The sequence below is a fragment of the Aquabacterium soli genome (assembly GCF_003933735.1).
Classification (GTDB): domain Bacteria; phylum Pseudomonadota; class Gammaproteobacteria; order Burkholderiales; family Burkholderiaceae_C; genus Aquabacterium; species Aquabacterium soli.
The window spans coordinates 1-53,808 of sequence record NZ_RSED01000026.1; the positions used below are offsets into that span (position 1 = coordinate 1).

65 protein-coding genes are annotated in these 53,808 nt (G+C 59.4%); 35 read left to right on the forward strand and 30 right to left on the reverse strand.

Going from position 1 to position 53,808, the window contains the following annotated elements; translation table 11 throughout:
- Nucleotides 1–360: 360 nt before the first annotated feature.
- The 19 genes from EIP75_RS21415 to EIP75_RS21510 form a co-directional block, all read right to left on the reverse strand.
- Entirely contained in the window at nt 361–657 is a 297-nt protein-coding gene (locus EIP75_RS21415) for a hypothetical protein (protein WP_125245239.1), read from the reverse strand.
- Nucleotides 658–1,013: 356 nt separating this feature from the next.
- Nucleotides 1,014–1,220, reverse strand: a complete 207-nt coding sequence (locus tag EIP75_RS21420; RefSeq protein ID WP_125245240.1) for a hypothetical protein — start codon at nt 1,218–1,220, stop codon at nt 1,014–1,016.
- 91 nt (nt 1,221–1,311) lie between these two features.
- The gene (gene kleA / locus EIP75_RS21425; protein WP_125245241.1) at nt 1,312–1,791 is read right to left on the reverse strand and encodes a stable inheritance protein KleA; all 480 of its coding nucleotides are present in this window, start codon (nt 1,789–1,791) and stop codon (nt 1,312–1,314) included.
- 339 nt (nt 1,792–2,130) lie between these two features.
- Nucleotides 2,131–2,589: a hypothetical protein gene (locus EIP75_RS21435; RefSeq protein WP_125245243.1), complete on the reverse strand. Its 459-nt coding sequence runs from the start codon at nt 2,587–2,589 to the stop codon at nt 2,131–2,133.
- The gene (locus tag EIP75_RS21440; protein ID WP_125245244.1) at nt 2,586–2,861 is read right to left on the reverse strand and encodes a hypothetical protein; all 276 of its coding nucleotides are present in this window, start codon (nt 2,859–2,861) and stop codon (nt 2,586–2,588) included. Before EIP75_RS21440 ends, EIP75_RS21435 begins: the two co-directional genes overlap by 4 nt.
- Nucleotides 2,862–3,123: 262 nt before the next feature.
- Nucleotides 3,124–4,050, reverse strand: a complete 927-nt coding sequence (locus EIP75_RS21445) for a hypothetical protein (protein ID WP_125245245.1) — start codon at nt 4,048–4,050, stop codon at nt 3,124–3,126.
- 69 nt (nt 4,051–4,119) lie between these two features.
- Nucleotides 4,120–4,734: a hypothetical protein gene (locus tag EIP75_RS21450; protein WP_125245246.1), complete on the reverse strand. Its 615-nt coding sequence runs from the start codon at nt 4,732–4,734 to the stop codon at nt 4,120–4,122.
- Between the two features lie 596 nt (nt 4,735–5,330).
- Nucleotides 5,331–5,819, reverse strand: coding sequence for a M48 family metalloprotease (locus tag EIP75_RS21455; RefSeq protein ID WP_125245247.1), 489 nt, complete (start codon nt 5,817–5,819; stop codon nt 5,331–5,333).
- A gap of 45 nt (nt 5,820–5,864) precedes the next feature.
- Entirely contained in the window at nt 5,865–6,260 is a 396-nt protein-coding gene (locus EIP75_RS21460; protein ID WP_125245248.1) for a hypothetical protein, read from the reverse strand.
- Nucleotides 6,261–6,275: 15 nt separating this feature from the next.
- Nucleotides 6,276–7,031 (reverse strand): TraX family protein, encoded by a 756-nt coding sequence (locus EIP75_RS21465; RefSeq protein ID WP_125245249.1) that lies wholly within the window; start codon nt 7,029–7,031, stop codon nt 6,276–6,278.
- Between the two features lie 290 nt (nt 7,032–7,321).
- Nucleotides 7,322–8,377: a DNA-binding protein gene (locus tag EIP75_RS21470; RefSeq protein WP_125245250.1), complete on the reverse strand. Its 1,056-nt coding sequence runs from the start codon at nt 8,375–8,377 to the stop codon at nt 7,322–7,324.
- 78 nt (nt 8,378–8,455) lie between these two features.
- Entirely contained in the window at nt 8,456–9,850 is a 1,395-nt protein-coding gene (locus EIP75_RS21475) for an Eco57I restriction-modification methylase domain-containing protein (protein ID WP_233584983.1), read from the reverse strand.
- Nucleotides 9,847–10,173, reverse strand: coding sequence for a hypothetical protein (locus EIP75_RS21480; RefSeq protein ID WP_233584984.1), 327 nt, complete (start codon nt 10,171–10,173; stop codon nt 9,847–9,849). Before EIP75_RS21480 ends, EIP75_RS21475 begins: the two co-directional genes overlap by 4 nt.
- 3 nt (nt 10,174–10,176) lie before the next feature.
- Nucleotides 10,177–12,030 (reverse strand): DNA cytosine methyltransferase, encoded by a 1,854-nt coding sequence (locus tag EIP75_RS21485; protein WP_125245251.1) that lies wholly within the window; start codon nt 12,028–12,030, stop codon nt 10,177–10,179.
- A gap of 12 nt (nt 12,031–12,042) precedes the next feature.
- Nucleotides 12,043–12,666 (reverse strand): hypothetical protein, encoded by a 624-nt coding sequence (locus EIP75_RS21490; protein WP_125245252.1) that lies wholly within the window; start codon nt 12,664–12,666, stop codon nt 12,043–12,045.
- Between the two features lie 1,248 nt (nt 12,667–13,914).
- Entirely contained in the window at nt 13,915–15,324 is a 1,410-nt protein-coding gene (locus EIP75_RS21495) for a replication protein (RefSeq protein ID WP_125245253.1), read from the reverse strand.
- A 187-nt stretch (nt 15,325–15,511) separates the two neighbouring features.
- Nucleotides 15,512–15,916, reverse strand: coding sequence for a hypothetical protein (locus tag EIP75_RS21500; RefSeq protein ID WP_125245254.1), 405 nt, complete (start codon nt 15,914–15,916; stop codon nt 15,512–15,514).
- A 226-nt stretch (nt 15,917–16,142) separates the two neighbouring features.
- On the reverse strand, nt 16,143–17,165 hold the full coding sequence (locus tag EIP75_RS21505) for a ParB/RepB/Spo0J family partition protein (RefSeq protein WP_125245255.1): 1,023 nt from the start codon (nt 17,163–17,165) through the stop codon (nt 16,143–16,145).
- 11 nt (nt 17,166–17,176) lie between these two features.
- Nucleotides 17,177–17,962 (reverse strand): ParA family protein, encoded by a 786-nt coding sequence (locus EIP75_RS21510; RefSeq protein ID WP_125245256.1) that lies wholly within the window; start codon nt 17,960–17,962, stop codon nt 17,177–17,179.
- A gap of 181 nt (nt 17,963–18,143) precedes the next feature.
- Between EIP75_RS21510 and EIP75_RS21515 the strand changes: the two genes are divergently transcribed.
- Genes EIP75_RS21515 through EIP75_RS21525 form a run of 3 tightly spaced genes read left to right on the forward strand, consistent with a single transcriptional unit; the run spans nt 18,144 to nt 20,691 of the window.
- Nucleotides 18,144–18,896, forward strand: a complete 753-nt coding sequence (locus tag EIP75_RS21515) for an SOS response-associated peptidase family protein (protein WP_158622944.1) — start codon at nt 18,144–18,146, stop codon at nt 18,894–18,896.
- 47 nt (nt 18,897–18,943) lie between these two features.
- Complete coding sequence (locus EIP75_RS21520) at nt 18,944–19,387, forward strand: LexA family protein (RefSeq protein ID WP_125245258.1); 444 nt, start codon at nt 18,944–18,946, stop codon at nt 19,385–19,387.
- A gap of 2 nt (nt 19,388–19,389) precedes the next feature.
- Nucleotides 19,390–20,691, forward strand: coding sequence for a Y-family DNA polymerase (locus EIP75_RS21525; RefSeq protein ID WP_125245304.1), 1,302 nt, complete (start codon nt 19,390–19,392; stop codon nt 20,689–20,691).
- Nucleotides 20,692–20,924: 233 nt separating this feature from the next.
- On the opposite strand, the gene EIP75_RS21530 is transcribed toward EIP75_RS21525, so the two are convergent.
- The 5 genes from EIP75_RS21530 to EIP75_RS21550 form a co-directional block, all read right to left on the reverse strand.
- Nucleotides 20,925–21,797: a Fic/DOC family protein gene (locus tag EIP75_RS21530; RefSeq protein WP_125245259.1), complete on the reverse strand. Its 873-nt coding sequence runs from the start codon at nt 21,795–21,797 to the stop codon at nt 20,925–20,927.
- 23 nt (nt 21,798–21,820) lie between these two features.
- Complete coding sequence (locus EIP75_RS21535) at nt 21,821–22,099, reverse strand: antitoxin VbhA family protein (protein ID WP_125245260.1); 279 nt, start codon at nt 22,097–22,099, stop codon at nt 21,821–21,823.
- Nucleotides 22,080–23,252 carry a deazapurine DNA modification protein DpdA family protein gene (locus tag EIP75_RS21540; RefSeq protein ID WP_125245261.1) on the reverse strand — a complete coding sequence of 391 codons (1,173 nt, stop codon included), beginning with the start codon at nt 23,250–23,252 and terminating at the stop codon, nt 22,080–22,082. The genes EIP75_RS21535 and EIP75_RS21540 overlap by 20 nt, the downstream gene beginning before the upstream one ends.
- On the reverse strand, nt 23,246–24,325 hold the full coding sequence (locus EIP75_RS21545; RefSeq protein WP_199758669.1) for a hypothetical protein: 1,080 nt from the start codon (nt 24,323–24,325) through the stop codon (nt 23,246–23,248). Before EIP75_RS21545 ends, EIP75_RS21540 begins: the two co-directional genes overlap by 7 nt.
- A 722-nt stretch (nt 24,326–25,047) precedes the next feature.
- Complete coding sequence (locus tag EIP75_RS21550; protein WP_125245262.1) at nt 25,048–26,268, reverse strand: DUF1173 family protein; 1,221 nt, start codon at nt 26,266–26,268, stop codon at nt 25,048–25,050.
- A gap of 12 nt (nt 26,269–26,280) precedes the next feature.
- Here EIP75_RS21550 and EIP75_RS21555 point away from each other — a divergent pair, with 12 nt between their 5' ends.
- The 32 genes from EIP75_RS21555 to EIP75_RS21710 all read left to right on the forward strand — a co-directional run bounded on the left by EIP75_RS21555 (nt 26,281) and on the right by EIP75_RS21710 (nt 49,572).
- A complete protein-coding gene (locus EIP75_RS21555) occupies nt 26,281–26,532 on the forward strand; it encodes a hypothetical protein (RefSeq protein ID WP_125245263.1) in 252 nt (83 codons plus the stop codon).
- 244 nt (nt 26,533–26,776) lie between these two features.
- On the forward strand, nt 26,777–27,265 hold the full coding sequence (locus tag EIP75_RS21560; RefSeq protein ID WP_158622945.1) for a lytic transglycosylase domain-containing protein: 489 nt from the start codon (nt 26,777–26,779) through the stop codon (nt 27,263–27,265).
- 34 nt (nt 27,266–27,299) lie between these two features.
- A complete protein-coding gene (locus EIP75_RS21565) occupies nt 27,300–27,662 on the forward strand; it encodes a TrbC/VirB2 family protein (protein ID WP_125245265.1) in 363 nt (120 codons plus the stop codon).
- Nucleotides 27,663–27,676: 14 nt separating this feature from the next.
- Complete coding sequence (locus EIP75_RS21570; protein ID WP_125245266.1) at nt 27,677–28,000, forward strand: VirB3 family type IV secretion system protein; 324 nt, start codon at nt 27,677–27,679, stop codon at nt 27,998–28,000.
- Nucleotides 28,001–28,005: 5 nt separating this feature from the next.
- Nucleotides 28,006–30,522 (forward strand): VirB4 family type IV secretion/conjugal transfer ATPase, encoded by a 2,517-nt coding sequence (locus EIP75_RS21575; RefSeq protein WP_125245267.1) that lies wholly within the window; start codon nt 28,006–28,008, stop codon nt 30,520–30,522.
- A gap of 9 nt (nt 30,523–30,531) precedes the next feature.
- Nucleotides 30,532–30,930 (forward strand): hypothetical protein, encoded by a 399-nt coding sequence (locus EIP75_RS21580; protein ID WP_125245268.1) that lies wholly within the window; start codon nt 30,532–30,534, stop codon nt 30,928–30,930.
- A gap of 8 nt (nt 30,931–30,938) precedes the next feature.
- Nucleotides 30,939–32,135, forward strand: a complete 1,197-nt coding sequence (locus tag EIP75_RS21585) for a type IV secretion system protein (protein ID WP_125245269.1) — start codon at nt 30,939–30,941, stop codon at nt 32,133–32,135.
- Between the two features lie 19 nt (nt 32,136–32,154).
- Complete coding sequence (locus EIP75_RS21590; RefSeq protein ID WP_125245270.1) at nt 32,155–32,859, forward strand: type IV secretion system protein; 705 nt, start codon at nt 32,155–32,157, stop codon at nt 32,857–32,859.
- A 19-nt stretch (nt 32,860–32,878) separates the two neighbouring features.
- Entirely contained in the window at nt 32,879–33,583 is a 705-nt protein-coding gene (locus EIP75_RS21595; protein WP_125245271.1) for a VirB8 family type IV secretion system protein, read from the forward strand.
- Nucleotides 33,580–34,539 (forward strand): TrbG/VirB9 family P-type conjugative transfer protein, encoded by a 960-nt coding sequence (locus EIP75_RS21600; RefSeq protein ID WP_125245272.1) that lies wholly within the window; start codon nt 33,580–33,582, stop codon nt 34,537–34,539. The genes EIP75_RS21595 and EIP75_RS21600 overlap by 4 nt, the downstream gene beginning before the upstream one ends.
- A complete protein-coding gene (locus EIP75_RS21605) occupies nt 34,536–36,125 on the forward strand; it encodes a TrbI/VirB10 family protein (protein WP_125245273.1) in 1,590 nt (529 codons plus the stop codon). The genes EIP75_RS21600 and EIP75_RS21605 overlap by 4 nt, the downstream gene beginning before the upstream one ends.
- Entirely contained in the window at nt 36,122–37,345 is a 1,224-nt protein-coding gene (gene virB11, locus EIP75_RS21610; RefSeq protein ID WP_125245274.1) for a P-type DNA transfer ATPase VirB11, read from the forward strand. Before EIP75_RS21605 ends, virB11 begins: the two co-directional genes overlap by 4 nt.
- A complete protein-coding gene (locus tag EIP75_RS21615) occupies nt 37,342–39,255 on the forward strand; it encodes a type IV secretory system conjugative DNA transfer family protein (protein WP_125245275.1) in 1,914 nt (637 codons plus the stop codon). Before virB11 ends, EIP75_RS21615 begins: the two co-directional genes overlap by 4 nt.
- On the forward strand, nt 39,252–40,040 hold the full coding sequence (locus tag EIP75_RS21620) for an OmpA family protein (RefSeq protein WP_125245276.1): 789 nt from the start codon (nt 39,252–39,254) through the stop codon (nt 40,038–40,040). The genes EIP75_RS21615 and EIP75_RS21620 overlap by 4 nt, the downstream gene beginning before the upstream one ends.
- A 24-nt stretch (nt 40,041–40,064) precedes the next feature.
- Complete coding sequence (locus EIP75_RS21625; protein WP_125245277.1) at nt 40,065–41,900, forward strand: LPD7 domain-containing protein; 1,836 nt, start codon at nt 40,065–40,067, stop codon at nt 41,898–41,900.
- Between the two features lie 41 nt (nt 41,901–41,941).
- Nucleotides 41,942–42,574, forward strand: a complete 633-nt coding sequence (locus EIP75_RS21630; RefSeq protein WP_125245278.1) for a hypothetical protein — start codon at nt 41,942–41,944, stop codon at nt 42,572–42,574.
- 61 nt (nt 42,575–42,635) lie between these two features.
- Entirely contained in the window at nt 42,636–42,839 is a 204-nt protein-coding gene (locus EIP75_RS21635; RefSeq protein ID WP_125245279.1) for a hypothetical protein, read from the forward strand.
- A gap of 35 nt (nt 42,840–42,874) precedes the next feature.
- Entirely contained in the window at nt 42,875–43,366 is a 492-nt protein-coding gene (locus EIP75_RS21640) for a thermonuclease family protein (RefSeq protein WP_233584987.1), read from the forward strand.
- A 311-nt stretch (nt 43,367–43,677) separates the two neighbouring features.
- Entirely contained in the window at nt 43,678–43,998 is a 321-nt protein-coding gene (locus EIP75_RS21645; protein WP_125245281.1) for a hypothetical protein, read from the forward strand.
- A 1-nt stretch (nt 43,999) separates the two neighbouring features.
- Nucleotides 44,000–44,242: a hypothetical protein gene (locus EIP75_RS21650; protein WP_125245282.1), complete on the forward strand. Its 243-nt coding sequence runs from the start codon at nt 44,000–44,002 to the stop codon at nt 44,240–44,242.
- A 59-nt stretch (nt 44,243–44,301) separates the two neighbouring features.
- The gene (locus EIP75_RS21655) at nt 44,302–45,030 is read left to right on the forward strand and encodes a hypothetical protein (RefSeq protein ID WP_125245283.1); all 729 of its coding nucleotides are present in this window, start codon (nt 44,302–44,304) and stop codon (nt 45,028–45,030) included.
- A 530-nt stretch (nt 45,031–45,560) separates the two neighbouring features.
- The gene (locus tag EIP75_RS24185) at nt 45,561–45,701 is read left to right on the forward strand and encodes a hypothetical protein (protein ID WP_158622946.1); all 141 of its coding nucleotides are present in this window, start codon (nt 45,561–45,563) and stop codon (nt 45,699–45,701) included.
- 161 nt (nt 45,702–45,862) lie between these two features.
- Nucleotides 45,863–46,114, forward strand: a complete 252-nt coding sequence (locus EIP75_RS21665; protein ID WP_125245285.1) for a hypothetical protein — start codon at nt 45,863–45,865, stop codon at nt 46,112–46,114.
- 134 nt (nt 46,115–46,248) lie between these two features.
- Complete coding sequence (locus EIP75_RS21670; protein ID WP_125245286.1) at nt 46,249–46,617, forward strand: hypothetical protein; 369 nt, start codon at nt 46,249–46,251, stop codon at nt 46,615–46,617.
- 64 nt (nt 46,618–46,681) lie between these two features.
- Complete coding sequence (locus EIP75_RS21675; RefSeq protein WP_125245287.1) at nt 46,682–47,155, forward strand: hypothetical protein; 474 nt, start codon at nt 46,682–46,684, stop codon at nt 47,153–47,155.
- Between the two features lie 32 nt (nt 47,156–47,187).
- Nucleotides 47,188–47,469, forward strand: coding sequence for a hypothetical protein (locus EIP75_RS21680; RefSeq protein ID WP_233584988.1), 282 nt, complete (start codon nt 47,188–47,190; stop codon nt 47,467–47,469).
- A 51-nt stretch (nt 47,470–47,520) separates the two neighbouring features.
- On the forward strand, nt 47,521–47,814 hold the full coding sequence (locus EIP75_RS21685; protein ID WP_125245289.1) for a hypothetical protein: 294 nt from the start codon (nt 47,521–47,523) through the stop codon (nt 47,812–47,814).
- Nucleotides 47,815–47,821: 7 nt separating this feature from the next.
- On the forward strand, nt 47,822–48,034 hold the full coding sequence (locus EIP75_RS21690) for a hypothetical protein (RefSeq protein WP_125245290.1): 213 nt from the start codon (nt 47,822–47,824) through the stop codon (nt 48,032–48,034).
- Nucleotides 48,035–48,137: 103 nt separating this feature from the next.
- Nucleotides 48,138–48,329 (forward strand): hypothetical protein, encoded by a 192-nt coding sequence (locus EIP75_RS21695; RefSeq protein WP_125245291.1) that lies wholly within the window; start codon nt 48,138–48,140, stop codon nt 48,327–48,329.
- A gap of 171 nt (nt 48,330–48,500) precedes the next feature.
- Nucleotides 48,501–48,770, forward strand: a complete 270-nt coding sequence (locus tag EIP75_RS21700) for a hypothetical protein (RefSeq protein WP_125245292.1) — start codon at nt 48,501–48,503, stop codon at nt 48,768–48,770.
- A 64-nt stretch (nt 48,771–48,834) separates the two neighbouring features.
- Nucleotides 48,835–49,167, forward strand: a complete 333-nt coding sequence (locus EIP75_RS21705) for an H-NS histone family protein (protein ID WP_125245293.1) — start codon at nt 48,835–48,837, stop codon at nt 49,165–49,167.
- Between the two features lie 39 nt (nt 49,168–49,206).
- Complete coding sequence (locus EIP75_RS21710; RefSeq protein ID WP_233584989.1) at nt 49,207–49,572, forward strand: hypothetical protein; 366 nt, start codon at nt 49,207–49,209, stop codon at nt 49,570–49,572.
- 143 nt (nt 49,573–49,715) lie between these two features.
- On the opposite strand, the gene EIP75_RS21715 is transcribed toward EIP75_RS21710, so the two are convergent.
- Genes EIP75_RS21715 through EIP75_RS21740 form a run of 6 tightly spaced genes read right to left on the reverse strand, consistent with a single transcriptional unit; the run spans nt 49,716 to nt 53,786 of the window.
- The gene (locus tag EIP75_RS21715; protein WP_125245294.1) at nt 49,716–50,294 is read right to left on the reverse strand and encodes a hypothetical protein; all 579 of its coding nucleotides are present in this window, start codon (nt 50,292–50,294) and stop codon (nt 49,716–49,718) included.
- Nucleotides 50,295–50,352: 58 nt separating this feature from the next.
- Nucleotides 50,353–50,928 carry a hypothetical protein gene (locus tag EIP75_RS21720; RefSeq protein WP_125245295.1) on the reverse strand — a complete coding sequence of 192 codons (576 nt, stop codon included), beginning with the start codon at nt 50,926–50,928 and terminating at the stop codon, nt 50,353–50,355.
- Between the two features lie 2 nt (nt 50,929–50,930).
- Nucleotides 50,931–51,788, reverse strand: coding sequence for a hypothetical protein (locus EIP75_RS21725; protein WP_125245296.1), 858 nt, complete (start codon nt 51,786–51,788; stop codon nt 50,931–50,933).
- Complete coding sequence (locus EIP75_RS21730) at nt 51,785–52,225, reverse strand: hypothetical protein (protein ID WP_125245297.1); 441 nt, start codon at nt 52,223–52,225, stop codon at nt 51,785–51,787. Before EIP75_RS21730 ends, EIP75_RS21725 begins: the two co-directional genes overlap by 4 nt.
- A 2-nt stretch (nt 52,226–52,227) precedes the next feature.
- Entirely contained in the window at nt 52,228–53,232 is a 1,005-nt protein-coding gene (locus EIP75_RS21735) for a relaxase/mobilization nuclease domain-containing protein (RefSeq protein WP_125245298.1), read from the reverse strand.
- A complete protein-coding gene (locus EIP75_RS21740; protein WP_125245299.1) occupies nt 53,214–53,786 on the reverse strand; it encodes a hypothetical protein in 573 nt (190 codons plus the stop codon). The genes EIP75_RS21735 and EIP75_RS21740 overlap by 19 nt, the downstream gene beginning before the upstream one ends.
- Between the last annotated feature and the right edge of the window lie 22 nt (nt 53,787–53,808).

Below are 53,808 nucleotides of genomic sequence, written 5' to 3' on the forward strand. Positions count from 1 at the left end.
ACGGGGCCCACAGCGCAAGGGCCTGCTCGGAGGCCGCATGCGGAGCGCAGCCCGAAGGGCGAGCACCGAACGGGTGAGAACAGGGGCGAAGCCGAACCCTTGCGCTGTGGGCCCCGTGTGCTGGCGTCGAAAAGAAGCGGCAGGGGTTGCCGTGCACAGGTCGGGCAAGTGCGGGGCACCTGTGGCGCGCTGAAGCGTGTGCAGAAGTGCAACCACCCCACCCCGACAGGCAAGCGGAGCGCGCAGCTCTCTCACCTGGGGCCAGGGGCGCAAGTAGGAGCGGTGGGGTAATCAAAGCGGCACTCAAAGCGCCGCGGTGCCGGCACCAGGTTCGCCCCTGGTGCAGCAGCTAGGGTCAGACTAGACCTCGGTGCTTCCGATCCACTCACCGCCAAGGTGAGCATCAACAGGCGCGCATCGCTCGATATCGTGGTGCCTGACTCGAAGGGCCTGGCTCAAGGCGTCGGTGTCCCAACCACACGCGGGGGCTTCGACAGCCGCGATCAGCTCGCCATCGAGCGAGCTGACCAGGCGAAGCGGCTGATGCTGTTGCTCTGTTGGGATCTGGATCTGACCGTCGCGGCCGACAGAAAAGCCGATCCCGCCATGGTTGACGTAGACCGTGATCGAGGCCGAAGGGGTGTTGTGATCGAGCATGCGAGATCTCCAATGAGTGCCGGCGGGATTGCCGTCCGTACCTGCCTCAGGCCGCAGCGCAGGTGTCAAGGGGACCGTGGAATAAATGGGGGGGCCCACCACGGTGGGGGGCACCGTTTATGCCGCGAAAGCCCCTTGACACCGAGAACGGTCTGATATGTTCGGTCATGCAGCAATCCCACCAGTCCATCCAGATCGAGCCGATGCCGAAGGCGAGCCGATGATGCAGCCGCGCCAGCGGGCTGCCGGCGGGGGATGCCCCGGTGGCGGGGGCGCCTAGCGCCCCAAGAGCCGCCGGCCGCAGGTGGGTCGATCCCACCTGTGGTCGGAGGGGCCGCGCCGGAGCTGGCCAGTCATCAGCCCGCATCGGAGGGCAGCAGCGAATTGCACCGATCCGCGAGAACCTGAGCCAGCAGCTCGGCATCATTGGCCGCGTCCACCGGATCACGATCAAGCGCAGCCCGCAAGGCATCCTTGAGCCATTTCGACGCATCAGGCGCGGCTAGGATCGCGTCTACGCTGGGCGCGGCGGTGGGGTGGTAGGTTGGGCTGTCTTCACTCATGGTCGAAGCTCCTGGGGGCGCATATGGCGATGTGCCCCGCAAGCCAGGCGCGAAGCGCCGGAGCTGCAGGGCAAACCGGGATGGTGTCACTCTACTTGATGGCCAGACGATCGCAGACAGGCTGGCCGAGGTGTCGCCACCAGGCCAGGACACGCGCCGCCAGTTGCGCAAGGGCCTGTTCATCAGGCACGGCCTGCAGATCCTGCTCACGGATCACGCCAGCATCCTGGAACACCTGCAGGGCTTCGCTGGCCAGGTGCCGGCCATCGAGCGTGCGCAGGCATTCGCGCAGTGCGCCGTCTTCGACGTCATCGAAGGTGCGCCGGACTGGATGGTGCCGGGCAGCAGCCTCGCTGGCTCCCTGGATGTCGGCAAGGGTCCAGTTCTTCATGACCTTGGTCAGCAGATCCGCCTTGCCCTTCTCGACCAGAGCACGCAGGGCTGCGGCCTTTCGCTCCAGTTCGAGGGCCATATCTGCGCTGTCACGCAGACGTGTGCGTTCAGCACGGATCTTGTCGCCCACCTCGTACAGGTGATCGATCCAAGGCATGAAAGGGGTGTTATTGCTCATGGTCTGAGCCTCCTGAGTAATTTTCTCCGGCGTAGTACGCCGGCCGGCGAGTTGTTTCGCGCGCATAGATTTCATCAGCAAACAACGGCACCTGCCGTTGCAGCCGCTTGACAAGGTTGTTTCGCCGCACCCTGCCTTTTGCCTCCTTGCTCCATCGACGCATCGGCGCGTCTGGCAGTTGAAAATCAAGGGATATGACGTAGCCCGCCCCGGGCTTCGTGAGCGCTGCCAGGTCAGCCGGGCAAGGCTGGCCAGGCTCAACATCGACACTGCCCAGCACCTCGGGCCCGGGGCATGTGATGTGGGGCAGCCCCCAGCGGATCGAGTAGCGCCACGCCCTCACGACAGCACCGAGAACAAAGGGCGCTGACTGGGGCCTACGTCTCCCAGTGAGGCGACACCCGCCTTCACGAAAGCCTCGAAAGCATCGGCCGCAGCTCGGCCGAAGTGATCGGCATAGTCGCCAAGCATGCTGTCCACCATCACATCGATCATTAATACTTCCGCCCGTGCACGCGTCTCGATCTTCCACCAGGTGTCAGGCACGCGGGGCGGTTTGCCCGTTCCGGGATCAGCATGGGCATCAATGCAGGCAAGCAGGTAGCGGCGCTCCACGTAGTGGGCCGTCAGTTCATCACGCCATGCCTGGTGCTGAAAGGCCACCCAATCCGCATCCGAGCTGGAAGGGTCTTCCTTCTGATCAAGCAAGCCCAGCCGCCCTGCCCTGCGGCGTTCTTCATCACGCGGCACCGGGAAGACCACGCGAAAGTCAAACGCACTGGCGTGCATCGTGTTCATGATGCGCCCCGGCCGGCCCTGTAGCAGCGGCTGCACAGTTTGCCGTTCACGGTCTTGAACACAACGACGCCCGCGCCACCTTCCAGCTCGTAGACGCGCACCTCGTCAGCGAACGCAGGACGCAGCGAAACCTGTGCACGCGGCACCTGGTCAACAGGCCCAACCATCCACAGCACGCCGGCACCCGCCAGCAGGGAACCTGCAAATGCTGGTGGAGCAATCAGGGCCAGGGCGAATACCAAAGCAGCAATGATCAGTTTCAGGGGCTTCATGTGGTCTTCCTCGATGGGTTGCGGCGAGAGGGGCTGTTACGGCCTCCCCTGGCCTCAATGTTTGTGATGAGGGCCCCAGCGATCACGGCCTGCCGAAGGTGGTAGACCATGCGCCGGGCCAGGTACTCGACCTCGCCCCGCAGGTAGGCATTGCGCACCGGGTCACGGCTGTAGAGCCTGGTGATCAGGGCGAGGCGAGCAGCCAGAACTCGCCCGCGTTCTCCGTTGCTGCGGGCAAAGCGTTTGAGTTCTGACCTCACGGCTAGGCCGTCGTGCTGGCAAAGGACTTGGCGAGCTCTACCGTCTGGCGGTTGATGTAGGCCTGCCACGCTTCGAGACTGGGGGTCCAGCGGAAGCCGCCTTTCTTGAGGCGATCGCGTGTAGCGGCGTCAGGCTTGCCGTCAAAGAACAACCGGATGCGGTTAGCGGGCGGGTCTTGCTCGATGCGGACACCATCGCCCTGCAGCTCAGTCACAGGCATGGCGTGCATCTTCTCCAGGTGCGCCAGCCGTTCACGAACGCGGCGGATGTTGGCGCCATTGTTCGTCAGTTGATAGCTGGGATAGCCGGCCCCTCGGTAGTGCGTCGGGTTCGCGACATAGGTTGCATCGTCCGACGAGAAGCCCAGTTCGATCAGGGCGCGCACCTGGGCTTCCTTGCCGGCTTTCGCGTGTTTGCGCAGAGCCGCGTTCGCTGCCTTCATCTTCGCCTGGTCACGCTCCAGGCCAGCCAGCTCGACGGCCAGGCGTTGGATTGCATCTGCATCGCCCGCCATGATCGGCCGCAGATCTGGACGCAGCTCGCGCATCACCGCCCGGCGCGTACCTTCGTGGAAGTTCACAACCGCCGTGAGCCGGCGGTGGGCAGCATCATTCCACTTCTGGGCCCGGCGGGTTGGAAAGTTCGATGGTCCGGTGATCATCGAAGATATGCAGCGGCTGCTGCTGCTCAGCCAGGCGCGGTAAACCTTGGCATAGCCCGCACGGTAACGGGCAAAGACGGCTTCCAGCTTGTCCAGCGTGCCACCCTTCGTGGCCTGCAGCTTCATCTCTTCGTAGACGCTGGCCAGCGTTGCCGCATAGTCCGCACGATGAGAAGCGGCGCGCTTCTCGGGGCTGAAACTCGTGCCCTGAAACGCACTTTGCGCGACGTTGAGGGGAATGTCGTTGATGAACTGTTCTGCTTGCATGTGGTTGCTCCTAGTGTGTGGAATCGAAGGCAAGGCGCAGGCACCAGGCCGCGCCCTTTCTCTTCAATCTCAGAAGCAACCTTCCATCGCGTCGGCGGCATCGGTGCCCTGCTTGCGCTCGGGGTACACCTGGGCCTTGATGTAGGGGACACCGGAATTGCTCAGGCGGCGCTTGCCATAGAAGCGCAGCTCAAAAACCGTCTCGTACTCGTCGGTGCCTTCGATGGGAACGGTCTTGCCGATGACACCGTGACGCTCGTTCTCCTTGCCGGGTGCCAGCTCCCATGCGCCGTTATCCTGGTTCTGCGATTCTTGGCGGAACACCGCGCCGCCGATATGGTTCTGCCCCTGCGGCCCGATTGCCAGGCTCAGGAACGGGCGGCCTTCCTCGGTCATCTTGGCGAAGGCAGACACGGGGATCTTCACCTGCTTGGTGTCCAGGTGGCCGGTCATCGCGGGATAGGTCTTGCCCTCTTCCGCCTTGCGCGGGGTGTAGGGGAACAGCGTCAGCACGCCGCGCGTGTTCGCATCGATGAGGTCAACCAGGTGGACCTGATCGCGCTGCGCATTGGTGCGCTCAGCCTGGGCTGCCAGGCGGTCCATCGGAGTACCCTGATCGGCTGCTTGCGCGTCGGTGATTGCGGCGGAAGAGCGACGGGCCTTGGTGGTGGTTTGTGCGGTCATGACTAGCTCCTAGTGAGTTACAAGGCAGGAGGCAGAGCTGCTATCTCTGGTTCTTCCTGCATGGCTGCAAACCTTGCTGCCATGTGTATAACTATACTACCGGAACTGTTCCATTGCAATAGTTGAAGAGTAACACGACGTAACGCTTATGGCCTTTGCGCGTGCTGCGTTCGCCCTAGCCGGGGCTTGACTTGACCCGGACCCTCCCTCTTCAAGACGGTATTCAAGCCTGGTCGCCTGGCACCATGATCGCCAGTAGGAGCATCGAGCGGTGCCCCGTCCGGGGGACGGGGCATGAGGGCGGTAGGAGCCGGCCCGGTAGGGCTTCGACCCGCCTGAGCGGGTCGAACTCCGTATCCCGCCCGAAAGCATGCGACGACGCGCTACACGCCGCACAGCTCCATGCGGGGCTTGCCCCGCTTGTCCTTCTGGATGACGTTTCCCGTGGGAAACGGGCAAGCGCAGCGCGCAGCGAAGGCCTCAGGCCGTAGCGGAGGCGTCAGGCATACGGAAGGCTGCCGCAGGCAGTCCCCGCAGGGGATGAGCGCGAAAGCGCGAACCTGTAGGACGCCGACCCGGCGAAGCCGGGGGACGCCCTACCCCGCTTTCTTCAGATTAACCCATCGCTGGAGAACATATTTCCGCGCCTGGAACACGAGATCTTGTTCGAATAGATACCCTGGATCTTCAATTAATGCGACCGCAATAAGTGAACTCGCCCAGTCTTCAATGGTGGCACCCGTTAGCATGATCGAGCAACGGTCGGCGATTTTTTCTTCGTTCAGTCTGCGAACTAGCGTCCATGAAAAGAAACTAGGCCAGCGCCGTGAAAAATGCCCCATCTCATGTGCAACAGCGACTCGCAACTGGTTGTCAGGCAGAGTCAGAAGATGCGTGCTTGGAATCTTGATAACGTTGCGGATCGGAGCGTAGTACATGTGCCCGCTGATCCAGGTTTTGAGTTCTGGCGGATTTCGCTTTCCCATCACTTTGGCAAACTCCGAAATCCAGCTTTTGACTGTTAGGAGCCGATCAAGCAACTGACGTTCAACATCGGGCGAGAAAGGCGACGGATGCGATGGCATATGCGAGTAAAGATTTAAACAGAGATACCTAGGCGGAGAATGAGGTTACATGCCAGGTCGGGCCTCTAGCTTTACGTCAAAGAGTGAGAAGGGGGCTTCGATGGCTCCATTTACTTCATCCGCCTTCTTCTGATGGTAAGCCAGTGTGAATTGATTCGCAGCATTGACATCATTATTGATCTTCTGCTCGATGAGCCTCAGCTCTTGTAGGGACGTTTCGGATGCTGCTGGATACGCTCGCCTCCAATCACGGACGAACTCGGAAACAGTTTCATTATGTTTTGCTTCGAGGTGCGAAAGGATCGACCGTTGCTCTGAATCTAGTGCACTTTGCCTCTCAGATTGGTGAATAGCGAGTTTCACGTCAGCATCGTGGCCGAGGCCGTCAGAAATGATGCAAGCAACGAGAACGGCGATGAATGACAGAAATAGGATACGCATGTGATTACTCCGAAATTAGGCCTTAGCCAAATAAGTTAAGTAACACCAAAAGAAAGCTAGGTGCAGTGGATAGAAGCCATAAAAGAACCATTGAGCGCGAGGCAGCCTGTACGGCCAGTACCGTACCAATGCGAGCACGGGAACAGATGCAAGGGCCCAGAAATTGCCGTTGATGAACCACAGTGAGATCAGGCAGACGGCGAAGCCAAACACAGCGGCACCGGATGTCTTGCGCTGGTAGGCCCACACGCACAGGCATAGGCCGATTGCCGGCCACCAATACTCGCTTGCCGCTCCTGCCCACGCGAACACCAGCCACGCGACGATGCCTTGCAAGCGCCCGCCAGTGTCAAGAAGCCAGGCCGTAACCACGGCCACCAGCAAAGTGAACATCATGTTCAAGGGCCATCCGTGCGCGAGCTTATTCACCACGATGAAAGGCGCTGTCGCGAGAAGGCCAAACAGGGCTAATCGGATGGACAGGCGGCGATAGCCGCCGTTGGCGAGCATGCCAGACCGGGCCAGGTTGTAGCCGAGCGTGAAGGCGAACAGCGGCATGCTGATGCGGCCGAGGGCGAACATCCAGTGAACACTGCCCCCGAACAGGTACTTGTTGCTGTGATCGATGACCATCAAAACCAGGGCCAGCCACTTCGCAGCGTTCAGCGAAGCATCGCTAAAGGCGAGCGGGGCAAACCTGGTTGGTTCATTGCCTTGGATCAAGGTGCCGGCCGGTGTCGTGGCCTGAGTCTTGGTTGATATGCGTGCCATGGCTGCTCAATGTTGAGTTGTCGGGGTGGGCACGCCCGTGCCGTCCGCGAGTCGGTTGAGGAACAAGACTTGCGGCGGCTGGCCGTCGAACTGGATGCTCATGTGCTGCTTGCCGTCTTGCCACCAATACCGGATCTCACATCCGTGGGGCAGGCTACCGAGCACTGTCATGATCGAGTCACGTAGCTCGCTTGATGTCGCAGGTTGTGCTGACATTTCCATTCTCCAAACTGATTTTGTGTATGGGCTGCTAAGCATGGTTGCGGCGCCTGCCCTGGCGCCGCTGCTGATCAACGTTGGTCGGTCCCTCCGGACTTCTTGGATCTGGGGGTCCGGGCCGCCTTGGGTTGGTTTCCAGCGGCAGGCCCGGCATCCGATGCGCTCGCGGCCTGCTGACCTGGTGCATTGGCGCTGGCCACGATCAGAGCCCGGGCCTGCGCCAGATCCGCCCGCAGCTCGTCCGCGCGGGCTGCTTCCCGCGCGGCTGCTTCCTTGAACCGCGCAGCCTCATTGGAGGCGAGCCGGGCGGATTCACCTTGTTGGTCGGCGCGGGTGCGAAGATCGTCCACCAGCTCGGACAAGCCGGCGCGTTCTGCCGTCATGGTGTTCAGCGCCTCTTGAAGTCGCGCGACCTCATTGGAAGCCGTCCGAGCGGCTTCGGCCTGCTGGTCCGCGCGTGTGCGTGTTTCAGTCAGGCGATCATTAAGGCTGGCCCGGTCGGCCTTCGCGCCGGCCAACTCACGCTCAGCCTCGACCCTGCCCTGTCGCTCGGTGCTGAACGCCGATTCAATCCGGTCAACCGTGGCGCGCATGTCAGTCAGCTGCTCGGTGCTGGCGTCGATCTGCAGGCGGTTTCTTGCAATTTGAATCCGTGCCTCTTCGGTGGCCTGCCTTTCGCGCTCAAGTTCTTTGTTCAGGCGCTCAATCTCGGCCCCTTGCTCGGCGGACCTGCCGGCCAGCACATCCCGTTCGGAGGTAAGGCTGGCCACCTGCTCAGCGAGGGCATCGCGCTCTGCTTCCAGCGTTTCACCGGCTGCGGCTAGGTCTGAGGCCTCGGCCTTGGCCAGCGCGAGCTGGCCGGCCCCTTCGGCACGCGCTTCTGCCGCAACGCGCAGCATTTCAGCGTTGATGCCCTTGAGGATGGCTTGCGGGAGGTCACTGCTGGCTGCCGGCGCCTCTGGCCGGGTTTCACGCCAGGTGTTCAGGTGCCGAAGAATCGTATTGGGGCTACCCGTGTCTCCCAACTCGACGCGCACCGACCGAACGCTAACCGGGATCTGCTTTGAGGTCAGCGCCTCGGCTGCGGCCTTGACCTGTTCGTATGTAACGCCTTCTCGTGCCATCATGTACCCCTTTTAATAACGCATATCATATCATAACGTTACGTTATGGTATGCGTAACGTTACGATATTGCAAGCGATTTTTAGCCCTTGATGGGTAGCGATCTGAGGCTTCGGGCTGTCAGCGCGCGAAAGCCGCTCTCCAGCGGCGCCGCGTTCTGGCGCAACCAGGCTTCGGATTCGGGGCTGCACAAGTGCGCCTCTATCTCAGTCAGCGACATTGCCCCGGTGCACACGATGCGCAAATTGTGGTTGATGGGCAGCACGCCTGGTGGAACCAGGACGGGCCGCAGCGTGCGCGTGATGCGCGGCACCAGCAGAGACGGACACGACACGTCGACGTCGTGCACATTCTCCGGCGGCAACCACTGAGCCACACGACGTTGGCCACGCGCGCACATGCTTTGTCGTTCTCGCTTCAGATGCGCAATCACCTCGGGGTGTGGTTCCTCACCCGGGCGGGTGACGATTGCAAACCGGGTCGGCTGCATCAGCAAGCCGTCGCGGATGTCGGCGCTGTCAACAGCCGGCACCAGGTGCGCGACTGGTAGACGCGCTGCCGTGTTGGCGTTCACGAGAAACACACCTGGTGTACCCAGCCAGGGCGCGAGCTGGATGGCTGCCACCTGGCCAAGCGTCACACCAGCCGGCGCCGGCACGCCGATGTTCTCGCCTGGATAGATCGGCTCACGTCCGATTGGCAAAGCACCCTGGGCCCGGCTCAAGACAACGGCCACCGGATGAACTCGGGGGGGCGTGTTTGCGCGTCGCAGCTTCGGCCTGTAGAAAGCTGATGCTGCATCGAGGCGGCTGACGTGGGCCAGGCCGAAGCGCTGCCCGACAACCTCTCTCAGGCGCGCTGCCCCATCGTTGAACAGCCAGCGGTCCGCTGTGACCATCGCCAGCTCACCATCGGGGTGAAGAAGCGCGGCGCATCGATCCAGAAAGCTGTGCAGCAGATCTGCCCGTGCGTGCTCCGGCAAAATGCCCGCGTACTCCATGCGCAGCAGCTCGGGGACATGGCTGAATCGAAGGTAAGGCGGATTCCCGACGATTGCGTGAAAGGCCCCACTCGTCGGCCCTTCGGTCAAGAAATCGGCACACCGAATCATGGCCATGCTGATGGATTCAGCCCGATCGCCAGGATATCCATGCTCAAGCAAGACTTGTCGCAAGCGAGCCCGCGCCTGGTCGGCTGCGAAAAAGTGGATCTCCCAGCCACTCACGCGCGCAAGCAGCTCAGTGTCGGTGATCCCGGCTTGCTGGGACAGCAAGCGATCCAGCGCACGACCGAGAAAGGCCCCATCACCACAACTCGTGTCTACCAGCGTCCGCGCACCAAGAGGCCAGCGGATGCGGTCAAGCAGTTGTTCAACGATGGCTTCGCTGGTGTAGATGGCGGTGGCCTCATGCAGGGCATCGATGGCTGCGCCTCGCTCCGTCTGGCCGAACAGATCCATTTCGTTCGTGCCGTTCATGCTTGGGCCCTCGGCTGCGATTTCTGACGTGTAGGCGTGGCGCTGGGCGTCTTGGCCAGGTCGGGGCGCTTTCCGCCCTCGATGACGCGAAGGTGCGGGACGCCGCGGTGCAGGGCATGCGCGGTGTGCCTGGCGTAGGTGGCCACCGCTCGCCAGTAGGCGGCCATTGGCCCCTTGCGCTTTTTCCACGCGTTCTCGGCCTGCCGGTCCGCGTCAACCCGCAATTCGCGCAAAAGGGCCGCGATAGCGCCCCGCTGCTCGGCCGGCAGCTCTAGGAGCTGCTGGACGGCATCCAGGCGCAGGAGGGGATTGATGTAGCCCATCGCTTATGCCCTCCCCTCGAAGGCCGGCACGTCCTGGCCGGAGAGCTGCAGGGCAGCCACGTAAGGGCGGACCCATACGGGCGTGGCTGAGAGCTGGAAGGTTTCGCCGGCATCGGCCAGCATCAAGGTACGCAAGATCTCGTTGCCCATTGCCTCGGCCGCGTCGGGGGGGACGGCATTGCCGATCCACTCACGATGTTGGCCGTCGCTGGACGTGTCGAGCGTCATGGCATCGGTGAAGGCTGCAACGTCGGCCGGGTCTTCTGGATCGAACAGGCTCTGTAGCGCTGCGAGTTCCAACGTGCTGAACGGACGGTGCCAGGTTCCATCGAGCGCACGGATCATCGCCACCAACTGTTCATTGCCCGCCGGCATCAGGCGCGGGTCTGCCACAGACCATGAGCCATTGTCGTGACAAGCGCTCGCGCTCACCGCGCCGCAGGAATCGACCCAGCGAGTCACGCCAAAATGCCCGCCAGTAAGGTAGGCGGTGCGGTTGGGGTCCATGCTCGTGCGCGGGTCTTGAACCGCGTAGGCCCCGTTGTTGTCTCCGCTGATGACTGTTCTGGACGAAGCACCCCAGCTCGCGCAGTGGTACTTGCCGAAAAGTTTGGTGTCTTGCGGGCCCCGAGGGTCTGCAACACAGGCGCCGCTGCCGTGGGCGCTCGTGACTGCGCGCCCTGCCCCGCCCCACGCCTGAACTGCCAACTCGTTGGAGTGCTTGGCCGGCCCATGGTGACGCGGATCTGCGACCTCTGCGCCCATTGATCCCTTCGGGACGATGCGATAGAGGTTGTTCGGGCCTAGATCGGTGAACCTGGGATCGGCCACCTGTTGGGCGCTAGATCCCGGCGCCACCGCCCGGGTAATGCAATTGGCCGACTGGCCCCACCGTGTCACTCGAAACCCGGCGTGTGAGTAGTTGGCATGCTCGATGACTCGCGGATCACCGACGTACTGCCCTTGATCGTCACCAGCCAGGCCAGGGACAATCAAGTAATCACGCAGGTTGCCCTCGTCGTCCACGTCCAACCTGTTCAGCGAACGCCAGTCAGAGCCGGCCTCAACAAATGCCAGGCGAACCCAGGTTTTCCATTGAAGGCGCGGCATGCGGTGCATCTGCCCTGCAAGGGGATCACCCGGCAACCACATCTTGCCCAGCACATCACCCACCGAACGCAAGGGGCGCTTGGGCGGCTCATAGAGGCAGTTCGGCACCTTCTCGGGATGGCGCACGACGATGAGGCAGCGCTTGCGGGTCTGACCCAGCCCCCCCAGTTCGCCGCAGTCATGCACCGTCTCACGGCTTGCATACCCAAATGCCGAGAGCATGCCCATCAGCTGGTCGGCGAAGGCACGACCGCGAGCAGAAACCAGGCGCGGCACGTTCTCGAAAAGAATCATGGGCACGGGGTCATCGCGCCAAGCTTCCAGCAGCAGCCACAAGGCACGCTCGGCCAGCCCATTCATGGCAACGTACTTGGGGTTGAGGCTCTTTGATTCAGGCAGCAGGCCCGAGAAGCCCTTGCACGGTGCCGACAGGAATACACAGTCGGGGCGACGGCCCTGGGATGCTCGACGGACATCAGCCGGCGTGGCCTCCCTCCAGCCCTCGGGCGGCTGGTGGCCGTTGATCGCGATGTACTGGCTGCGGTCAGCAAAATCGATGTCCAGCGCTGGCACACCAACCCGCCGGGCAAACACCCGGTTAGCCCGCGCATCGATGTCCATGCTGCCGAGACACTCCCAGGTGCCCTCCATGCCGGCAACCTTGACGCTGGATTTCTTGAAGCCCAAGGCGCCGCCTCCGATTGCGCCGAACATGCAAAGGAGCGTTTTCTTAACTTTGATGGTCATGGTGCGCTCCGATCAGGCGTAGTCCGTGTAGCTGTCGGGCTTGAAGATCTCGACGCCTACAACGGTCGTCGTTTCCTTCTTGCTTGCCCAAACGCCCCAGCTATGCACCTTCACACGGCCATCCGTGTCAACGCGCTTCACCATCGGCTCACCGATGAATCGGCCTTTCATTGGCACGCAAACCCCGGCCATGGCCTGGCTCGTGTGTTCTTGCGCTTCCTTCGCCAGTTCGCGGATCTCGACTGAGCGCAGGCCAAACACGCGAGTCACCTGGAAGTACTCGTAATTGGTCTGGTCGTAGCCCCAGCTCGCCGACAGCACATCACCCACCACCAGGGTGTGACCCTCGCGCAAGCGCTCCTGACGCTCGGTCTGCCGCACGCTCTTGGCCGTCTTCGCCGCGTGCTTGCCTTCGATCCACTTGGTTCTGTGGATCTCCGCTTGTTGGTGCGAGCCAAAACTAAAGTTGTAGTCAGGCTTGCAGCGCATGCCAGAGAAGGCAATCTCAACCACTCGGCCGGTCTTGGCTTCGGATCGGAACACCTGCAGGCCGAGCGCGTCGTCCTGGAACACCAGCGTGGACTTGATGCCCGCAAAGCTGGTCCGCTTGAGGTGGATGGCGCGACGATCAGTCATGCGACACCTCTTTTCCCACGGGAAACGCCCGCCCTTTTTTCATGGTCTGCTCCTAGTGATGCTTGGGAAGCAAAGGGGGAGCTGCTATCTCCGATTCCCCTTGCGTCAGGCCTCTAGTGTACCATGGGAACTGTTCCATTGGAACACTTATTTTTGCAACGTGCGGTAACGTGGCGGCCGCTCTTTCGGGTCGTGGCCACGTCCTGGTCAAGTGCCCTCGCATGAGCTGGAATTCGTCATTTCCTATTCCAGCCAGCCAGAGCGATTTGCCAGCCCAGGGTGCTCTACCCCCTGGGGGCCGTGAGATCGTTGCCTGTAGCCCCTTTCCGGCAGCCCATGCCGCGCTTTGCCACTGATCGCCCCCCCCTCCTTTCAAGACAGGATTGGGTGGGGGGTGCCGCCTTTGGCGGGGGAAGGGCTTGCCCTGCCCCAGGGGGGTCGAGTTCGCATCGAAGGCGTAGCCGCAGATGGACAGGGGGGCCTGCGGCCCCCGCGAACTGGTTGGAGCCCGCTTACGCGGGCTCTGACATTGGTTGGGGGGTTGGCTTTGTTCGCCCCCCTTTTGGGGGGCACTTTCGGTTGTCTGGTGTTGGGTGAGAGATCGGCCTAAGCCGAGGTCGAGGGCAAAGCCCTTGGGGGCTTGATCAACCCCGCATGGCGGGGTCACTTATGGGCGCTTTGCGCCACCAGCAGACCAGCGGCCCGAAGGGTTGCGCAGGCTGCCATGACACGGCCCGCAGGGCCGCACTTTTTTCTACCCCACGCGCAATCGGTTTTAGCCGTCCCTACGCGGTTAAGAGAAGGGTAAGAAAGAGGGGTAAGAAGGATACAAGGGGGGAAAGGTCTTGCCTGACAAGAACTTAGGCGTGGAAACCGTCACCCAGGCAACCCGACCTGTCACCTAAACAGCCTGAGGCGGGGGCACGACCTGTCAGCCCAGCAACCCGACGATTGCCCGCACTGTGAAAACCCGTCACCCAAACAACCTGAAAACCCGCCGTCCCGTCACCCAAACAGCCTGATTTGCCGAGAACCCGTCACCCAAACAACCCGACGGTTTTGGCCAGGTGTCACCCAAACAACCCGGCAGATATCGCCCCGTCAGTTCAACAACCTGGCAACTGTCACTGGAACAGCCTGAAAAACAGCTCATCCTGTCACCCAAACAACCTGGCCAGGGCGCTCTCCTCTGGGATAGGCGAGGGATCAGCGGCAAATACCGGCTTGACCCGTCACCTAAACAACCCGTTACAAGAGGGTGTCTTGCTGCGACGGGCTCAGCTCCCCACGGGCGTCCAGACTTCGCTTGTTGGCCGCGCGCTGTTCGCTTGCAAAGGCGCGTGATGGATGCAAGACATAGCTCACGTCCACCAGCTTGGACCTGGCGCCACGTTCCTCATCCTTGCGGATGCTCAGCAGCACGCCGAGCTGTTTCAGTTCGTCCCAGGTGTCGTCCAGCGCGGCCACGGCCTGGCGCTCCTGCTTGTAGCCATCGAGCAAACCGCTGTCACGCTTGATCGTGGAGTACTTCATGACGAAGGTGTTGCCCATCGCTGCCTGTGTGTACTTGAGCACCAGTTGGCTGATCAGCCAGCGAGCCAACTGTGAACGCCCCTTCATCCAGCGGTCGTAGTTGAACTGCCGATAACCCACTGACTCGAAACTGGCGGTGACGAAGGGATGAAACTCGCAATACCACCGGGCGTGCGGATTTCGCTCAAGATCTTCCTTCTTCACGCCGGCCAGGTTGACAAGGAATGTGGATCGGCCAAACCGCCCTACCCTAAGCTCGTCAATTCCATCAGTCTGGATCTCGATTGGCGCGAGGGATAAAACATCAAGGCCCTCAGCCAGATCTTGATGCGTCATCGAGTGACCATGCTGGGCCAGCTCCTTGCGAAGGCCATAGAGCGTGAAATACACGCCACTGCGCAGCGGCGAGCCCTCGAAGAATCCGCCCGCGCCGCGCTCGCTGGCCATGTGCCGCAGCGCTTGCTCGATCAGTTCCTCGCGGGCGCTGGGGTAATACTCGATCGTCTTGCCCGGCTCGCCCTTGACTTCGATCCGCGCAGGGCGGATCACAGCTGTCATATCAATCGATTTATAGCGGAATGGAACCTGACGGATTGGCAGGTAGCCGTTTGGTTCGCGCAGCTCGTCCATCTTGCGGCGCGAGATCGAGTACCGAGGGATGCTGTCCCAAAGATCAACGGCGTTGGACAGGATGTTTCGCTGGCTGTCGTCGTTGGCCAGGAACGACTGAAACAACGCCAATTGGCGGTTGTCGAAGGCTTCCTCTGCCGGCGGCGGAAGGCTTTTACCCTTGCGGCCGGTAGATCCGCCTGCAGAGCTTTTAAGCGCGCCTTGCGGCGCCTTGGCGGGCTTGGCCGGTTTGGCCTTCTTGGCGAGCCTGCGGGCGACGTCGGAGGGCGGATCGATCCGGCTCACAAGGTTGTTGACCTGGGCCAGGCCTTGCGAGGGATCAGTGATCGCTGTGGCCCTTGCCATGGCCATGGCGTCCTGTTCTTCTTTCTCTCGTTGTTGCTGCTCCCGATGACTCTCTGCTGTCTTGTGCGCAATGTCGGTCGCTACGTCAGGGTCAGTTCCCCTGTCGATCAGCTCCTGTCGATACTTCTTCTCATCAAACTGCTTCACCATCCTGCTACCCCTGTTTTGTAATGGTTGGCAGGCACAGGCTGTCCAGCTCGCTTGTGTTCGGCCTGAATGCCGCCTAAAATGCGAATGTGCAGTCGTGATTCGTCACGGCAAACCACTGTCCTAGTGAGCACAGAACGCCCGGCTGCTATCCGGGCGTTCACCTTTGTGGCGGTGAATCTTCGTGTATTCATCGTGCCTCTTTCGCCTTCTTCCTGGCCGTGGCCAGGGCCTTGAGGATAGGCTGCAAGGTTTCCTCTGCAACCTCCCGCGAGGCCATCACCTCGGCATCGCTGTACAGGGCTTGCATTTCCTGCGCGATCGCGATCGGGACCGACAGCGTGACCTCGACATAGCTCAACGGGGATGCTTGATCAGCCAGCTTCGCCCGGATCGCTCGCACCTTGTTGCCGACGTGCTGCGGCTCGACGCCATAGCTTCGCCCGATCTCCACAGTGCTCAGCCCGCGCACGAAGAAGTCTCGGCACCAATCCTTGGTGCGCTCGCTTGTACGGGGCAAGCTGGCCAGCACCTTTTCAAGGTCTTCGGGGAACACTCGCACAAGGCGTAGATCCTGCTGATCGTTTTTGGTCATTTGACTGGCACCACTGTATTTGTGCACGCTTGATGTCGGCAGACACATACTGCGGCGGGGTTCGCTTGTCTATCCTTAATGCCATCTCGCCAAGCCTTTGCAGCAGCGTTGCAGCTTGCTTCCGAGGTGAAGTCAGATACTGGTGTGATGCTTGCGGCAGCACCCGTGCTGGTATTGATGGTTAACGTGAGAATCAGAATCCACATGGCCTAACCCTTTCTCAAGATTATTGGACGGCCAGCAACCGCAGTTCGTCAGCCTGGTAGACACGTCGATGCAATGCCGTGTTGCCGAACTGAACAACGGCGTATGCCTGCTCGGGGTGCCGCTCGGACATGACCAAGCGGGCCTTGCCGTACTTCTTGGAGAGATCTGCAAACTCAGATGCGTAGCGAGAGTGAGGCGAGAGCTCAACCACGATCAGGATCTCGGTGTTGCCTCTCTCGATCGTGGTCTTTGTGCGCCACGCGGGTTCGGCTGCCGTTGCCTGGTCCTTGCCATTTGCCTTAGTGCCGCTGCTTTTGCTTGCGCTGACACCTTTCCCAGCCGATGATGCTTGCTGCGTGCGCTCCGTCTTGTCGGCCTTCATGAAGCCTTCGGTGATGTGACGCTTATTGACCTTGGGGGGGGCTGCTTTGAGCTGTTCTGCCAAGGCCTTGGCCTTCTCTGGTGAGCGCTGTTCAAGGGACGACACTGCCGAGAGAACCGCACGGTCTGATGTAACGCCCTCTTCCACCAGCTCGACCATGCTTTCGCCACCCCGGGCAATCGCGAGCATCTTGGAGATCCAAGATTTGGTCTTGTTGTACTGCTGGGCCACCTTCTCTAGGACGCCATTGGCCGCGTCAACATCGCGTTGAACGCTCACTGCCAGCTCAAGCGTGCTCAAGTTTTCGCGGTGGTTGTTCTCAGCCAGGTGAAGCCTGTATGCCGCCTCATCATCCAGATCCTTGACCAGAAGCGGGAGAACCTTCAAGCCAGCCATGCGGGCAGCACGCATGCGGCGCTCACCGGCAATGATCTCGTACCGGCCGTTGCCGATGGGGCGGGCAAGCAGCGGTTCAATGATGCCGTTCACCTTGATCGACTCGGACAGCTCAAGCAGCGGACCTTCGGCAAAGACGGTTCGGACCTGGCGCGAGTAGCGATCGCACAAATCGATGGCCACCATCAAATACTGAGCGTCTTTCTTGAGATCGTTCAGCTTATTGCCAAGGCGGGCGATGGAACTTTTCAGTGCGGTAGTCATGATGCTCCCCCTTAGTTCTTGAACACGGTGTCGAGGATGTGGTTGAGGGCCTGGCGAACCTCCGCGCCGGCTTTCTTCTGGCTCTCGCCTTGGGAGCCCTGCCAGACGGGTCGGGATGACGCCATCGCCCCGGAAATGCTGGTGCGGTCATGGATCATCATCGGCAAGAGCATGTCGGGTGCCGCCGCCTGCAGGTCATCGAGAATCCGGCGGTCAAAGCCACTGCGGCTGTTGACCATGTTGGCCAGGAGCCCGATCACTTTCAGGTTTGGGTTGTACTCCTGCTTGACCTCTTCGATGGTGTCCATGAGATCACCCAGGCCGTCCACGCTTTCACGCGCCGGAACGAAGGGCATCACCACAAAGTCGGCGGCGATCAGCGCAGCGCGCAGTCGCTTGCCGAGCGTCGGAGGCGGATCGAGTACCACCAGGTCGGCGCCGGCTGCGCATTTGTCCAGCCGGGTGCGCAGTGTTTCAACGGCAATCTTGGGGTTCTCATCGACCTGCACCAGCCGGCGATCACCGCTCATGAGACTGATGGTCCCGTCGGTGCGATACGGAAGACTGATTGGCATGGGGGCGCGTTGCGTACCCGTGAACAGGCTGAGTGATGGGGCCGTGTCTCGGTCGAACTCGTCAGGAACAAGGTTGCGCGAGAAAGTGCCCTGCCCGTCCAGGTCAGCGGCAAGCACTTTCTTGCCGCGCTCAGCGGCCAGAAATGCGGTGTGGGTGCTAAGCATGGACTTCCCCTGCCCACCCTTTTGGATCGCGAAGAGAAGTGCTTTCGGTTTAGCCATGGCTTTCGTCCTAGTAAGCGTGTTTCCGGCGCCGACGCTGCATCATCGGTGAGGCCGCGTCTACCCGAGCGGGCAGATGCGTAACTATACCATGGGAACAGTTGTAGAGGGAAAGCGTTTCCCGTGGGAAACGGTCTTGGATTGCGACAACGCAACAGGGAGGTTGGTGTATGGTTCCCCCATGTGCAATCTCTACCAGATGGAAGAGGCCTTGGCGCTTCGGCAAAGCCTGGGCCTGCTGAACCGACAGCTTGAGCTGCCGGGGTTTGACGCTCGTCCCGTGGGCCCGTTTCAGACTGGTCTGTTCATGGTGGCGCACGAAGGCACGCTACACGGGCGCTTGGGGCAATGGGGGTTGATTCGCCCGGGGCAACCTGAGCGGATCGACTACATCCAGCCCAAACCCGAGCCCGGCAAGAAGCCCCGGGCCAAGAGGCCCCGGCATACGAACAATGCTCGCATCGAGGCCATGGATGGCACTGAACGGCCAACCAATGCAGCCAAGGTGTGGAAGGCCGGCCGGCGTTGCCTAATCCCTGCCCGGTGGTATCAAGAGCCCAACTGGGAAACCAAGAAAAACATCTGGTGGCACCTCAAGCGCGCCGATGGCCAGCCTTGGTTTTTGGCCGGCTTGTGGTCCGATGACTGGGCCGACCCCGACACGGGGGAGGTCATCCCCAGTTTCACCATGATCACATGCAACTGCGACGGCCACCCCTTGCTTAGCCGCCTGCATCGCCATGATGACAAGCTTCCTGACAATGCCCAGGACAAGCGCTCATTGGTGCATGTCGATCCCGAGGATTGGGAGGCCTGGCTCAAGGGACCTGAGCCTGCCGCGCGTGCGTTGATCAAGCCGCAGCCCATAGAGGTGTTTGACGTGGCGGACGCCATTGCCACAGACGCGGCGCTGGCCGCTCAAGGAACGCTCTAAACCCCCCTGCCCTACCCGCGCCCGATGTTGCGGCATATACTGTATGTATGTACAGTGTGCCGAATGCGCAGGGTCAGCCGTTGCTGATCGCATCCCGGGCAGCAGATCTGCTGCTCCTGGGTGATCATGTATGGGCCGGCTTTCCGAGCCCTGCAGCAGATCTTGGCGCCAAGCGCATCGACCTCACGGCCGAGCTGATCGTCCATCCGCAGGCAACTTACCTGCTGCGAGTCAAGGGCGACTCGATGAAGGACGCGCACATATTCGACGGCGATGTGCTGGTGGTGGACCGGGCCGTCAAACCTGTTCACGGCCACATCGTGGTGGCCGTGGTTGATGGTGAGTTCACGGTCAAGTACCTGTACATGCGAAACGGCCGGTTCCGCCTTCGGGCAGCCAATGCGACCTATCCCGACATCGTGCCGCGCGAGGGCCAGACCGTCGAAGTCTGGGGCGTCGTCCGCCACGCCATCAGGCACTTCCCCGTATGAGCTTGATCGCGCTCTGTGATGGCAACAACTTCTTTGCAGGAGTTGAAACCGTGTTCCGGCCCAGCCTGGCCGGCCGTCCAGTTGTGGTGCTCTCAAACAATGATGGGTGTGCGATCGCGCGATCAGAGGCCGCCAAGGCCTTGGGCATCAAGATGGGCGATCCCTGGTTCAAGATCAAGCACCTCGAAGAACACGCCGGGCTTGTAGCCTTGTCCGCGAACTTCGCCCTCTACGGCGACATGAGCGACCGCATGATGACGGTCATGGCTGGTTTGGGCTTTAGCCAGTTGGTCTACTCGATAGACGAAAGCTTCATCGACATGACGGGAATCCGCGGCGACCTTGTTGCCCGGGCTCACAAGGTGCGCAGCAGGGTGCTGCAGTGGGTCGGCATCCCGTGCTGCATCGGGATGGGGCAAACCAAGACCCTGGCCAAACTCGCCAATCACATCGCAAAGACGGCCGAGCGCAAACCAGGCAGCTTTCCCCCTCACCTGGCACAGGTGTGCAACCTGGCCAGCCTGACCCCCGCCGAACTCCGGGCGATCTTCACGCGCACACCCGTGGGTGAAGTGTGGGGTGTCGGGCCCAAGATCAGCGAGCAGCTTGCTGCCGGCGGAATCAATACGGTTCAGGACCTGGTGCAGCTCGATGTGCCGACCGTCCGGGCCCGCTGGGGTGTCACCCTTGAGCGCACGGTGCGCGAACTGCGCGGGCAATCCTGCATCGAGCTGGACGACATGGCCTCACCGAGACAAGAAATTGCATGCACCCGTAGTTTTGGACAAACGGTCAGCGAGCTGCGCCCCTTGATCGAGGCCGTGAGCAGCTACGCCAGCACGGCCGGCGAGAAGTTGCGCAAGCAACAGGGCTTGGCCGGCGCCGTGCGCGTATTCGCTCACACGTCGCCATTCAGGCCAGGGCCTCGGTATGCGCGCAGCATGGTGGTGCCTTTGCGGCGCCCTACGGCTGACACATCGGAACTTGTGACTGCTGCGGTCAAGGGTCTGCAGGCCATCTATGAGCCTGGTCATCAGATCGCCAAAGCTGGTGTCATGCTGCTGGATCTGATCCAGGCCGACAAGCTGCTGCAGGGCGAGCTGAACCTAGAGCCGGAAGAACGCCCCGACCGAACGCGCCTGATGACGGCTGTGGATGCAGTCAACAATCGCTATGGCAAAGGCTGCGTTCATGTGGCCACCACGGGCAGCACCGGGCGTCCCTCGGAGTGGTCGATGAAGCAAGAGCGGCTGACACCGCAATACACAACGCGTTGGGCGGACATGCCGATTGTTCGAGCCTGAGCAGGGCACCGCCAAACGTCGTCGCATGCTTTCGGGCGGGATACGGAGTTCGACCCGCTCAGGCGGGTCGAAGCCCTACCGGGCCGGCTCCTACCGCCCTCATGCCCCGTCCCCCGGACGGGCCACCGCTCGATGCTCCTATGGTGAGGACAGCGCCCGGCGGTCGATCTCAATACGGTCTTGAAGGGGTGAGGGGTGGATCTGGCCTGATTCACGTTTCCCGTGGGAAACGATCAGCGCTCGCGGCCTGGTGACACCTGCCGCACACGTTCGATCGGGTTGGGCTCGTCCAGTCGCTTAACGAACGCCTCCCGGACATGCTCCATGTAATCGGCAACCTGCTTTGGCCCATAGCCTTCACGCTGCTTCACCTGGTTCTCGATAGCTCTCAGACCATCGTAGGCCGTGCGCAGCTCGGGGAACTTCGCGCAGGCCTCGGCCTCCGGTAGCTTCTCGAATGCCAGTGCGCGGGCAGGGCGGGCGATCTGCTCGATGATCTTGGTGATGGGCCCAGCGTCCGGGGGCTCTGGGATCAGATACTGCCGCTCGACCAGGTGCCCATGGGTGCCACTGATAGCGCTGGCCTGGTTCCATTCGCGCGCCGTGGCCCTGGTGAAGTCAAGTTCAAGGCCCTGCTCCCTGGCGAGCTGCTTCATGAAGGTCTGCAGCGAGCGTCCATTGCCCTCAGGGAAGGGGTGGATGCGATTGGCCTCGATGTAGATGCCCGTGAGTTCCTCGCGCTTTTGCTTGACGGTCAGGCCCGTGGCCACCGCAAAGGCTTGTGTCCGTTCGGCCAACTTGTCCCAGCTCGAAACAAGCTTGTCCGGGTTCTCGAAAACTGACACCAGTCCGTTTTCAGCGGCTTTGGACGAGGGTGTTGTGCGCAGCTTGCCCGCCCACTCGTAGACATCTTGGAAGAGGTTGCCGTGAATCGCGCGAAGCCTGTCAAGGCCGAAGGACTGGGGCAGGGGAGGGGTCCGGCCTGCCTCCAGCTCGGCCATCCGCATCGAGGTCAGGCTGTATTCCGCCGCCTTGAGCTCGCGAGCATCAGTGATCCCCAGCTTGTTGCGAAATACCCCGTTCTCGTCCCTCAGGGCGGATGACATTGAGCGTGATCGAGCTGCAGGGCTTACCGCCCCCAGCTCCGGGATTCAAGGAAGCCGGCCACGCTCTTGTGGGCGATCACGTATTCGCGCAGCTCTTCGCGGGCCTGTTCAGGCGACACCTTGCCGGCCAGGATGGCAGCGGTGATGGCTTTGTCCTGAGCGCTGGGGGCCATGTCTTCCAGAGCAAACACAGCCTCGGCCTGTTCAGCCGCGATGCTGTACGCGGCGCGATCGGCCAGCACCAGCGGGCCGGTGGCGGCGCCGGGCTCGGTCGGGCTGATCTTATGCAGCAGCGGTGGCATGGGATGTCCTTTCAGGTCCGAAGGGGGAGGGCAGGGCAGTGCACCCCGCGCCCCATGATTCTTGCAGATTTGAGATCCTTGTGCCGAATCCTTCGAGCATGTCGTCACACTCGGCCAGCATCTCCGCGCTCAATCCGTTGCGCCTGGCGATGGCCAGGGCAATGGTGCCATCCTGATGGCAGTAGTGGACAGCATCCCGGTACTCAAGATCGCCCCCCATAACGAGATCTGCGTACTGCAAGGCAGCCGCCTCCATCACCAGCTCATCGGTGCTGGAGAAACCACCAAACTCGGCCGGGTCAAAGAGCATCGTCTGAACGCTCATGGCTGCGCGCGATCTGGCCGCAATACTGCGCTGTCGGTCGGCCCAGGCCGCCATGTGGGAGATCCGGAACGCCATGTCACGGCCCGTGCGGCGCTCGGCTCGGGCCTGAACATCCCAGGCCATCGAATCAACTGATGCCACGCGGTGATGGCTGGCCAGCCTCTCAAGTGCCGTGCTCTTAACCCCGAAAAGGTGCAGGCGAACATGAGCGGGAAGCACCTGGTCAACCGCTTCGAGAATAGCCAGGATGCCGGTGTCACCGTGAACCGGGCGCCGGCAGACTGACCCTAGCCCCACCAGGTCAGGCCACTCCATCAAGGGCAGCCAGGCAGCGCACGTTGCATACTCATCCGGTGTCCAGCCCTGGAGCACCGGCATGGGGGGAGGCAGCTGCCTGTCAGACGCCTCCTTGCGGCATTGACCAAGCATGTAAGCGGTCGCAGCCATCCGCAGCAACCGCAGCGGCCGGTCTTGTGCGATCTGGGGTTCGCAGCAATAGTCCATGGCGGCGTACCAGGCCCAGGGATAGGCCTGCACCAGGTCGAAGTAGTCCTCTACGGTCCACCGATAGTCGCCATACCGCACAGCCGCCACGAACCCGGCCGAATCTAAAGCCGCATCGAGCCCGTCGAACTGGGCGGGGTCCGGCAGACGGAAGCCTTTGAAAAAGCCTTCTCGCTCGTGTCCTCTCGGCCAGGTCCGGGCAAAGGCGTTGGCGGAGAAGAGCACCGGATAACCCTTGTCGCGCGCTGCGGCCACCAACTGCCCACCAGGCAGGGGCACACCGACACGAACTGTCGGGATCGGTTGATGACGTGCGCTCACCATGTCAACTCCATTTGCTGAGCCTTGGTGACGCTGTGGATCTGGGTGACCTTGCCCCCGCGTGAGTCAAAGGCATTGTCAGCATCCCGAAGCGACTGCGACATCAGAACGAACCGGGCCACCGCTTCGGCCGATCGATGAACAACGAACTCCCCGTTCACCACGTCGTTAACCCGTGCCCACTGGTTCCACGCAAAGCTGCGCCCCAGCCCCACGGTGGTTGTGGTGCTGGGGAACCTGTCAGCGCCACGAACGATGGCCTCCCAAGTTGCCCCGAACTCGACGGCATCAAACCGGCTGTGCCTCCCGGTCAGGGCTGTCCGCTCAAGCTTCAAGGCTTGTTCAAGCAAGGCAGGGTGGTATGCCGCCAACCAGTACAGCTCCCAGTGCTTCGATGCCGGACAGAAGAAGCAGGCAGACTTGACCGGCACCAGTGCCGCGCCAAGTTCGGAGGTGATGGCCTGCACGCAATCCGGCCTGCTCCAGCCGATGACCTGCAGGGGGTATGAGTAGTCAAAATCTGAGTCGGACTGTTTGATTGCTTTCGAGCGGCGCACATCGGCCCGACCGCAGTCGTAGCCGATCAGCTTCATGATCTTCTGTCCCGTCAGGATTGACCGCTCCCACAAAGGGTGGGGTGGCCTGGTGCTGGGGCCACGCTTCGCCCCCTTCAGAAACTGGTCTTGAGGCCCTTGCTTCCACTTGATGGAGCACGATTTCATTCCGAAGGCCAGCGAGGGCAATGTTTCGTTCTTGAGGCAGTTGCCCAAAAGGTCGGCGTAGCCCGTGGACGCCATCGGAACCTTGCGGCATACATCGATGGCCGGCCAGCCCCAACCCAGCAGGATGCGGTTCATCGCATCGAGATGGGCCATGGTTTCGGGCTTCTCGCCCCCTGTGTCGGCGAAGGTGATCACGTCGGGGCGGATGCCCGCTGCGCGCAGTGCAACTAGCATCGCTGTACTATCGACTCCCGCGCCGAAGCAAACGGCCACCAGGCGGCCGGCGTAGATGCTCCGAAGGGCTTGAATTTGATCCTGGGAAAGCAGGGTGCTGGCTACGCCCGATGCCATCATGGTGTCCTAGTGCAGGTAAGAGGGCAGGGCTGCTATCCCTGATGATCCTCAGCGCAACATTCTTTGTTGCCCGTGCGTTAGTATACCATGGGAACTGTTCTATTGGTATATATGCGCCCTGTCTTGTGGCCGTGGCCGTGGCCGTGGCCGTGGCCGTGGCCGTGGCGAGTCTGCCGCCGCGCATCCGCCCCGCCTTCGGCCGGAGCCCCCCCACCATCAAGACTGTATTCAATCGTCTCCCCGCCACTGGTTCGCTTCATAGGAGCATCGAGCGGTGCCCCGTCCGGGGGACGGGGCATGAGGGCGGTAGGAGCCGGCCCGGTAGGGCTTCGACCCGCCTGAGCGGGTCGAACTCCGTATCCCGCCCGAAAGCATGCGACGACGCTCTACACGTCGCACAGTTCCATGCGGGGCTTGCCCCGCTTGTCTTTCTGGATGGCGTTTCCCGTGGGAAACGGGCAAGCGCAGCGCGCAGCGAAGGCCTCAGGCCGCAGCGGAGGCGTCAGGCATACGGAAGGCTGCCGCAGGCAGTCCCCGAAGGGGATGAGCGCGAAGGCGCGAACCTGCAGGACGCCGACCCGGCAAAGCCGGGGGACGCCATGGCCTTTCCCNAAGGGGATGAGCGCGAAGGCGCGAACCTGCAGGACGCCGACCCGGCAAAGCCGGGGGACGCCATGGCCTTTCCCATTGAACCGTTTCCCGTGGGAAACGACGGTTCCCGATCACGGCCGTTCATGCTGCCCGACCATCCGCTGAGGCAGGTCCGGCATTGGATCATTGGCTGTTGACCACTGCCAAGCTTGCATATTGCTTTGCGTGGACAGCTCGTCCATCACCTTGTCGTATTCACCTTCAAGGCCTTGGGGCACGACAAACATCGCGGTAGATTGATCCCCTGTATCTTGCAGCACTGCGCACGCCAAAGGCTTGTCAGAGGGTAAGTTATAGCGGAGCCCCCGCGTGAACCTGCGCTGATTGGTGTGCAGCTTTGCCATCAGCTCCCATTCAAACATCGACTCGAATGGCAGCCATTGATCGTTCACGTTCATCAAGCAAGCCGATTCGAGCGAGTAGAGCCCTTGGGCCGAGCGTGAGATCGTGGCGATCATCATGAGTTTGGACCCCTCAAGCTGCCCCCACAGTTGCAGCTGATGGCCGAACCGCTTGAGCAAGTGCTTGTGCATGTCGTCCGTGACCATCAGCTTGATATCGGGCATGTGCTTGATCACCATCGACTTCCCGAAGCGAGCTTCTTCCGCGAGCTGCTTGACCTCGGCAATCATGACCATACGGGCTGATGTTGACTCAGCGAGCCGGGAGAGCGCTTCTCGCTGTCGATTGCGGATCTCGTCGGCGCGCTCCGTCGAAAAGGATTCTGGAATGAACAACACGTCGAGCAGCGCTTGGCCCTTCGTGGTCTTGGAACTGGCGGCATTCAGGAGTTCACGCCGGACAATCCACCACGAGCGCCTGCCCGTCATGGCGGGGGTCCACCTTGTCAGGCCGGCCTCATCCATCAGGAAGTGGAGAAGGCCACGCATCGTGAGCTTTGTGCCGTCACTGCGCACGCTTTCGTGCTCGACTTCGGGCGCTGCGCCTGGCTGGCGTGATCGGCCCTTGGTTAGCGCGAAGTCAAGGGCAAGGGTCGTGGTCTGCGTCTCCAGCTCTTCCCTGATTGCCGAGCCGTTGACCTGGCCGAGGCCGGACAACTCAGGCGGAGGTTCGTAGTGTTCACAGTGAGGTGCATGAAGGGGCCCGGAATACGGCAGCCGCTTGAGAAGGTACTGACCCCGGGCAAGCGCAATGTATAGTGCAGGCCGTTCGCCTTGCACCAGGCACTGACAGATAGGCCGCAGCTTGGCTGCATAGCCCTTTTGCAGGATGCGCTGCCAGCTCTCATGCTCTGGCGAGTAGACGTGGTTACCAAACAGGTACTTGGGCATACACAGATTCCTATGAGCGGCGCAGACACAGTTAAGAAGACCCGCAAAAAGCGGCGCGGGCCTGGCACCGACAACCCCATACGTCCGGGGTTTACTTTGCGACTTGAAAAGGACACGCTAGATCGTCTGAACAAGATGCTCTTGTCCTATGAGGGCTCACGCAATGAGTACATCGAGCGGCTGATCGAGTTCGATTTGCAGTATCGAGAACGCATCAAGCCGCTGAACACGTCAGTGGACCCTGACAGGGAAGAAAAACCCTAGCTGTCAAAGCGTACAGCAATCCAACCCCTTATCGTGGTATCACGTTAAGGGGATTTTTCATTCTCCCGTAATTTTCCATGCTGCAAAAAAACCCCCCAAAAGAGGGATAAACGCCGATGTAACAGCATGTTTCATAGCTAGACCGGCTTTACGTCACATCTCGTCGGATCTTGACAGGATGTCTGGTATCATCAACCATAAATAAAGTGATACCACATTAAAGCTAGGTGAGGTTATGGTGTTGATGGACTTCGATGCCCTCGCGACGAGGTGCGCCCCGAACGTGGAACCGTCCACGCTTCGCGCAATGGCCACCGTCGAATCGAGTCTCAACCCTCACGCTATCGGTGTGGTCAAAGGCCGACTTAGCCGGCAACCCGCGAACCTCTCTGAGGCCATCAGCACTGTGATGGCACTGCAAAAGCAGGGAGTGCTTTTCTCAGCCGGGATTGTCCAGATCTACGTCAAGAACTGGCCTGCATACAACCTCGATCACGAGACCGTCTTTGACGCATGCGCCAACCTGCGCGCGGCATCCGGCATCTTGACCAACTGCTATGTACGCGCAGGAGGCAAGAGCGGTGACCCCCAAGTGGCATTGCGCAAGGCCTTGAGTTGCTACTACTCAAACAACTTCGTCACGGGCTTCAACGAAGGCTACGTGCAACGTGTTGTCTCGGCCGCAAGAAATTTCGACGCATCCGCGCGAAACCCCGCCCGCAAGGGCCCTTAAACCTGAACTGGAGATCTCTCTCATGAACGCAACGATGACGGCTGCCGCGCCCCTTTTCGACCAGCGCCGCGCCAAGCTTCTCAAGAACCTGCTGATGTACGGCTTTCTCTTCGCATTGCTGGCTCTGATGATGTTCGAGCCGGCCTTCGCTACTGGCACTGGAACAACAACCGGCACGGGTGGTGCTGCTGCGGCTCAGACCCGTATCACGAACGTGGCCCTCGGCTGGCAGAACATCGTGATGGGTGTGGGCGTGGCCATCCTGGTGATCGCATGGTCTGTGATCGGCTACGCGATCGCATTCAATGGCAAGACCATGAAGGACATGCAAGGTCCGGCGATCGGCACAACAGTCGCAGGCCTGGCACCCGTGCTGGTCGGCTGGCTGTTCAGCTAAGCAGTTAGCCCGTCATGCAAGAAGACTTCTTCGATCCCATCTACAAGGGCTGCACGGCACCCAGCACGATTGCTGGCGTGCCGTTGATTCCTTTCATCCTGGGCGGGCTGGTGACAGCCCAACTCACGGTGTTGAGCTTCTACTTTTTCAGCCTGCCCGTTGCCATGGTGTTCGTGGTGATGGGGCTGGCTGCATACCTGTGGGCCCGCCGGTTGGGATCGAACGATGAGCACCGTCTCTTGCAATTCATGCTCAAGGCGCGAATGCGTGGTCGGCAGAAGGCCACGCGCAGGTTTTGGGGAGCGGTCAGCTTCTCGCCACTCCCACCCAGAAAGTGAACCCCATGTTCTTCAAGAAGTCAGGCGATCTCAACGAGTCCAAAGCCCTCGGAAAGGGCGAAGTTCATGTTGCGCATTACATCCCGATGGGGGTTCACATCGCGCCAGATGTTGTCAAGTTGCGTGAAAACGGTGATGTCTGTGCAACCTGGCGGTTGCACGGCATCCCTTTTGAAACGGCCTCGGCCGATCAGATTGCAAGCGCCAAGCGCGAGTTGGTGAACTTTCTGCACGGTGTGCGCGGCTCGGAGATCTCCGAGCCGTGTGCCATTTGGGTTCACCGTGTGCGCAGGCGTTTCACGGACCGCCTCAAGGGGCGGTTCCCGAACGACTTTGCACAACAGCTCAATGACAAGTATTACGACAAGCTCGGCGAGCAGACGATGCTCAAGAATGAGCTGTATTTCACACTGCTGCTGCGGCCGACGATGACGGCCAGCGGCGTGATGAAGAAGCTGAGAACGCGCAACGAACACAGCCTCAACGAGTTCGATGCCGAGGTGCTGGAACGGTTCTCGGCTTTGACGACTTCGGTTGAGGCCAGCTTGCGCAAGTACGGTGGTGAGCGGCTGACATCCCACCCCCGGACCTTGAAGAGCGGAGAGGTCCGCCACCAGTCGGAAATGCTGTCGTTCTACCGCTTCCTGCTGACTGGTCACTATGAGCCGGTCGATATCGACCCTGCGCCGATCTACAACTACCTGTGTGACGCCCGCCTGTTTGCCGGGGACACAAACGGTGTAGTCCAGGTTCAGCGGGTGGATGGCCGCAGCTTTGTCGGCTACCTCGACTTTCTCGACTATCCCGAAATGTCCGAGCCAGGCATGAACAACTGCCTGTTCTATGGCGACTATGAGTTCATCGAAACGCAGAGTTTCAGCTTCTTGAACAAGCGTGATGGTGTGGAAGCCCTGGACCTACAGCGCAAGCGCCTGGTCAGTGGCGGTGAGGGCTCCGATGAACAAATCCAAGGGATGAATGACGCTCTTGAAGATGTGCGCAACGGGCGTGTCTTCATGGGTGAGTACCACTACAGCCTGGGTATCCTGGGGCAGACCATTGACAAGGTCCGCAAGGGTATGTCGAACGCCCGGGCAGCGCTCCAAGAAGATGTAGGCTACAAGGTCGCGACGGTAGACGTGATACCCGAATGCGCGCATTTTGCTCAGTTGCCTGGCAATTGGGCTTGGCGTCCGAGGTCGGCCAAGATCTCATCCCGCAACTTTGCGTGCATGTCCCCGATGCACAACTTTGACCTCGGCAAGCGTGGCGGCAATCCCTGGGGCGAGGCCATCGCTGTTCTGCAAACTCCAGCACGCCAACCGTTCTATCTCAACCTGCACCAGATGGTGCTGGGTCGTAACCGTCTTGGGGAGAAAGACCCGGGCAACACGTTCATCTGCGGCATGACCGGCACTGGCAAATCGGTGCTGCTGGGCTTCCTCGTGACCTTGCTGCTCAAGGTGCTGGGGTTGCGTGTCCTGTTCTTCGACAAGGATCGTGGCGCGGAGATTCTGATCCGCCGGCTGGGTGGCAGATATCGTCAGCTCCAGCGTGGTCAGCCAACGGGCTTCAATCCGTTCCAGTGGGCGCCCACTGAAAGCAACATCAAGTTCACTGAACAGTTGGTGATGCAGTGTGCGCGCCGCTCACCAAACGAAGCGCTGCCTATTGAGGTTGAAAACCAGATCATCACCTCTGTTCGTCGCGTGTTCTCTCTGCCTGCCAAAGAAGCGCGGCGGATCAGCGCCATCATGCAGCTCGTGGGGGAAAACAGCGAAGTAGGGCAGCGCCTGGCGAAGTGGTGCCGTACCCAAACCAGGCAGGGTGCAAATGCCTGGGTGTTGGATAACGCGGTCGATACGACCGATTTCTCAGGCAGCAACCTGTTTGGTTTCGACTACACCGCGTTCCTTGAGGATGAAGAGGTCGGCCCGATCATCCTGGCTTACATCCTTGAGGCGGCAAATTCGCTCATCGATGGCAAGCCCTTCGTGTACGTCATGGAAGAGTTCGCCAAGATGGTGTCGGCAAAGAGCCAGGCCTTGGTGGAGTTTGCGCGCGACAAGCAAACCACGATCCGCAAGCTCAACGGCTTGGGCGTCTTTGTGACGCAGAGCCCGAGCCAGCTTGATCCCAACCGCTTCCCGATCGGCTCGACCATCCGTGAGCAGTGTGTGACGCAGATCTATCTGCCAAACCCCGGCGCCGACTATGCCGACTATGTGGAGAACTTCAAGCTCACTGAAACCGAGTTCGACACGATCAAGAACCTTGCCCCTGACAGCCGGTGTTTCCTGGTCAAGCAAGGCGAGCGCAGCACGGTCTGTTCGCTCGACCTGTACGGTTTCACCGATGAGCTGGAGATCCTGACCGGCACGCCTGAAAGCGTTGAACTCTGCGAAGCAGTGCGCAAGGAATTGAAGACGGACGATCCCGAGGTGTGGGCTCCTGTGTTCCTTGAGCGCTTGAAGCATCAAAAGCACACGTCTAAACAGGCGCTGATGCGCGCCATGGCTTGAGGGGGAGTTATGAAGCTGAAAGTGAACACCATCAAAGGTTGCGCACTCCTGGCCATGTCGCTTGTCCTGGTGGCTTGCGGCAAGCAAGACCAGCCTGACGCAAAGGCGTTTCCCACGGGAAACGCTGGCTCTGTCATCACCGCTGCTGACTGTGACAAGTTGGAAGACCCCAAGCCTGCTGATGAGAGCGCTGCAGGGCGCGCCAAGGCCGTGAGCGCGGGGCAAGCTGCACGTTCAGCATGCAAGAAGGGCGCAGCTCAAGGGACGGGGGCTGATGACCTGGCGCGCATTCGCGAAATCAAAGAGGCCGAGTTGGCCGATCAGACCAGTGCGAAGCAAGCCGAGGGCGAGTTTCGCAAGGGCATCAAAGAAGGCGGCGCCCGTCCTGTGCGCGACTTCAAGTACTGAGGTTCACCATGGGTTTTCTTGCAGAAACCGAGACGGCAGTTACCTCAGGCTTCACCGCTGTAGCCACAGCATTTGGCGGGGGGTTGCTTGACACGTTCAGACCGGCGTTCATCGTCGGTTTTGGTATTTGGATCATGTTTATTGCCTATGAGGTTGCTTTCGGCGGTTCAGAGGACGGCTTCACCTACATCTTCACCAAGGTGGGGCGAATCTTCTTTATCGGGGTCATAGCGCTCTATGGATGGCCTTCGCTTGCAGAGCTGCTGGACGCAGTCAAAGAAGGGTTTGTTGGTTCAAACACCGTATCGACCATCCTGGAGACAAACCTCATCAATCCGATCATGGACTTGTGGGCGAGGTTGTGGGACTGGTTCACATCGACCCTGGCCGACATCGGATGGACGGAACTGGGGCGGCTGTTGTCCACGCTGGCCATGTTTGGCTTCATGTTCGTTGCATACGCCCTGATGTCTGCGGCAGTCGCGATCTTCGGTGTGATCGCCTTGGCGATGTACCTCGTCGCCAACTCGGTGTTCATCCTGCTGATGGCCATTGGCCCGTTCTTTCTGCTGTGCCTGGCCTTCCCATTCATGCAGAGGTTTTTTGAAACCTTCATCGGGAACGTCATGACCGCCATACTTGGGATGGCCTTCGCTGTGTTGATGGTGATGTTTGTTGCGAACCTGTTCGGCCTCACAAACATACAGGCCGTAGTGCCGACTGCAACTGACCCAGCCACGATCAGTGAATACGCCAAGTCTCTTGCCGTGTTGTTCTGCTCGAAGGCAGCGATGTCGCTGCTGATCATCTACCTCTACTACAAGGTGTTTGACCTGGCATCTGCCCTCGGCGGCGGATTGAACATGGGGAACAACATGGTCGGTGGTGTCCGCTCCATCCTGCGCGATTTGCAGCGCTCTTCGGGGGGCGGCTCACGTCAAGCCAACAACTCCATTTCGCAGGGCCGTGGTAGCCCCGCAGGTGGCGGCGGTGGCAGTTCAGGCGCATCGCAGCGCGCCCGTAGGGCAAACACGACGCTGACCGGCATGGGCGTGTCAGCAGGAGGGGCTGCAATCTCCGCAGTTGGTCAAGGGGCCATTGCGGGCGCACAGGGGCTGGGGCGTCTGGCCGGCCGAGCTGGGTCGGTTGGGCGCTTTGCGTACAACCGCTATTCGCAAAACACCAATCGCATTAGCGCTCGGTGAACTTCAACAGGAGAGAGTCATGAAAATTCGCAAGTTCGTTCTGAGCGCCGCCATGATGGTGATGGCGCTTTTTGCTGCTGGGCCAGCGAAGGCCGGCATTCCCGTGATCGATGGCGCGAACCTTGCGCAGCAGATCCAGCAAGTCATTTCCTGGACCAACCAGGCCCAGCAGATGATCGACCAGATCAACAAGCTGCAGGCGCAGATCAGCCAGCTCCAGACCATGACCTCGAAGCTGGAGGGCATCCGCAACCTCGGCACAATCTTGAATGATCCGACGATCAGTTCGGTGTTGCCCGCCGACATGCGCGATGCCTCGCAGCTCTTGCTGAACCCCACGGCTCTCACAACCAGCACGGAGAGCTTGAATCAGATCATGAGCGCTTTTGGCGTCAATGCTCCGACCAATGGCACCTCGGGAAAATCTGCTGCCGATGCCCTGGGCAAGATTCAGCAGATCCTGTCATCGACACAAAGCCGGGCCACGCAACTCCAGGCCCTCGCCACTCGTGTCAACACAACAACCGATGCCAAGGATTCCTTGGACATGGTGAACCGCAATGTGCTGGAAGCGGCGAACGTGAGCAATCAGATGACGCAGACCATGGCTGCGATCGAGGCTCAACGACAAGCAGCAGCGCTCAAGAAGCTGGCAGAAGACCAGGCGTATTTCGAAGCCATCAAGACGGGTGGCTCGCAGCCCATCCGGACCTTCGCGTATTGAACCCACGAGAGAGACCCGTATGAGTATCTTTTCAAAAGGCGCCGATTGGGAGGCCACGCGTCTCTCAGATCTGGTTAAGAGTCGCAACCTGGCATGGACGTTCGCCGGGATGATGGGCTTGTGCCTCGTTGTCGCACTGATCGCGTTGGCCATGCTGACACCGCTCCGGCGTACGGTCCCGTACCTCGTGAAGCAGGATGCTCAGACGGGGAACATCGAAGTACTTCAAGCGTTTGACAATCGAGTGATCGGCAACCAGGAGTTGCTGAACAAGTATTGGGCGCGTCGCTATGTCGTGTCCCGTGAGCAGTACAACTGGTATCTGGTTGCCAATGACTATGACTCGGTGGCGGCCATGACCGATCCGGCCATCTTCAACGAGTACGGCTCCCAGTTCGTTGGTGACAAGGGCCTTGACAAGCTGTTCGGTGACTTCACCGAGCGTCGAATCAAGATCCTGTCCGTTGCTCCTTCACCGACCAACGCACAGCAGATGGTGGTGCGCTTTGAGCGCACTACTGTCTCTAAGGGAAATGTCGTGGAAGCCCCGACCGTGTTTGTCGCCAACATGACTTTTCGCTACAACCCGAACGCCTATGCCTCTGAGTCAGAACTGATTCGCAACCCCATGGGTTACCAAGTGTTCTCGTATCGACGGGACGTTGAATCTCAAGGGACTGTGACGCCCCGTGCGCAAGCGGCCGGGCAGGGAGGTGGAGCATGAAAGCGAACATCAAGTCAAGCGTGGCCCTGGCTGCGCTCGCCGTACTTGTGGGCACGGCATCGGCCGCAGTGGTTCCCACGCCAAGTAGCCACGATTCCCGCATCAGGATCGTGCCTTACGAGCCGAACAATGTCACGGTGGTGAACGTGCAACGAGGGGTTGTCACCCGAATCATGCTGGAGCAGGACGAGCGCATCGTGCTGCCGGCAGTGGGGCTGAGCAGCGACTGTGAGCGTGAGGCCGATGAATGGTGCATCAGCGCTGTCGTGGGCACGAATCAAATTGTCGTCCGCCCTCGTGACAATGCCGTTCGCAACAACCTAGAGCTGACTACGAGCAAGCGCGATTACTCCATCGAGTTCAAGGTCATCCCCGAGGGAGCCGGTCTTCCTGATGCCAGGTCTGCCAAACGCGAAGTTGCGTTCTATCGCGTCATATTCGAGTATCCCAAGCCGAAGTCTTTGGCGCCAGTAATGACAGAGGGCGATCGCGCCGCAGCCGTGGACGGCCTGCTGCGCCGGGTAGACGCCGCGGCGTCTCGTCCACTGCCGCAGTCTGTCGATCCCGACTACGGGATGACCCCTGTGCAACGCCTTCAAGCGGAAGGCATCCAGGTACGCAACAGCAACTACACCAAGCAGGTGCTGGACAAGGGCGAAGATGCTGACCCGACCATGGTGTTCGACGATGGTCGATTCACCTACTTTGAGTACCCCGGTGCACGGGAGATCCCTGCAGTCTTTGCCGAAGGCAGCGACGGTCAGCCCACGCGCGTGAACTGGCACATGAACGGCAATTTTCTTGTTGTCCAGCGGACTGCGAAGAAGTTCACCCTTCGCCTTGGCGAGGCGGTCGTAGGCATCTTCAACGAGTCCTATGACAGCACGGGCATCGAGACGCCCACTTCCACCGTCTCGCCTGCCGTGGTGCGGGAAGTGAAAGGCGGTGCCAAGTGACTGAAGTGAACAACAACATCATCGAGCCGGATGATCCGTCCGCGTTGAATGCTCCGGTCGCACAAGAAACCCTGCCGCCGAGCGAGAACATCGTCTCGGTCAACCGCACGGGCAAGTCTGACAACAAGTTCGCCAAGGGCATGTTCTTTCTCGTGGTCGGCTCGATCTTGGTCGGCCTGCTGGCCTGGATGAGTCAGAGTTGGCTGAATACACAGAAGGCGCACCTCCGGGCCAGCGCCGCGCCGAAGTCAGCGGAGGACACCTCGCAGGTATTCAACCCTGAGAAGACCGGCAGCGGGCTGCCCAAGCCAAAGCTGGGGGCTGACAGCGGGCAAACGCCACCCTCTCAGGTTGCTGCAGCAAGTGGCGTCCAACCAGGCCAGCACCGTGAGGATGGCCTTCGCCCGCTACGGGGCGCTGACGGTAAGGTGATGGTCAATCCACAAGGCCAGGCCATGGCGGTCGACAAAGATGGGAATGTTGTCACGGTCCCTGCGATCGACGCCCAGATGGAGGGTTCGGCACAAGGCGGGCGCAAGCCGCTACCTGGTGAAGCGGGGGGGCAGGCCCAAGCGCAGGCAGGAGGCGGTCAGAACGCGCAGGCCAAACCCGCCAGCCGATTCGGCGGATCGCTGTTTGTAGGGGCTGCGCCTAAGGCTAGTCCTGTAAACGCCTCGGGCGGCAATACAAGCAGTTCCCCTACAACCATCGAGCAGCTTCAAGCCAAGCAGATCGAGCAAACACAGCAGCTCGCCAACTCCTTGCGGGGCTTGGGTCTGATGGGCGGTCAAGGGGCAAGCACCTCAACGCCATCCAGCCCGCCCACTGGGGCCACGCCAGCACCTTACCCGGGGGCCGCGTTGAACACCCCACCAGATCAGGCGAGGCCTGGAACGATCGGTAGCACGCTCTACAGTAGCTCGACTCCAACGGCCATAGCTCGGCAGTTTCCTGACCAAAATCTGGTGCTCCCGAAGGGCCGAACGGCCGACTGCATCTTGACAGGCCGCATCATGGATGAGGTGCCAGGGTTTACAACGTGTGTCCTGGCTACCAACCTCTACGGTGACAACGGCAAGGTTCTCTTACTTGAACGCGGGAGCGAACTGGCCGGGGAGTACGGTGTCACCAATCAGTTGGGCCTTGAGCGACTGTTTGTCACATGGACTCGTGCAAAGACCAAGAACGGCGTTGATATCGACCTGTCCTCGCCTGGTTCTGATCGCCTGGGCACCTCCGGTTTGCCTGGCCACCTGGACAACCGCTGGGGGGCTCGTATCGGGGCTGCGTTCCTTGTTTCTCTGGTGAAAGACATCACGGTTGCTGTGATCAACAACCAGCAAAAGGAAAACAACGCGAATGGCACCTCGGTGAACGTGACGACGCCAACAGGGCAGAACACGATCAACGCGTCGGCTGGCCTGGCCGAGGAAATCATCAAGCAAACGATCAGGGTGCGCCCACGCTTGACCATCAATGAGGGTGAGCGCATTTCGATCACCGTTGCCCGTGATCTGGATTTCTCATCGGTTTACGCCCTGCAAATGGCCGGCCGAGGGGGTTCTGCAAAGGTGGCTGCCAAATGACCCAGGTTCTCGACTTCCCCGGCAGCCTAAAGGCCGAGGCCGCTGGTCATGCCTCTTCGGGGGTGACCAGCGGCCCAGAGCAATGGTTCAGTGATGAGCACGTTTTCGGGGAAGTCCTGGCCAGCGACACAGTGGTGCGCGGTTATCTCCGCCCCATCAAAAAGCACCTGTTGGAGCACCAGGCCACTGAAATCTGGATCAACAAGCCAGGCGAATTGATCATCCAGCTCGAAACCGGCAATATCACTGTGCAGGAGCCTGCACTTGACTTTGCCGCGTTGGATGCGATGGCCCAAGCCATTGCGGTGTACTCGCCGCAACAGCAATCAGTGGGGGCCAAGTGCCCATTGCTGTCTGCCACGATGCCTGATGGCGAGCGGATTCAGGTGGTGATGCCGCCGGCCGTTGAGCCTGGCATGGTCAGCATGTCGATCCGGATTCCCAAGTCAGAGATCATTCCTCTGACCGTCTACCAGGAGTCCGGTGCCTTCTCTAAGTTCGTGTGGGCACGCCCTGAAAACCTCAAGGCAGCATTGGAGATCTTGGACCCTGTAGACCGCGAGCTGTGCGAAATGCTGGCCGCTGGTGATCTTCACGGCTTCCTGATTCGCTCGATCCAGGCCAAGAAGAACACAGGCGTCATCGGAGACACAGGCTCAGGCAAGACCACGCTCATGAAGTCGATGTGCCAACACATCCCGCTTCATGAGCGTCTGATCACGGTTGAGGATGTCCGCGAGCTGATGCTGCCCATGCACCACAACCGGGTTCATCTGCTTTACAGCAAGAACTCGATGGGGATCGCCAAGGTGACGCCGGCAGATCTGATCGGCTCGCTCATGCGGATGGCGCCCGATCGTGCATTGCTGGCCGAGCTTCGCAGTTCCGAAGCGTGGGACTTTCTCAAATTGCTGACCACGGGGCACAGCGGGTCGATCACGTCTTGGCATGCCGAAAGCTGCGCCCTGGGATCGGAACGCTTCGTGTTCATGTGCAAGGAAAACGGTGAAGCTGCCACCCTGGCGCGCGACGAGATCAAGCATCTCTACACACTCACGATCGATGTCGTGATCCACATGACGCGCAGGATTGTCTATGACACGCAGGGTAAGCAGATCGCCTACGAACGCTTTGTCGATGAGGTCTATTTCGATCCGTGGGCCAAGGCAAGAGCACGCTTCGGTGATCGTACCTTGGGTGAGGGAAGGGGCCTCGAATGAAGTTCAAGACCGTGGCCCTTTCCCTGGTTGTCGCAGCCTGGCTGGGTGGTGGTGCTTGGGCGCTACGCTATGCCGCTGGCGGACTGTTTTTAATCGCGCACAAGACCGACCCTCGCCAGGTTCAGGCCGAGACATGGCAGGAATACTGGGCAGACTACAAGGACGACAAGAAAGAGCGGAAGAAGCTGCAGGGCTCGATGGGCTTTGCAGCCTTCGGCATCTTTGGGTTGCCCCTGCTGCTGTACCTCTTTGCCGCCGGGAAGTCGCGCAGCCTCCACGGTGATGCGCGCTGGGCAACCGCTGGTGAGGTCAGCAAAGCTGATCTGTTCGCCGAAGAGGGGCTGATCCTTGGGAAGTTCGGGGACAAGTACCTCATGATGAACGAGGCCAAGTTCGTCATGCTGGTCGCACCGACTCGCAGTGGCAAGGGTGTCGGAACAATCATCCCGAACCTGCTCAACTGGAATCAATCGGTCATCGTCGTTGACATCAAGGGTGAAAACTTTGATGCCACATCCGGCTTTCGAGCCAAGCATGGTCAGGAGGTTTACAAGTTCGCGCCCTACGACGAGAACTTTGAAACCCATGGCAGCAATCCGCTCACCTATGTAAACCGCGATCCTCGCTTTGTGGTGGGCGAGTTGCAGAGCATCGGCTACATGCTGTATCCGAAGCGTGACGGCGACGGCCAGTTCTGGAATGACGCGGCCCGCAACCTGTTTGTCGCCGTCAGCCTCTATTGCCTGGAGTCAGGCTACCAATTCACGATCGGTGAGGTGCTTCGGCGGTCAAACGGGGGAGGGCGACCGAAAGACTTCTGGCAAGGCGTGGTTGACAGTGGTGTTGCCGCCACCGGCCAGGCCTTGAGCAAGCACTGTCTGGATGCCTTGAGTCAGTTTGTCAGCAACTCCGACAACACACTCACAAGCATTCTTTCGACGTTCAGCGCCCCCCTCGGGGCCTTTGCCAATCCAGCTGTGGATGCGGCCACCAGCCGCGACGATTTCGACCTCAGGGACATTCGCCGCCGCAAGATGACGATCTATGTTGTCATTCCACCGAACCGTTTGGCCGAGGCCTCGTTGTTGATCAACCTGTTTTTCAGCATCGCCATCGACCAGAACACGAAGACACTGCCAGAGAAGGACCGTTCGCTCAAGTACCTGGCGCTGCTGCTGCTGGATGAGTTCCCCGCGCTTGGACGGGTGGACAAGTATGTGAAGTCAATCGGGTACATCGCCGGCTACGGCTTGCGCTCGATGATGATCGCCCAGTCGATCAGCCAGCTCAAGGACAGAGAGCTCTATGGGGATGAAGGCACGCGTACGCTGGCCACCAACCACATGGTTCAGATCATCTATGCCCCGCGAGAGCAGCAGGATGCGCAGGAGTACAGCGAAATCCTGGGTTACTACGGGCTGAACAGTACCAGCAAGGGCACATCCCGAGGTCGTGGCTCGGTCACGAACAGCGAGAACATCAGCGAACAGAAGAGGGCGCTGATGCTGCCGCAGGAACTGCGTGAAATGGGCCCCGATCGCGTCATCGTGATGGCCGACAACTGCAAGCCCATCTACGGCGACAAGATCAAGTACTACGCCGACCCCGCTTTCAAGGATCGCGTCCTGCCGCCCGTCAAGGTTCCCGCCCTGGATATCGACGCCTTTATTGCCAGGTCAGAGGGGCGTGTTCGCCCGGCCGAGCCTGGTGAGCAGGTGCCGGCCAGCAGGCTGGCTGTGAATCTGGAGACGATGCCAGTCGTGACCAACAAGATCGAGCCGATTGCACAAGAGGTGCAGGCAGTTGCCGATTGGCTTTTTACAAATGTGCAGTGGACCCAAGCGGCCACAGACAACGCGCAGCCCGAGGTGGTTGCCGTCAACCCAAACGAAATGGAGATGGTTCAATGAAGATCGAACATGCAGCTAAGCTGGTTGGCTTGTCTCTCTGCCTGGCGGGCAGCGTCGTGCAGCTCGGTGGCTGCGCGTCCGTTCCCAAGCCCGCCGAGGCCGATGGCAGTGCACGAGTGCCGGCCAATGACCCCGCCCGTGTCCAGGCGTTCCAGCAGCAGGTCACGCAAGACCGCGAAATGCTGACCGAGAACAACCTGCTCAAGGCTCAGGTTGCCACACTCCAGCAAAAGCTCAACGAGTTGTCCACGGTCCTGCGTGAAGCTGTTTTGCTGCCTCAGGTGGCGCCGCGCCCGCCGGCGCCGCCTGTCGCTGCACCGAACGCCAAACCCGTGGCACCAGCTTCCACTTTGCCGGCCGCTGCACCTTCTCAGCAGCAGTCGAAGCTGGTTTCACCGTTGCCTGCCTATGCATACCGGACAACGCAGTTCGGGGTGCTCATCCGTGTGAACCATCCGTTCGCTCGCACAGAGTTTGAACCTTCCGAGGCAGCAGCGCAGGCCCTGCGCGTCAAAGTGCGGGGAGCCGAAGCCATCGAAGTTCGCGGCTATACCGACAGCAATGTGGTGAACCCGATTGACCGGCTCATCGCGATCGAGCGCGCACAGAAGGCGCGAACCTGGTTGATCAACAACGGGGCCGAGCCCGCTGTGATCACCACCAAGTCATTCACGGCTGGGCGGTTCATGGCCGACAACCGAACTCAGCAAGGCCGGTCTCTGAACCGCCGCGTTGAGATCGATATCCGCAACCCGAAGTTGAACGCCAACCCCGTCGCCATGTGAGCGACTGAACCAGGAGCAGCCAACATGAGCAACCAGATCACCGAAGGCAAGGACCGTGAACTGCCACCTGATGGCGATGGCGTCATCACCCGCGCGCCGACCCCGGCCACGCTCGATCTCAGAGCCGAGATCAGCGAGGCCTCGGCGCACAAGGAGGCAGGGCAGGGCGATGCGATGCGGGCACGGTCAAGCATCGAATCCCGTGCGGATCTTCGGATTGCCGCGACAAATGAAGCCATGCGGGCAGAACCGACCAGGTCGGCGGCCACTTTGGTGATCGAGGCGGACACTGCCAGACGATGGGCCGATCTCGATGCGGCTGACTTTGGCCGCATTCGCTCAGAGGTGCGGCGGGATGGGGCGCTTGATGCCATTGCTGGCCACATGCGCGCATCGCCCGAGTACGCGGATGAACTCAAGAAGCGATCGCCTGTAATCGCTGACGCAGCGAAGGCCATCAACGAAGAACGGGCGAGGGTAGAGCGCGAAGCGTCCGAGCGAGCTGCTGCCGAGCAGCGTCAGGCCGCAGCCGATCAACGCAACGCCGCAGCCGACAAGACGCGGGAAACACTGATCGATGCTGCCGGTTTGGCAGCCGTGGCAGCCATCCGTGCCCGACAGTCGGCACAGGTTGTTGAACAACTAGCCAAGTCCCCAGATACGGCCACGCAGCAACTGCGCGAAGCGCAACAAGCGCTCAAGGCGCCCCCACTGGATGGACGTGTCACGGCCCCGGATGATCCGGACATCGCGGCCCAACGGGCGCGAGTCCTCAAGCGCCCGGTGATCGAGACAGAGTTGAGCGAAGCGCTGTTGACGCGCTTTGTCGTTTCCCACGAGAAACGCGGGCTGCTGGACAAGGGGGCTACTGAGTTCACCTTCAAGGCCGGGCAGCAGCAGGGGCAGGTGGCATTCCGTGACGCAGGCAAGTCACTGAGCACTGAGCTTGAGGACAAGGCCATCATCCGTGCCATGGTGGAGGTTGCTGTGGCCAAGAACTGGCGTGAGGCCACGGTCAGCGGGACCGACGATTTCCGCCGCAATGCTTGGCTTGAGCTGAGCATGAATGGTTTGAAGGTCAAGGGTTATGAGCCACGCCAAGCCGACCTGCAGATCCTGGCCGATCTCCAGAAGACGGCGCCCAAGCAGGATGCCCGCCAGCCAGATTCCAACACGATCACTGTGATCGAGCGCGAACAGCAGCGCGCCGCCACACCGCAACCAGAGGCACCTGCCCAGGTGGCGCGCAAGCACATCGATGCTGACGCCATGTCAGCTCATCACAAAACCGTGATCGACAATTCACGTACCCTCTTGAAGTCGCAGGATCTCGGTGACAAGTTCACCGAGGCTGCGCTGCGTGAGCTTGAGGCCAAGCTGCGCGGCGAGCGTGTCTATGTGGGTGAGCTGGTGGCCCACGGCAAGGCCCCTTACCAGTTCGACAACAAGAAGGATGACAGCTACTACGTCACCCTCAAGACCCCGGCAGGCGAACAGGTGATCTGGGGTAAGGGCCTGGTCGAAGCCATGCAGGGCCGAAAGCCAGGTGATGAGATCGTGCTGCAGAACGTGGGCCGTCGCGACGTGACCGTTCAAGCGCACACACGGGACGACAAGGGGGCAGTTGTTGCGACTCATGCCAAGGATTCTCATCTGAATGCTTGGACGTCCGAGCTGTTGTCAGAGGTGACAGCTCGCGCAAGGGCGGACTTTGCCAACCGTGCGAACGATCGCCAGCCATCGCTGGGGGTACTCGATCCGAAGGCTGAGCGGACCACAGCTCAAAGCCCCGCGGCCGACCGTGAGCCCAAGCCCCAGCAGCGGAGCCAAGAGGCTCAGCGCAACAGCCGAGATCGTTGATCCTGGCCAGCCATCACAACGTCAACCAGAAGAGGATTTTCATGTTCAAACGAAAGCACACCCTGGCCGCTGTCTCGGCCGCATGCGTGGCCGGCATTGCCACCCTCGCTATGCACACAACCGTCTATGCCGCTGACGGCTGCAAGTTCCTTCTCTGCATCGCTGGTCCTTGGAAGAGCATTCCCTTGTGCGTTCCCACTGTCAAAGAGGTGTTCAGGGACATCGCAAAGGGGCACGGCATCCCTTCCTGCTCGATGAGCGGGGCTGGCAACAGCGCGGCGAACAACTGGGTCAACAGCGAACAGGCCTGCCCGGTCATGTATCGCTACTACGGTGACTATGGTTACCAGGGTTGCCGATACCCGGGTCAGATCACGGTTCTGGTCGATGGTCAGCCTTGGTCTACCGTGTACTGGGACATGGCTGGCAACACCTCCACCTTCTGGACAGACAAGGCCCGCACCGCTTTGACCAGCACGCCTGGCTCTGCGCCGCTCGACACTACTTACGACACTGACTACGCGACATACCAGAAGGCTTTCACGGAGTATTGCAACAGCCTCGATTACGGGTATGGCTACAACAACTACAACAACTACCAGACCTATTCAAACGGGTACTACTTCAACAGCGCGGATTGCCCCAAGAAGACCGGCTATTGGTGGGGCTGGTAAACCTTGATCATTCATCCAGGGCGCACCCCGTGTGCGCCCTTCTTCATTTATTGGAGAACATATGAAGACGAGGACAAAGGTGCTTGTCATCGCGTTGATCCCAGCCATCGCACTATGCGTGGCTATAGTCCACGCAGAAGGCTACGCCGTCACTTGGGCAGATGTTTTGATTCTGACGGGCATCATTGGCCTTGGTGCCGGCGCATGCGCTGGGTTCATCGCCCGCGATATGCGGGACGCCAAAAGTGACAACCGCAAGGATTGAAACTGGGGTTGATGATGATTAGACGCACCGTCGTGATGGCCGCATTGGCGGCGTTGGTACTTCCTGGCCAGGGACGCACCTGGTCGATTTCCTTGCCTGGTGAGCCGGCCGAACAGCATGCAACCGGGCGCGTGACTGGTGTTGCTGATGGCGACACCATGTACGTTGAAATAGGTGGCAAAAGCACCCGTGTGCGCTTGGCCGAGATCGACGCTCCTGAGAAAGCCCAGCCATTCGGCCGCCGCTCAGAGCAAGCCCTAAGAGATCTCGTCGCGAAGAAGGTTGTCAGCTTGTCATGGCGCACCATCGATCCGTACGGCAGGCCGGTGGTCGATGTCCGGGTGGGCACCCTGAATGTGAATGCCGAGCAGGTCAAGCGCGGGTACGCGTGGGTCTACCGACAGTACAGCCACGACAGACAGCTCATAGCCGATGAGCAACAGGCAAAAGCATCTGGTCTTGGCCTGTGGGCCGATCCGCACCCTATACCGCCATGGGACTGGCGTAAAGACCACAAGGGGAGGTGAGGGCTATGTCGGAGCCTCTAGCGCTGCCGCTATCCCCCACCATGTGCCAAAGCGGCCATGATCTGGTGATCGGCACCTACCACCCTCAGAAGCTCAAGGACGGCGGATGGACGATCTGCAGGGCAATCGGCCTGGTTAAGTGGTTCCCACTCGCCATGGGGGATGCTCATGAATGGTTGACCTGGCCAAGCCTGGGCGGGGCCGTCCAATGGATGCTGGCGGACCCTGACAGCCTCGGTGAATACCCAATGTGGGGTAGATAAATCCCACCCCTATACACAGTACCTGCAACCATATCGAAGGAACTCAAAATGAACCCGACCATTCGCCGCGCAGCAATCACGGTAGCACTCGTCGTCGCCATCCCTGGCTTGGCAAGGGCTCAGTCATACGAAGCAACGCTATCTGACAGTCAGGTGCTGCTCACTGATGCCTCACCGTCACGCGCGCAACTCACCAGTTGCCAGCCGATGAAGGGCGAGCGCGTTAGCGTGCTGGAAACTAAGATGAACATCGATGGCATGACGGGATTGAACGCAGCGCGCGTACTCGTCCTTGAGGGGGAATGCAAGGGCGCGCGTGGATGGGTCGGGTTGGCTCGACTTGAAAAGGCAAGCCCAAAGGGAGGCTGACATGCTTCCCCCATTTATTCCAAGCATGCAATTGCTTGAGCAGATAAAAAGCATGGTCGATAACCATGAAGATTACATTCCGCAGGCTGATGGAGTGGAGGGGGCTGAATTTGTCGTAGTTAATTACTTTCAAGAAGGCGTTTGGATCTGCCGCCATCACGGCGAGTGTGCAATGTCGAAATACACCAAGATTCAACAAATATTACAAGCGCAAACTAAGGTAGGGCGACAAATAGAAAAATGAGTTGACAGGCTAGGCACTTGTGCCTATCATTGTTGCATCTTAAACCTCGGGGAGTAAAAATGCAATTGGGAAATTTGGGCGCTTTCGAGTTTGCCGTCTTCATGTTGGGTTTGGTTTTGATGATCCACATCGTTCAGGATTTATCAAAGCACTTCAACGAATGGGATAAGGGCAGACCGGGCGCAAAAAATGAGGTGAATGAAGATCACCCATACAAAATGTTCAGTTTTAACACACGCTCTCTTTTTCAAATGAATGGCGATGTGACTGACGAGAATACGATTGTCAAACTCAGGAAGCGACTAAACAGGAGTGCAAACTTCTATAACATCCTATCTTTGGTTCTGCTTCTTGTTGTTTCTTGGCCGATAGGGAGTTATGTATGGCGAGATTCTGCCCTATATAGGGCGAACGTCGATTTTGATATTCCAGGTATTGCGATCATATTTGGCACTGCCTTGGTTAGCTTTCTGTCGGGTGTGATGCCGTACATAATCACATCTACAATCTCCAACTCAATACGAAAAGATCACGATCGTCTTCTCGATATGCCCGACCGCTTGGCACAAGACTTAGTTCGCTGGTCCAAAAAGCACCAGGAAATTGATTCATACCGGCAAAGGGTCGCTGCAAAGAGGAAGTTCTTAGCTGGCGATTACGAGCAAATGCGTGATGCAGCACATAGACTGGATCAACCTGAAACGGTTGAAATTCCTGCTACACCACAAGTTAATGAAGTGTATGAAACTGGCCCCTTGTATAAAATGGATGAAACCAAGGGGTTATAGAAATTCAAATACACGCAAAATCACACGCAGTACCGTTTATATGTCAAACCGAGATCGCTATCAGCAACTATTGACTGACCATGGATTAACTCAAGCTCAGAGTGCTGAGGTAATTTCTAAAATCACGCTACGTCCATGTTCCGTTCGTACAGTTCGTGCATGGTTGGCAGATTCCGATAAACCTAGTTCGCGCCCTTGCCCGGATTGGGCAGTTTCTGCTTTGCTCAGAGGGTTGGCGGAAATTAAGTTAAGCTAGGTCAAAATAGTGGAGATCAAAGCATGACTGTCGATCAATTTGGCGACCGCTGCTTGGCAATACACCGCATTGGGTTAGGCATGCTTGTCGGAGGCCTACTAGCGTGTCCTACAATTTGGCATAGCGATTTGGGGCATGTAGCTTGGTGGGTATGGCTCATTGGGATGTTTATTTTCACAACAGTGGCTGTTGTTCCTTTAGCGCTTCTTCACTGCGCCCTCGCCACACATGCTGACGCGATGCTCAATCGTCTAGACAAGCACAAGGCGAAATAATGTCAAGCCAGTCAGAAGTATTAGATAAAGAAATTGATCTCTTTATGATTGAAGCTGGCATTGCTGTATATCAGGTGGGCGATGTCTATGACGCTCGGGAGACGGGCGAGTTGCTTTCTGATGAAGAAAAATCCAGATGATTTGTGACCGTTCTAGCCGATTCACCTTTGGCCGCAACGGTGCTTGATATTCCTTTAGCTCAAACAGAAATTGAGGCATGGGAATACGCAGCAGAACATTACGGGTTCAAACGAAATGATCCGCCAAGAGTTGGCGGATTGTGAACAGGATGGAGCGCGATATGAAGATTGAATTACATGCGGGCGGAAAACTTAAGATGGCGCGTCAGCAGCAGAAATGGATCGGTAACGACTCGATGCAGACTGCCTTGTTTGCTGGTGAAGAGGTAATGGCGATTACCGATGATAAGGGCGGTTTCGACTTGCTCTATTTGGGGTTCCAGACGGGGGGCTTTGCCTCTCTCGAAGAAGCAAAAGTATCAGCGCCGGCCTTTGCAAGTGCCGTCCTTGCACACATGGCCACGTTGATCTAAATAATAGTCACACTGGAGGTATCGAGTACCTTACCTTTCCTCAATAATTATTATTTACCCTATTTTTCTCTTGCACACCCGTGCCGATACTTCGTTCACTCTCGATTGAAACCAACTTTAAATAGCGAGGTCATATGTCCTACTACAACCGCAATAGCCGTTGGCTGGCCCCTTTGCTCGTCATCGCTTTGCTCACTCTGACGCCTGTGGTACTTTCGACATTTGACGTCAACCGCCTTGATGGGGGCGGGCCGATGCCGCCAGTCCCTGTGTGGATGGCAACAGTAGCCAAGGTCGGTGTCGTCCTCGCCACCGTCTTGGCCGCTCTGGGCGCTTGCTTCACAAACACGCTCTCTGCACACCTTGCGCGTGTTGTTTTGCCCGGCATTGCGCTAGGTGTGCTGCTGGCAGAGGTTGGCCTTAGCGGTCCGCAATTGCTGATCGCCATGGCTCTGCTGTGGATCGTGCTTGGCGGCCTCGACTACCGCAGCGGCAAGGTCTGAGCCTTTGACTAGGCGAGGGCGCTGAACGGGCGCCCTAATTACACCCCCCACACGGATAGCATCAATGAAAAAGCCGCGAAACGCTCAGGACCGCTTCACCCGAAAATATTGGGTGGCTTTCTTCATCAATACATCTTCGCTGCTCCTTGCGTTTGCCTTCATCTACTTGTATGGAGAAACACTCTCTGGTTGGGCGGCCGGACTTTCCATTGCATTCCTTGGCGTCTTCATTGAACACCAGGTGATGAAAGAACGGAATTACCCACCCATGATTTCAGATGCAAGGCGGGAAGAAGCAATAGCCGTACTGGCTAAAAATGGACTTCAAGCCCATTTGTATATTCCCGCCGCTGGTTGCGATGATGAAGAGTTGGCAGAAACGTTGCGTTTTATGGGTGACAGCGGATATTTGATCACTAATGCCTGCGGTGAAATTTATGGGAGAGTGGCTAAGGCCGCGATGACCTCCGATGAGCGCGCGAACATGGCACGCCAAGGTTTTTATTTGGTCGAACGCAATACGGTCGAAACGCCATAACGGCATGAAGGGGTTGGTAAATGGATGAGCAAATGGCCGTCGAACTGCTGGTGGCTCAAGTGAAAGACTACGCCAGTGACCGCGCGAAAGACGTTGCGCGAGGGGCCGAGACTCCACGGCTGGCGGCGCTGCTAGTACAGAAATACGGGCGAGGCGTGGTCGATGCAGTAGCGACGATCTTCGAAACCCCGAGGGCCGCAGACCCAATCTTTAAGGCTGTGGATGAAGAAACAGCAAAGATTGACCCTCTCTGGCGCGAGCACAATCGGGAGCGGTGGGCTGGCAGGCCGGCTGATGTGATAACCCACGGCTAACCGATTTTCCAACAGATTTAGCCGCTTAATTTTTCAACCAGGAGAACCGCGATGAGTACATTTTGGGACGACCAGGCCGACCAGCTCGCAAAAGCATTGGCAACCAAAGTGCCGGCGCTGATTCAGCATTTCGTGCGAACAGCAACACCGGAGGCCTTGGCAGCTCTGGTAGGGGACGCACTGCCGGACAAGATCGAACACCGCGTCGCTGTGGTTGAGATTCTGAGTCGGCGCGTGCTGCTGGAAGACGTCGTGCCGATGGATGAGTTTTGGAAAGCTCATCCTCCCATTGTGAATGTCCTGTCCGCGTCCGAAGCCGACAGCCGAAGCTCTGGCGCGCAGTGACATGGTCATGTTTGATCTGATCAAAAAAGGCTTTTGCATACTCGGTGGCCTGCTCGTCGGCTCAGCTCTTAGCCAAACCCTCGGATTCGCACCAGTGTCGTTTTTTGTGTGGGCAGGTATCCCTGGCGATCAGCATTTTTCGCTCGGCATTTTGATCTTGCTGGCGGCCTGGATGATTAATGCCGTTGGTGGTGGCCGCTTGCATCCCTGGGACAGATAATATTAGAAGGCGAGCTGAGGCAAATTGACAACGATGAGCGCCCTTACTAAACAATGTTCTTTACTGCTCTAAGCATGTAGATCAAGCTAACACAGGAGAAAAGATGAAGAGAAAGCATGTATTCATTATTGCCGTTGTGCCGGCTCTGATTGTTGGAGTGTTGGCTTGTTGGCTTAACCCGGGGCTAACGGAATGGCCAAATGCTGGATTTCTTGGCGTGGGACTTGGCGCATTCGCGGGGTTAGCAGCACACTTTGCGTCGCTCGGCCTTGATGATGGCGTTGCGAATGACTGAGGCTCGTAGTGTTGCGCTTCAACGCTGCTTTTAAGGCCGTTCAGCTAGGAGGCTTGAGGCCTCAAACGCAACACCTGCTCAACTACCGTAAATTGCGACAATAAGGATTATGTAAACTCTTTGCCGTGACAAATTTTGTCTAGGCAATCATCGTGCCAATAGGATCGTAAAATGAAGAAATCGGCAAACATCATTCACGTATTGTTTGGGCTTTTGTTGTTGTGCGGTTCAATTGCCCTGGTTGCTTGGTTCAGTGGTGTCGCACCCGCAAGCAACCAAGAGCGTGAGTTCATAAAAATGTTGGAGTCATCTAGTTGGATGGAGAATTCCAGGGTTGCCGCGAGTGTTGCGCAGGCTAAAGGAGCAAATTACGTTTCTCGGCAACATTTTTGGGCTGCCGAAGATGCGTTTGTTCAGGCCAGTCATCAAACATCGCAGTAAGACAAGGTGCTAAGGCTGCATCTTTCATCCGCACCATTTGATTTCTTAACCAGGAAGGAAAACCGTGTCACTTGCTGATTTACTGGCACAAAAGGCGAATGTCGCAAAACAGTTGACTGAGCTGGATAAGCAGCTCAGCGCCCTCCGCAGCGATGACCGCAAAGCGGCCATTGCCCAAATTCAGGCCCAGATGCGTGAGCATGGCCTGACCGTGGCCGATCTCGAATTGCGCGCCCTACGGAAGCCCCGAGTGGATGCCAAGGAACCGCGCGAGAAGCCTCCCGTCAAGTTCAAACACCCATCCACCGGGGAAGCCTGGACAGGCCGTGGCCTCAAGCCAAAGTGGCTGCAAAGGGAAATTGCACAAGGTGCATCACTCGACAGCTTCCGCGTTTGATGAATACCCAACCACCATCACTACAAATTAAGGTTAAAGATGACTTTCATTCCCCGCTTCGCGCTCTTGGTCGCTGCTGCCAGCAGCATCGCCGGTTGCGCCTCCGTCGCAGTCGATCACGATCACATTACGCAGCGCACAGCCTTTGCGCTGGGCATTCCGGCATCGAGCTTCACTATCAGTGATCGCGCTGACAGTGGCGTTCGCACTGACTACACGGTGAAGACAACCACAGGCAAGCAGTACGCGTGCTATGTCACCGGAAGTTTTGGGATCACTGGTCGCGTTGTGTCTGATGCGATCTGCAGCGAGGTCGGCAAGACCTCATCGCCAAAGCCTGCTGCCAAGCCTGCTGCTTCGTCACAGTCGTGCAACGCGTTGCTCAAAGCGGCTGGCAAATGCTGATTGGCTCCGTCATAATTTGACGGTCAGACCGAGAGGTCAAGACCCTGCTTTAACCTCCCTGAGCAGGTGGCACGCCGTGATGACAGCGACGTGTCTTGAACGCCCGAAATCATCGGGCGTTTTTTTTTCACCTGGCCAAAACCTCAATAGGCATCGGCAATGTTCAGCGTCATCACGTTGGGTGCCCCGGCCACTCCGCCGGAGACATCGAGTGTCTTTGTCGCAAACACTGGTGCCACCGTTGTGAAGTGGTAGACAGCATCCGAACCCCGTGTGACATGGATGGTGCCGGATTGCGCTGTGTATTGCGAGCTGCCTGTAGTGACGGCCACACCTACGTTCACCGTGACAAGCATCGGTGCAGTCAATGGGTCTGCAGCAAGGAAAGCCGCCTGGTCTTGAACCAGTGTGTAGATCCCATCAGGTGGCGTGCCCTTGAACACGAACGAGATCGAGCTGCCTGAGTAGGCTCCGTTGCTTTGATCTCCACCGTTGAGCGTCGCTGTGCTAACCACGACCGTGGTAACCAACGTGCCTGTGCCCGAGTTCGTCGTTTGGGCTGTGTTCCCACCGTTGACGTAGTTGTTCGCATCCATTGTCCAGTAGCTGGTGGCCGTTGGACGAGATTGAACTTTCACCTCGGGGGCATTGCCGCCACCGCCACAGGCGGTAAGTACCGCTGCAGCGGTGGCCAGCAATAGAATTTCTAGCGCGCGCTTCATCACTCGATCCCTCGTTTGTTGATGGCGCAGCGCGATTGATAGTGCGCTGCAAGCGCTACTATCGCACCACCCGGCCCTGCAACTGAGCCATCACCTGGTTGATGTGCTCCACGGCAAGATTTCCGCGGTGCACGTTGCGCAGATACATCTCGGTGGTGGTACTGAAACGATGGGTAACTTGCACGTCGTAACTGCGCAAGATCCAGCTGACAAAACCCTGGTTGTATCCCGCCTGGCCAAGATCTCGCCACTGCACTCCGGTGACACCCTTTTCCCACGGGAACACACCTGACTGCATCCACACGCCCGCATCATCAGTGAAGAGTCGAACCGAGTTGGTGAAGGCGATCGAATAGGCCGTCCACACGATAGCGAGAAGCGCACCCAACACGGTCAGCCAAGACATATCTCCCATCTTGGTGAAGCGTTGAAGCGCTACAGACACAAGCATGAAGCCGATGCAGCAAACCAGAAGTCGCAGCAGCAAGGCCACTCCCTCACGGGCATAGGCAACCCAGCTAAGGCGAAACACCAGAAATGGGCTGTTCTGCTCGATGACTGGGCCCAACGCGCGCTCGCTGGTTCCGATGATGTCGCCACGGTCATTGATGTGCAGGGTGCGGTTCTCCATCATGGCTATCTCTCCAGTGGTTTGTGTGCTCGGTGGTCGCTCGGTGCACGCGACAACGCCGGCATCATTTCCTTCAATCTGGCCGTGATGTCCTGCACCGTCTGCGACTGGGTGACACCGCGAACTTCCGTCATTGCCTCGATCCTGAGGCCCTTGCCTCGCTGTTCAAAGAAGCTGACAAACTCCTTGCTGAACTCCAGCGATTGGGGCGGACGTGGCTGGAATACCTGGGCCTCGATCCGCTCCTTGAGCATGTCAGCGTTCACCTGGTTAATCGCCCCCTTCCCCACGGCTGCATCAATGGTCGCTTCCATGAACGCCAGCCGAGCTGCCAGTTCATTCTTGGCCGGCGAGACCATGCCTTCGGACTTCAAGGCTATGAAACTGTCCGTACGGCTGCCTCCGCCCTCGAAGCGCCCACGGGTTGCATACTCGTCCTTCACGATGCTTGTGACCAGGTTCCGGCAGGAGTCAACCATTTTGTCGATCTCTGGCGTGCTGCCCAAGCCTTTCGGCATGTCCACGTCAGCCAGTTTGCCGGCGAACGCATTCACCAGAACCTCAGGTGCTATGCGGTAGGCACGGCCAAGCGCTGCGGTTCCTTCCTTGAGCATGTGCGCCTGCTGATCGACCGTTGCACCCTTGAGGGCTGTGGCCACCATTTCGGTATTCACCTGCTTCTCGCGCGCTGTTGCCAAGACAGCGTATTCCAGCGCGATGCGTGCTGCCATCAGCTTGCGCATGCCGGGATCAGTCGTCTTGGAGGCTGCGTTCTGCTCAGCCTTCTCGATGGCTGCGCCGAACTTGGTCAGGATCGAGTCTGCCGCATCGCGGCGCTGACCTTCCATCGTCTCGAAGCTCATGCTTGGCCTCCCGCGTTCCTGGCCATGTCATCGAGCACCTTGCGGCCGGCGGCTACCGCCTCTGACTCCGCTTTGCCCGCCGCGATCGCCTTGTCGAAGTCGAAGGTGCGATTCACAAAGGCCCAATGCGCGGCACGGTTGTAGGTCAGCACACCCTCGCCAGAGTTCACCAGCCGGTCACACAGCGTGCGCCACGCAGGGTGCAGCTCGGGATGATGGTCGACCAGGTACAACCCCCAGCCGAGGATGTTGCCCGCTTCCGCAGGCTGCAAGGTGGTGTAGATGGGCAGTGGGGTGCAGTCCTCACTGTCCAGATCGATGTAGGCCTGGCCGTCGTCCGTGACCCGGGCCAGCTTCCGTACGCCTGTCATCACATCGTTCAGCAGGATGAACACCCCCGGCTCAAACGCTGTCAGATCTGCGATGTCGTTACTCATGGTCAAGTCCTTTCAAGATCCTGTTTGCTTCTGTTGTCCTGGTTGAGGGTCTTTCGGACCTTTTCTCCTACCAGGCTATCTGCAAGCTCTTTCGCCAATATCCGGTCGGCGGCATCGCTGGAACGATGAAGCGCATCGATGATCCGGTCATATGAGCTGGCTGCTTGCTTCTCCGAGTTCTTCCATTTTTCCACCCGTTTGACATTGATCTCGCTGGGCTGTGGGTTCGTAGCCTCCCCACGTTCCTCTAGGCGAGTAACAGCCCACGGCTTCTTGATGAGCTGCTGGTGCAAGCGCTGGGCCCGCTTCGTCGCCTCGGCCTCAACGCCCCGCTGTCGCAGCTCATGGGCAAAGCGTTCGCGCCACCGATTCAAATCAGCCTTGCGGGGGTTAAGCCGAACACCTTCCATGTTCTCGGCCTTGACTGCCACATGGCAATGAACTTGGGGCTCATCAAAGTGCTGCCCCATCACCCACTGATGCCCAGCAAACTCAGCCTCAGCCGTGGCCTTCACCGACGCAAACACAGCGCGCTCGTCTGTCCCTTCGGGCATCGAAAACATGATGTTGAAAGCGAGCCGCTTGTCCGACTCCGCAGGCATTTGGGGCCCTACGTGCTCCCACATCCAGGCCAGGTCATTCACCTGGTCCTTACCCTTGTACTCTCTACCATCCTGGTCAAACACCTGCCCCTCGCCATCCTGGCCGATGTACTGCAGGTGCTTACGAACCACTTTCATGCTGTGGTTCTTGCCCGGTGTGATCTTGACCATCACCTGGCGACTTCGACGTGCAATACCCGCCAGTCGCGCCCTGATGTCCTCTTTGCTGCCACGGCCAGGGTAATCACCTGGCTGACTTGTACGCACCTTCTTGCCGGTCCAGTTTGAAGGCTTGCCACCCGAGGCCGCAGGCTTCTTGCCCTTCCGGCCGAGTTGCAGATCGTCGGTCCAGTCGTGGAAGTTGTCATCCCACGCCCGACCTACCCTCAGACTTTCAGTTGCCATCGCCTCGCCCCTTGCGCCATCGCCGCGCTCACCGTTTCAACATGGTGCCGGATTTCAGACTCAAGGTCCGCCAGCCTCGCCACAAGCTGCGCATCCGGCTCCTGCCGGCGCAGCGCCGCCAGCTCGACCGCTACCTGAGCCATGGCAGCGTTACTTTGAGTAAGTGCCTCCAGTTCGGCCTGGCCATAACTGGGGGCGTTGGCCAGGGCTGCGCGCACGGCGGCGATCACCCACTCTTGGAAGCCATAGCCTTCTGCCTTTGCGGCAGCCTCAGCCGCCTTGTTCTCGGAGGGCGTCAGCTGGATCTCTCGGCCGACCTTTGCGCCTCGATCCGGCTCGTCAAGCACCACCACCCTCACCTTCTCGCCCGAGGGCCCTGCAGCCAGTTCTAGGCCCTCTGCTAAGGCTCTTTCAACCATGCCTCGCATGACCTTGCCAGGGACCAATCCACGGTCCGCGCACCACTTAACCCAATCGGCTTTCAAAGGCTTGCCGAGGTCAATGGTCATCAGGCGGTCAGCGCGGGATGCGGGAGGTGTGGTGTCTGTCGTCATGTTTCGATTGTAGTACATCCGT

Excerpts from the sequence above, each read along its gene's own strand:
- EIP75_RS21415 (WP_125245239.1), bottom strand. The coding sequence starts at position 657 with ATGCTCGATCACAACACCCCTTCGGCCTCGATCACGGTCTACGTCAAC.
- EIP75_RS21420 (WP_125245240.1), bottom strand. The coding sequence starts at position 1,220 with ATGAGTGAAGACAGCCCAACCTACCACCCCACCGCCGCGCCCAGCGTA.
- kleA (WP_125245241.1), bottom strand. The coding sequence starts at position 1,791 with ATGAGCAATAACACCCCTTTCATGCCTTGGATCGATCACCTGTACGAG.
- EIP75_RS21435 (WP_125245243.1), bottom strand. The coding sequence starts at position 2,589 with ATGAACACGATGCACGCCAGTGCGTTTGACTTTCGCGTGGTCTTCCCG.
- EIP75_RS21440 (WP_125245244.1), bottom strand. The coding sequence starts at position 2,861 with ATGAAGCCCCTGAAACTGATCATTGCTGCTTTGGTATTCGCCCTGGCC.
- EIP75_RS21445 (WP_125245245.1), bottom strand. The coding sequence starts at position 4,050 with ATGCAAGCAGAACAGTTCATCAACGACATTCCCCTCAACGTCGCGCAA.
- EIP75_RS21450 (WP_125245246.1), bottom strand. The coding sequence starts at position 4,734 with ATGACCGCACAAACCACCACCAAGGCCCGTCGCTCTTCCGCCGCAATC.
- EIP75_RS21455 (WP_125245247.1), bottom strand. The coding sequence starts at position 5,819 with ATGCCATCGCATCCGTCGCCTTTCTCGCCCGATGTTGAACGTCAGTTG.
- EIP75_RS21460 (WP_125245248.1), bottom strand. The coding sequence starts at position 6,260 with ATGCGTATCCTATTTCTGTCATTCATCGCCGTTCTCGTTGCTTGCATC.
- EIP75_RS21465 (WP_125245249.1), bottom strand. The coding sequence starts at position 7,031 with ATGGCACGCATATCAACCAAGACTCAGGCCACGACACCGGCCGGCACC.
- EIP75_RS21470 (WP_125245250.1), bottom strand. The coding sequence starts at position 8,377 with ATGATGGCACGAGAAGGCGTTACATACGAACAGGTCAAGGCCGCAGCC.
- EIP75_RS21475 (WP_233584983.1), bottom strand. The coding sequence starts at position 9,850 with ATGAACGGCACGAACGAAATGGATCTGTTCGGCCAGACGGAGCGAGGC.
- EIP75_RS21480 (WP_233584984.1), bottom strand. The coding sequence starts at position 10,173 with ATGGGCTACATCAATCCCCTCCTGCGCCTGGATGCCGTCCAGCAGCTC.
- EIP75_RS21485 (WP_125245251.1), bottom strand. The coding sequence starts at position 12,030 with ATGACCATCAAAGTTAAGAAAACGCTCCTTTGCATGTTCGGCGCAATC.
- EIP75_RS21490 (WP_125245252.1), bottom strand. The coding sequence starts at position 12,666 with ATGACTGATCGTCGCGCCATCCACCTCAAGCGGACCAGCTTTGCGGGC.
- EIP75_RS21495 (WP_125245253.1), bottom strand. The coding sequence starts at position 15,324 with ATGGTGAAGCAGTTTGATGAGAAGAAGTATCGACAGGAGCTGATCGAC.
- EIP75_RS21500 (WP_125245254.1), bottom strand. The coding sequence starts at position 15,916 with ATGACCAAAAACGATCAGCAGGATCTACGCCTTGTGCGAGTGTTCCCC.
- EIP75_RS21505 (WP_125245255.1), bottom strand. The coding sequence starts at position 17,165 with ATGACTACCGCACTGAAAAGTTCCATCGCCCGCCTTGGCAATAAGCTG.
- EIP75_RS21510 (WP_125245256.1), bottom strand. The coding sequence starts at position 17,962 with ATGGCTAAACCGAAAGCACTTCTCTTCGCGATCCAAAAGGGTGGGCAG.
- EIP75_RS21515 (WP_158622944.1), top strand. The coding sequence starts at position 18,144 with ATGTGCAATCTCTACCAGATGGAAGAGGCCTTGGCGCTTCGGCAAAGC.
- EIP75_RS21520 (WP_125245258.1), top strand. The coding sequence starts at position 18,944 with ATGTACAGTGTGCCGAATGCGCAGGGTCAGCCGTTGCTGATCGCATCC.
- EIP75_RS21530 (WP_125245259.1), bottom strand. The coding sequence starts at position 21,797 with ATGTCATCCGCCCTGAGGGACGAGAACGGGGTATTTCGCAACAAGCTG.
- EIP75_RS21535 (WP_125245260.1), bottom strand. The coding sequence starts at position 22,099 with ATGCCACCGCTGCTGCATAAGATCAGCCCGACCGAGCCCGGCGCCGCC.
- EIP75_RS21540 (WP_125245261.1), bottom strand. The coding sequence starts at position 23,252 with ATGGTGAGCGCACGTCATCAACCGATCCCGACAGTTCGTGTCGGTGTG.
- EIP75_RS21545 (WP_199758669.1), bottom strand. The coding sequence starts at position 24,325 with ATGATGGCATCGGGCGTAGCCAGCACCCTGCTTTCCCAGGATCAAATT.
- EIP75_RS21550 (WP_125245262.1), bottom strand. The coding sequence starts at position 26,268 with ATGCCCAAGTACCTGTTTGGTAACCACGTCTACTCGCCAGAGCATGAG.
- EIP75_RS21555 (WP_125245263.1), top strand. The coding sequence starts at position 26,281 with ATGAGCGGCGCAGACACAGTTAAGAAGACCCGCAAAAAGCGGCGCGGG.
- EIP75_RS21560 (WP_158622945.1), top strand. The coding sequence starts at position 26,777 with ATGGACTTCGATGCCCTCGCGACGAGGTGCGCCCCGAACGTGGAACCG.
- EIP75_RS21565 (WP_125245265.1), top strand. The coding sequence starts at position 27,300 with ATGACGGCTGCCGCGCCCCTTTTCGACCAGCGCCGCGCCAAGCTTCTC.
- EIP75_RS21570 (WP_125245266.1), top strand. The coding sequence starts at position 27,677 with ATGCAAGAAGACTTCTTCGATCCCATCTACAAGGGCTGCACGGCACCC.
- EIP75_RS21575 (WP_125245267.1), top strand. The coding sequence starts at position 28,006 with ATGTTCTTCAAGAAGTCAGGCGATCTCAACGAGTCCAAAGCCCTCGGA.
- EIP75_RS21580 (WP_125245268.1), top strand. The coding sequence starts at position 30,532 with ATGAAGCTGAAAGTGAACACCATCAAAGGTTGCGCACTCCTGGCCATG.
- EIP75_RS21585 (WP_125245269.1), top strand. The coding sequence starts at position 30,939 with ATGGGTTTTCTTGCAGAAACCGAGACGGCAGTTACCTCAGGCTTCACC.
- EIP75_RS21590 (WP_125245270.1), top strand. The coding sequence starts at position 32,155 with ATGAAAATTCGCAAGTTCGTTCTGAGCGCCGCCATGATGGTGATGGCG.
- EIP75_RS21595 (WP_125245271.1), top strand. The coding sequence starts at position 32,879 with ATGAGTATCTTTTCAAAAGGCGCCGATTGGGAGGCCACGCGTCTCTCA.
- EIP75_RS21600 (WP_125245272.1), top strand. The coding sequence starts at position 33,580 with ATGAAAGCGAACATCAAGTCAAGCGTGGCCCTGGCTGCGCTCGCCGTA.
- virB11 (WP_125245274.1), top strand. The coding sequence starts at position 36,122 with ATGACCCAGGTTCTCGACTTCCCCGGCAGCCTAAAGGCCGAGGCCGCT.
- EIP75_RS21615 (WP_125245275.1), top strand. The coding sequence starts at position 37,342 with ATGAAGTTCAAGACCGTGGCCCTTTCCCTGGTTGTCGCAGCCTGGCTG.
- EIP75_RS21620 (WP_125245276.1), top strand. The coding sequence starts at position 39,252 with ATGAAGATCGAACATGCAGCTAAGCTGGTTGGCTTGTCTCTCTGCCTG.
- EIP75_RS21625 (WP_125245277.1), top strand. The coding sequence starts at position 40,065 with ATGAGCAACCAGATCACCGAAGGCAAGGACCGTGAACTGCCACCTGAT.
- EIP75_RS21630 (WP_125245278.1), top strand. The coding sequence starts at position 41,942 with ATGTTCAAACGAAAGCACACCCTGGCCGCTGTCTCGGCCGCATGCGTG.
- EIP75_RS21635 (WP_125245279.1), top strand. The coding sequence starts at position 42,636 with ATGAAGACGAGGACAAAGGTGCTTGTCATCGCGTTGATCCCAGCCATC.
- EIP75_RS21640 (WP_233584987.1), top strand. The coding sequence starts at position 42,875 with ATGGCCGCATTGGCGGCGTTGGTACTTCCTGGCCAGGGACGCACCTGG.
- EIP75_RS21645 (WP_125245281.1), top strand. The coding sequence starts at position 43,678 with ATGAACCCGACCATTCGCCGCGCAGCAATCACGGTAGCACTCGTCGTC.
- EIP75_RS21650 (WP_125245282.1), top strand. The coding sequence starts at position 44,000 with ATGCTTCCCCCATTTATTCCAAGCATGCAATTGCTTGAGCAGATAAAA.
- EIP75_RS21655 (WP_125245283.1), top strand. The coding sequence starts at position 44,302 with ATGCAATTGGGAAATTTGGGCGCTTTCGAGTTTGCCGTCTTCATGTTG.
- EIP75_RS24185 (WP_158622946.1), top strand. The coding sequence starts at position 45,561 with ATGTCAAGCCAGTCAGAAGTATTAGATAAAGAAATTGATCTCTTTATG.
- EIP75_RS21665 (WP_125245285.1), top strand. The coding sequence starts at position 45,863 with ATGAAGATTGAATTACATGCGGGCGGAAAACTTAAGATGGCGCGTCAG.
- EIP75_RS21670 (WP_125245286.1), top strand. The coding sequence starts at position 46,249 with ATGTCCTACTACAACCGCAATAGCCGTTGGCTGGCCCCTTTGCTCGTC.
- EIP75_RS21675 (WP_125245287.1), top strand. The coding sequence starts at position 46,682 with ATGAAAAAGCCGCGAAACGCTCAGGACCGCTTCACCCGAAAATATTGG.
- EIP75_RS21680 (WP_233584988.1), top strand. The coding sequence starts at position 47,188 with ATGGCCGTCGAACTGCTGGTGGCTCAAGTGAAAGACTACGCCAGTGAC.
- EIP75_RS21685 (WP_125245289.1), top strand. The coding sequence starts at position 47,521 with ATGAGTACATTTTGGGACGACCAGGCCGACCAGCTCGCAAAAGCATTG.
- EIP75_RS21690 (WP_125245290.1), top strand. The coding sequence starts at position 47,822 with ATGTTTGATCTGATCAAAAAAGGCTTTTGCATACTCGGTGGCCTGCTC.
- EIP75_RS21695 (WP_125245291.1), top strand. The coding sequence starts at position 48,138 with ATGAAGAGAAAGCATGTATTCATTATTGCCGTTGTGCCGGCTCTGATT.
- EIP75_RS21700 (WP_125245292.1), top strand. The coding sequence starts at position 48,501 with ATGAAGAAATCGGCAAACATCATTCACGTATTGTTTGGGCTTTTGTTG.
- EIP75_RS21710 (WP_233584989.1), top strand. The coding sequence starts at position 49,207 with ATGACTTTCATTCCCCGCTTCGCGCTCTTGGTCGCTGCTGCCAGCAGC.
- EIP75_RS21715 (WP_125245294.1), bottom strand. The coding sequence starts at position 50,294 with ATGAAGCGCGCGCTAGAAATTCTATTGCTGGCCACCGCTGCAGCGGTA.
- EIP75_RS21720 (WP_125245295.1), bottom strand. The coding sequence starts at position 50,928 with ATGATGGAGAACCGCACCCTGCACATCAATGACCGTGGCGACATCATC.
- EIP75_RS21725 (WP_125245296.1), bottom strand. The coding sequence starts at position 51,788 with ATGAGCTTCGAGACGATGGAAGGTCAGCGCCGCGATGCGGCAGACTCG.
- EIP75_RS21730 (WP_125245297.1), bottom strand. The coding sequence starts at position 52,225 with ATGAGTAACGACATCGCAGATCTGACAGCGTTTGAGCCGGGGGTGTTC.
- EIP75_RS21735 (WP_125245298.1), bottom strand. The coding sequence starts at position 53,232 with ATGGCAACTGAAAGTCTGAGGGTAGGTCGGGCGTGGGATGACAACTTC.
- EIP75_RS21740 (WP_125245299.1), bottom strand. The coding sequence starts at position 53,786 with ATGACGACAGACACCACACCTCCCGCATCCCGCGCTGACCGCCTGATG.